Raw genomic sequence first — 44,187 nt, 5'->3', positions numbered from 1 at the left:
GCACCCGTTTATCTGGGGGCGCCGACGGCGCCACCGGGCGTCAAAACAATTCGGGGTCGCCGCCCTCCCAAAGGTCGCCTTAATTTAGCGGATGCACCATTTACGGCCCGACGGCGACCTTCATCGGGTCCGGGGGCGGTTCCAGGAACGGGCCGGCGGCACCGCCCAGCGACAGGGCGTGCAGCGAATTGTTTTCGAACCCGCAGACGCCGGTCGGCGCTTCGGCCACGTCGGGGCGGAAGGCGTAGGGGCGCGGGGAGTCGTAGGACAGGCTGGTGCCCAGCGTCGCCGTGATGTGGGAAGAGCCGGCGGACACGCTCTGCTCCACCCACACCCACAGCACACGCGGATCGCTGCGGAACTGGGACAGCAGGGCGGACAGGGTCGACCGGCATTCCGCCGGGGAGAGGTTGTGCAGCCCCTGGTCGACGACGTCCGTCGCAGCGACGGCGGTTTCCGCCTCCAGCGACCACCAGCCGGCGATCACGACCCCGGACACGATCGCCCCGGCGACCGCGGTGGCGGTGAGAATGCCCAGCTCCCGCCGGGATTCCTCCCAGCGCCTCGATTCATCCTGCATGCCGATCCTTCACGCCGCGCTGCGGCCCTGCTGTGGGTTCCGTTGTGGAACGTTAGCCCCGCTCAGGGTTGGGCGGCGTGACACGGATCAATGGTCGACGCGATTCGATCCCAAAATGTCCTGCTACGACGCCATCAGACAGAAGCACGCCGGGGCAACAGCCCGAAACGGCCCAGTGTTCCGTCCCGTGCCCCGCCACGCTACCATGCTCGCCGAGCGCGCCGCCCTTCCTCCCGGCGGGGCGCCGAACGGAGTTCCCCATGGTCAGCCTGTCCGAGGCCTATTCCATCGCCCTCGACCTTCACCGCGCCGGCCGCCTGGACGAGGCCGCCCACGTCTATCGGGCGATCCTCGACGCCGACCCGCAGCAGGCCGACGCGCTGCACCTGCTGGGCGTGCTGAACGGCCAAGCCGGACGCCCCGGCGAGGCCCTTCCCCTCATCGCCGCCGCCCTCGCCCTGGACCCGGAAGCGCCCGACTACCACGACAATTTCGGCAGCCTGCTGCGCACCACCGGCGACGCGCGGCGGGCGGCGCGCCATCACGAGCGCGCGGCGGCGCTGGCCCCGCAGAAGGCCAAGCCCTGGTTCAACCGCGGCATCGCACGCGCCGATGTCGGGGAGACCGGGGAGGCCCTGCGCTCCTACGGCCGCGCGCTGCGGCTCGACCCCGCCTACGCCGCCGCTTCCGTGGCCGCCGGGCGAGCGCTGGTCGGCGCCGGCCGGGCGGAGCGCGTCGTCCCGTGGCTCGCCCAGGCGCTCGCCCACGCCCCCGCCCTCGCCGACGCCTGGGCGACGCTCGGCCACGCGCGTTTGGAAACCGGCGACGCCGATGGGGCGGTCACTGCCTACGACCGGGCCGCGCGTCTGCGCCCCGGCGACGGGCCGACCCTTTGCAACCTCGCCATGGCGACCCTGCGGGCGAGCGGGGCCATGCCCGAATTCGCCCGCCCCGACCGTCCCGAGCCCACATGGCCCGGCCCCCTGCGCCGCGCGCTGGACCTGTTCATGGCCTCCATCGACCAGGGCGGCGGCGAGGTGGCCGAGGCGGCGCTGTTCCGCACCGCCGTGCTGGCCATCCACCGGGGCATGCTGGACGACGACCAACTCGCCCAACTCTCCGCGCGGGCGCGCGACCGGCTGCGCCGTGTACCGGACGACTCCGCCGCCGCGTCGATGATCGCGCACCGGTTCTACCGCGAGGGCCGGCTGCTGGCGGCCTCGCGCCTCGCCCGCCGCCATCTGCGCCGCTTCGGCGAGGCGGACATCCGCGCCGACTCCCAACGGGCGAAGTGGCGGCAGATCGACGCCCGCCCCGCCTTCCTGAAAGAGTTGACCGGCTACGTCCCGCGCATCGAAAGCGCCGCTCGCCACTTCGGACCACCTTTGCCACTCCCCGGAAACGGCGCCATTCTGCTGATCAGCGCCGATTCCGGCTATTGGGAGCGGTTCGGCGCCTGGTTCCTGTCCCACGCGCTCGCCACCGTCCCGCAGCACCGGCTGCACGTCCATCTCGTGAACCCCACCGACGGCAACCTCGCCGATCTGGAGCGCCGGAGCGCGGACACCCCCGGCCGCCTGTCCTGGTCGGCAGAGGCCATCGACCTCGCCGCCCACGCGCCGGGGGCCGAGACCACCTACTACGCCTGCGCCCGCTTCTTCGTGGCGCGGCGGCTTCTGGAAGGCGCGGGCGTGCCCGTCTTCATCACCGACATCGACGCCCGCTGCACCGCCGGCCTGGACACCGACCTGCGGGAGGGGCGCGGCTGGGACCTCGCCATCATGCGCGACCGCCGCGCGCGCGGCCCCTTCGACGATTTCATCGCCAGCTTCCTGGGCGTGGCGCCCACCGCCACGGGGCGCGCCTTCCTCGACCTGACCTGCCGGTACATCGGCCGGTTCTTCGACCGGGGGGAAGCCTCCTGGACGCTGGACCAGGCCGCCCCCTACACGGTGTTCGACCACCTGCGCCGAGCAGCGCGCGAGCCGCGCACGCTGTGGTTCGAGTTCCTGCGGCTGCCCTATCTCGACTTCCCCGAAAAAGAGTCTCTTGTGACATTTCCGGGGTAGCACCTCTGGAATGCCGATTTGCCGGGGTACCCTTGACAAACATCAAGAGCCCCACCCGCAGTATCGGCGAGGATCGGTTCAGACGAAACATCCACTCTGGATCGAACCATGAAGACCAAGACGTTCCTGGCCACGGTCAGCGCAGCCGCCCTCCTGACACTGTCTGGCATTGGTGCTGCATCCGCGACGACTCTGTACGCCGAACCGAAGGTCAAGGAACCGACGATCAGCATCGTTCAGGATCCCAATTCTGTTCCTCCCCAGGAAAAGGCCGGCAAGCGCGCGCCGAAGACTGTCTCGGTCTCGCTGAACACCACCGAGGTGGAATCCAAACTGGACGACGGCACCACCTACACCTACTGGACCTTCAACAACACCATTCCCGGCCCGATGGTGCGCGTGCGGGTCGGCGACACGGTGGACGTGAAGATCGCCAACGCCAAGGACTCCACGATGAACCATTCCGTGGACTTCCACGCGGCGACCGGCTTCCTCGGCGGCGGCCAGATCACCCAGGTGGAGCCGGGCCAGACCAAGGAATTCTCCTTCAAGGCGCTGACGCCGGGCGTCTACGTCTACCACTGCGCCACGCCGATGGTCGCCCACCACATCTCCAAGGGCATGTACGGCCTGATCGTGGTGGAGCCGGAAGCCGGCCTGCCCTCCGTCGATCACGAATACTACGTGATGCAGCAGGAGGTCTACGCGACCAAGGCCAAGAACATCCCGAACGCCGAGGACGACTATGACGGGCTGGTGAACGAGAAGCCCAGCTACATGGTGTTCAACGGCGCGGTCGGCGCCCTGTCCAAGGACAAGCCGCTGAAGGCCAAGGTCGGCGAGACCGTGCGCATCTGGTTCGGCGTTGGCGGCCCCAACCTGACCTCCTCCTTCCACGTCATCGGCGAGATCTTCGACCGCGTCTACAACATGGGCGGCCTGGAAAGCGAGCCGAACAAGGGCGTGCAGACCGTCACCGTCGCCCCCGGCGGCGCCACGATGGTGGAATTCAAGGTCGACTATCCCGGCAAGTACGCCCTGGTCGACCACGCGCTGAGCCGCGCCACCAAGGGCCTGATCGGCATCCTGGAGGTCGAAGGCCCCGCCGACGACAGCATCATCAAGGACAAGAGCGGCGACAGCCGCAAGCAGATGGGCGAAATGCAGCACTAACAGTTGCCATCGCGGAAAACGGGGGTGGGACATCGCGTCCCGCCCCTTTTTTCGTGTCCAGAAACCCTTTGGCAATCGCGCCGGCACGACCGTATCGTGCAGCCCGCCCGGATGTTGCGGCACGGCATGTGACTGAACGCACACAAAAGCCCCTCTCCCTTGAGGGGAGAAGGGTTGGGATGAGGGGTCGTTACCGCTCGAAGAGCGGGATAAAACCGGCCGGCCAAGGCCGGCGCCACCCTCACCCCAACCCCTCTCCCCTCAAGGGAGAGGGGCTTTCAAGAGCCAAATCAGCCACTTACCGTCCCAGCGTGATCTGTGCATAGCGGACGGGGCGAGCAACGGCGGATGGTGCGATGATCGATCGGCGGACAAGCGCGTTCCTGGCGGATTTCCTCGCCTCGCCCAGCCGTGATCCCGTGCATCTCGACCGGTTCCTGCTCTACGGCCCGCAGGGCTTCAAGGTCGGGGGCAAGCCCCGGCTGACCGTCGCCTTCCACGATTTCTGGCCGGACTTCGACGCGGCCGACAATTTCTTCATCGACATCCTGTCCGCCCGGTTCGACGTGACGGTGGTCGAGGACGGCAGCGACCTCGCCATCCTCTCGGTCTTCGGCGACCGGCACCGCAGCGCGCGCACCCGCCGGTCACTGTTCTTCACGGGGGAGAATATCCGGCCGCCGCTGGACGCCGTGGACATGGCGGTGTCCTTCGACCGCATCGACGACCCCCGGCATTTCCGCCTGCCGCTCTATGTCGTGCACGCCTACGCCCACATGCGGGAGGGGGCGACGGACCATTTCTGCCACCCCGTCCTGCCCCCGGCCCCGCCGACGCGGGAGGCCTTCGCGAACCGCAAGTTCTGCGCCTTCCTCTACAAGAACCCGAACGGGGAACGGCGCAACGCCTTCTTCCACGCGCTGAGCGCGCGGCGCGGCGTGGATTCCGTCGGCTGGCACCTGAACAACACCGGCAGCGTGGTGAAGATGGGCTGGCTGCCCAAGATCCGCGTCTTCTCGCGCTACCGCTTCGCCTTCGCCTTCGAGAATTCGAGCCACCCCGGCTACCTGACGGAGAAGATCCTGGACGTCTTCCAGGCCGGGGCCGTGCCGCTCTACTGGGGCGATCCGGACGTGCGGCGGGACGTCGCCGCCGGCAGCTTCATCGACCTGTCCCGCTTCGCCTCCGACGAGGAGGCCTGCGAGCACATCCTCGCGCTGGACGGCGACTACGACGCGTGGTGCGGCTACCGGGGCACCGCGCCCTTCCTGGGCACGGAGGACTTCCACTTCGACGCCTACCGCCTGACCGAGTGGATCGAAAGCCGCCTTTAGCGGGGAGATGACGGCACATGACGCGGCTGCTGCTGAACTACGCCGACGGCGCCTTCACGACGGCGCAGAAGCACAACGCCAGGACCGGGCTGGAGGTCGGCGGATTCGATTCCGTGGCGATGCTGGGGCGCGCGCATCTGGAGGCCGACACGCACTTTGCCGCCCGCAACCGCCACATCCTCGACCAGCCGCGCGGGGCGGGCTATTGGCTGTGGAAGCCCTATTTCGTCTGGGGCGTGCTGCACCAGCACCTGAAGGACGGTGATATCCTCTTCTACAGCGACAGCGGCGCCCATTTCGTGCACAGCGCCGACCCGGTGATCGAACGGTGCCGGCAGCGCCGCGACCTGCCGATCCTGCTGTTCACGTTGCAGGACGAACACCGCAACCGCGTCTGGACGAAGCGCGACTGCTTCCACGTCATGGGTCTGGACCGGCCGGAATACACCGACGCGCCGCAGATCCTCGCCAGCTTCCTCGTGATCGAGCGCACGCCGGACACGGTGGCCTTCGCCGCGGAATGGCTGCGTCTGGCCGAGGACGCCCGGCTGATCACCGACGCGCCCAACACCTGCGGCCTGCCCAACTATCCGGAGTTCCGCGACCACCGGCACGACCAGAGCATCCTCAGCCTGCTCGCCCGCCGCGCCGGGGTGTCGACCATCGCGGACATCTCGCAATGGGGCGACGGCCGCCGCCCGCCGGAAATCCCGCGCATCCTCGAACACACGCGCTGGCGCGCGTAGGGCGGTTGCGGAAGGCCCAGGGCAATCGCATATGGAGACTGATTTCCATTCATAGGATCACCGTCATCCCCGCGAAGGCGGGGATCCAGCCTTTTCAGCCACTTATGTGCGAAGTTTTCTGGATCCCCGCCTTCGCGGGGATGACGAGTGTAATAGAAAAGGAACGTCTTCTCCAAATGCGATTGCCCTGGCGGAAGGCCGCCCTCGCCTTTCCAACCGCCCCGCCGCTGTGGCAATCTGCGGCCCGCCAACACCCTACCACCAAGGATCACCGACGCATGGACGCCGTCGCGCAGGCCGTTGCGCTGGAAAACGCGGGGCGGCTGGCGGAGGCGGAAGGGGTCTGCCGAAAGGCTCTGCAGGCCGACCCGGAGAATCCGGTTCTGCTGCACCGGCTGGGCCTCGTCGTCCATCGGCTCGGCCGGCCGGGGGAGGCGGCGGCGCTGTTCCAGAAGTCGCTGGCGATCCGCAAGGATCTGGACGTTGCTCTCGACTTCGGCGCGGTGCTGGCCGCGATCTCGCATTGGCAGGGCGCCGTCACCGTCTACGGCGCGGCGCTCCGGCTGGCCCCCGACTCCATCGACGCCCGCTACGGGCTGGCGCTCGCCCACCACATGCAGGGCCGGGCGGCGGAGGCGGAAGCCCACTACCGCGCGGTGCTGGCGGCGCGGCCCGACCTGGGGCCGGTCCACGACAATCTGGGGCTCACCCTCCAGGCGCAGGGGCGCTTCGCCGAAGCGGTCGCGGCGCACCGGGAGGCCGCGCGGCTGAGCCCCGCCGACGCGGGCGCCTGGAACAACCTTGGCACCGCTCTCCAGCAAGCCGGACAGCCGGCGGAGGCGGAGGCCGCGCACCGCAAGGCCATCGGCCTGGACGCCGAACACGCCTCAGCCTGCTACAACCTCGCCTGCCTGTTCCAGGTGACCGGCCGACTGGCGGAGGCCACGGCGGCGGCGCGCCGCATGGCGGTGCTCGACCCGGCGGACGCGCAGGCCTGGCTGGCGCTGGGCAACGCGGCCCACGCGGCGGCGCGCTGGGACGAGGCGTTGTGCGCCAACGCGCGGGCCGTCCGGCTGGCCCCGTCCGATCCCGGCGCCCGCAACAACCTCGCCAACGCCCTGTCGGAGGCCGGACGGCTGGCCGAGGCGGTGGCCGAGTACCGCGCGCTGCTCGCCCTCCAACCCGATTTCCCGGTGGCGGAGATCAACCTCGCCCAGGCCCTACGCGGCCAGCGCGACACGGACGGCGCGCTGGCCGTTTTGCGCGCCCTGATCGCCCGCCACCCGCTCGATGCCGAGGCATGGCGCTCGGCCGGGCTGGCGCTGATGGACGCCTTCCGCCCCGACGCCGGTGCGGAGGCCCTGCGCCGCGCCGTCGCCCTCGCCCCCGGCGAGCCGCACCTGTCCCTGGAGCTGGGCGCGGCGGCGACGCTCGCGGAACAGACAGCCCCCTCCATCGCCGCCTACCGCCACGTCCTGCGCCTCGCCCCCGGCCATGACGCGGCGCTCGCCCACCTCGTGCAGCAGCAGAAGCACGCCTGCGACTGGCGCGACCTGCCGGCGCTGGAGCACCGTCTGGTGGAGCGCGTGCGCGCGGGCGCCGAGGGCGTGCCGCCCTTCTGCCTGCTGGCGGGGGAATCGACCCTGGCCGACCAGCGCCTTGCCGCCGGGCGCTGGGCGCGGCTGAAAGGCTGGGGCGTGCCGCCCGTGGGCACGGTGCCCGCCGCCCCCACAGATAGCCAGATCCGGGATGGCCGCCTCCGCATCGGCTATCTGTCGGCGGACTTCCACGAGCACGCCACGGCCTACCTGATGGCCGAGCAGTTGGAGCAGCACGACCGCGCCCGCTTCGCCGTCACCGCCTATTCCACGGGCATCGACGACGGCAGCCCCATGCGCCGCCGCCTCGTCAACGCGGTGGAGCGCTTCGTGGACCTGCGCGGTCGTTCGGACGCCGACGCGGCCCAGATGATCGCCGCCGACGGCATCGACATCCTGGTGGACCTGAAGGGCTACACGGCCTTCGCGCGCACGCCGATCCTGGCCGCCCGCCCGGCGCCGGTGCAGGTCAACTGGCTGGGCTATCCCGGCACCATGGGCGCCCCCTACATCGACTATGTCCTCGCCGACCCGGTGGTGATCCCGCCCGGCGAGGAGACGCTGTACAGCGAGGCGGTGGTCCGCCTGCCCCACTGCTACCAGCCCAACGACCGCCGCCGCGCCATCGCGGAGCGCACCCCGTCGCGCGCGGACTGCGGCCTGCCGGCGGAGGGCTTCGTCTTCTGCTGCTTCAACAGCCCCTACAAGCTGACGCCCGCCCAGTTCGATCTGTGGGCGCGTCTTCTCCGGGCGGTGCCCGGCAGCGTGCTGTGGCTCTACGCCCCCACCGCGCTGGTCGCCGGCAACCTCCGCCGCGAGGGCGAGGCGCGCGGCCTCGCGCCCGACCGCCTCGTCTTCGCCCCGCCCCGCCCGTTGCCGGACCATCTGGCGCGGCACCGGCTGGCCGACCTGTTCCTCGACACGCTGCCCTACAACGCCCACACCACGGCCAGCGACGCGCTGTGGGCCGGGCTGCCGGTGCTGACCTGCCGGGGCGCCACCTTCGCCGGCCGCGTGGCGGCCAGCCTGCTGCACGCGCTGGACCTGCCCGAGCTGGTGACGGAGACGCCCGCACACTACGAGGCCACGGCGCTGGCGCTCGCCCGCGACCCGGCGCGCCTCGGCGCGCTTCGGGACCGTCTGGCGGCGGCGCGCACCACCGCCCCGCTGTTTGACACGCCCCGCTTCACGCGGCACCTTGAGGCCGCGTACCGGGCCATGTGGGACATCCACCGCGCGGGCGGTGCTCCGCGCGCCATCGACATTCCGGCGGACTGAAGGAAAAGGACGAAGGACGGATGACGGACAGCAGCGACCGGCGGCTTCACATCGTCGTGCCCTACCGCGACCGGGAAAGCCACCTGCGGCAGTTCGTCCCCTGGGTCAGCGCCTTCTTCGCGCGGCTCGACACGCCCATCGACTACCGCGTCACCATCGTGGAGCAGGAGGCGGGGCTTCCCTTCAACCGGGGCGCCATCAAGAACGTCGGCTTCGTCCTGGGCGAGGCGTGGAGCGGCTACACCTGCCTGCACGACGTCGACTACCTGCCGATGAACGCCGACTATTCCTGGGCCGAAGAGCCGACCCCCATCCTGTGGTACGGGGCGGAGCGGCGCCCGGTGGCCCCCGGCCGGTCGGCCATGACGGTGACGACCAACCTGGACAGCACCATGGGCGGCGCGCTGCTGATGCCCAACACGATTTTCCGCCAGATCGACGGCTATTCCAACGCCTTCTGGGGCTGGGGGTACGAGGACTTCGACTTCTCCCTGCGCATCCGCGCCCGCAAGATCCCGACCGGGCGCCGCAAGGGCCGCTTCAAGCCGCTCGACCACGACAACGACGGCTTCAACCCCGACGCCACGCCCTCGCCCATCTCGCTGGTCAACCAGCAGGTCTTCCAGCGGATGTGGTCGCAGGGGCGGATCCCCACGGGCGACGGGCTGTCCAGCCTGTCCTTCGACGTGCTGGACCGCCGCCCCTGCGACGATAGCTCCCCGGACGGCTCCCCCGGCGCGGCGGGCCGCTGGGAGATCGTGCGCGTGCGCCTGAACCACGCCCCGAGCCCGGAGCAGATGGCCGCCTTCCAGGGCCAGTTCTGACCCACCCGCCGTTCACGCTTCGCCAAGCGCCGCTCCCCGCCGTTCACGAAGGCCGCGCCGCGACCCGCGCAGGCGCGCTGGAACGTACGGCCACACGTACGGCACCACCATCGGCGTTCCGCATCGTGAAATGGGGGAAACGTACGATGAAGTCTGCAATCGGGGCGACGCTGCTCGCCATCATCCTTGCCGCTGGCAACGCGTCCGCCGGGGAACTGCGCGTCCTCGTCCGCAACGTGACGCCGCAGCGGGGCGCGGTTATGGTCGGCGTCTACGACAGCGCCGCCGGCCTTCAGGCCAACCGCCGCTTCGCCGGGCAGGAGCTGCCGCCGCTGAAGGGGGAGGTCACGGCGGTCTTCGTGGACCTGCCGCCCGGCCGCTACGCCGTCGCCGTCTATCAGGACGGCAACGGCGACGGGACGCTGAACCGCAACATGCTGGGCATCCCGACCGAGCCCTACGGCTTCGGCGGCGACGTGTCCTCCACCTTCGGCGCGCCGGGCTTCGACGCGCTGGCCGTCACCGTCGGCACCGGCACCACCGCCATTCCCGCAACCCTGGGCCAATGACCGGGCGTTTGATTCCGCGTGGAATTGTCGTGCGCGACCCTGTAGGTTCCCTTACCCGTTCTTTCGCGCAAGGGCTCAGGGAGGAAAGAAGCATGAAGACGATGAAGGCGCTGCTCGCCGGTCTGGCGCTGGCCGCCATGGTCCTGCCGGCCACGCTGGCGTCCAAGGGTGCTGCCGCGGCCGACTACAAGGCCGAATACAAGCTGTCCACCGTGCTGGGCAAGCCGTTCCCCTGGGGGGTCGGCGGCGACCGCTGGGCCGAGCTGGTCAAGGAAAAGACCAACGGCCGCATCACCATCAAGATGTATCCCGGCTCCTCGCTGGTGAACGGCGACCAGACCAAGGAATTCACCGCGCTGCGCCAGGGCGTGATCGACATGGCGGTCGGCTCGACCATCAACTGGTCGCCGCAGGTGAAGGAGCTGAACCTCTTCTCCCTGCCCTTCCTGATGCCCGATCACAAGGCCATGGACGCGCTGGTCAAGGGCGACGTGGGCAAGAAGCTGTTCGACCTGCTGGCGACCAAGGACGTGGTGCCGCTGGCCTGGGGCGAGAACGGCTTCCGCGAGATCTCCAACTCCAAGCGCACGATCCGCACGCCGGACGACCTGAAGGGCCTGAAGATCCGCGTCGTCGGCTCGCCGCTCTACCTCGACACCTTCACGGCACTCGGCGCCAACCCGACGCAGATGAGCTGGGCGGACGCGCAGCCGGCCCTGTCCACCGGCGCCGTGGACGGGCAGGAGAACCCGCTGGCGATCTTCACCTTCGCCAAGCTGCCGACGCTGGGCCAGAAGCACCTGACGCTGTGGGGCTACGTCGCCGACCCGCTGATCTTCGTGGTCAACAAGGAGGTCTGGAACTCCTGGTCCAAGGAAGACCAGCAGGCCGTCCAGGCCGCCGCCGTCCAGGCCGCCGCGGAAGAGGTGGTGCTCGCCCGCAAGGGCATCACGGCCGACGACGACAGCCTCCTGAAGGAGATTTCCACCCAGGGCGTGGAGGTCGTGCAGCTGACCCCCGACCAGCAGAAGGCCTTCCAGAAGGCGACCCAGGCCGTCTACGAGAAGTGGACGAAGCAGATCGGCCCCGACCTCGTGAAGTCGGCCGAAACGGCCATCGCCAACCGCAAGTAACCGCAAAATAGCCCTTCTCCCCTTGGGGGAGAAGGGTTGGGATGAGGGGTCGTTACGCCCGGTAGGGCGGAAAAATCAGTTCCCGGCCGGCATTCGCCAGCGCCACCCTCACCCCAACCCCTCTCCCCTCGAGGGAGAGGGGCCTTTTAAGCGGACGCCCACTGCACCGTCAGGATGCTGCCCAGCACCATCGCCAGCCCGGCCAGCGACGCGCCTGTCATCGCCTGCCCCAGCAGCGCCCAGCCCAGCACCACCGCCGTCAGCGGGCTCAGCAGCCCCAGCGACGACACCGCCACGGACGGCAGACGCGCCACCCCACGGAACCACAGCGCGTAGGCCACCAGCGCGCCGACCAGCGACAGGTAGCCGTAGCCCAGCGCCTGCGTGACGCTCAGCGCCGGCAGCGGCGGATCGGCGAGCCACGCCACGGGCGCCAGCATCAGCCCGCCGGCCAGCAGTTGCCACCCGGTGAAGGCCAGCACCGGCATCTCCGTCCGCCAGCGCCGCGCCAGGAAGGTCCCCGCCGCCATGCAGCCCGCCCCCGCAAGGGACGCGGCGATGCCGACCGGGTCCCAGGAGGCTCCCGGCGACAGCAGCAGCACGGCCATGCCGGCCACGCCCAGCGCGGCGGCCCCGACGGCCAGCGGCACCGGCCGGCGCCGGTCCACCGCCCAGGCCAGCGCCATCACCAGCAACGGCTGAATCGCCCCCACCACCGCCGCCAGCCCGCCCGGCAGCCGGTACGCCCCGACGAACAGCAGCGCCTGGAACACCCCGATGTTCAGCGCCGACAGCACGGCCAACCGCCCCCACTGCCCCGCCCCCGGCAGGCACCGCGATGCCAGCACCAGCACCAGCCCCGCCGGCAGGCAGCGCAGCAGCGCCGCCGTGAAGGGCCGGTCCGGCGGCAGCAGCTCCGTCGTCACGATGTAGGTGGACCCCCAGATCGCCGGCGCCAGCGCCGTGACCAGGATGTCCGCCCAGGATGGCGGGTGTCGTGTGCTGGACATGGAATTGCCTTGATCTCAAGATAATGCCGAAGCTTGGCGCGTAACTGTCTTGATGTCAAGATAACTGGAGAATAGGCATGGAGCCGGAACGCCGCAGCGACGCGGTCGATGCGATCCTCGAACAATGGCGGCGGGAGCGGCCGGACCTCGACACCGGCCCCATGGGCACCATCGGCCGGGCCAAGCGCTGCGCCGCCCTGCTGCAACGCCGCCTGGACGAGACCTTCGCCGAATTCGGCCTCACCGGCTGGGAGTTCGACGTGCTGGCGACCCTGCGCCGCTCCGGCGCGCCCTACTGCCTGGCCCCGACGGCGCTCTTTTCCGCGCTGATGGTCACCTCCGGCACCATGACGCACCGCCTGCAACGGCTGGAGGCGAGCGGCTGGGTGGACCGGCTTCCCAACCCGAACGACGCCCGCAGCCTGCTCGTCCGCCTGACCCCCGCCGGCCTCGCCCTGATCGACCGCGCCGTGGAGGCCCATGTGGCGAACGAGCACCGCATCCTCGCCCCCCTGAGCCCGACCGACCGCGCCGCGCTGGACGACGCGCTCACCGCACTGCTGGCGATTCTTGAACGCTAGACCGGCGCGGACTATGACGTGAAGGAAAAGTGACAGGTCCGATCCCATGCCCAGCACCGTCGACGCGCAGACCGCCGCCCTGAAGGGCTTCCTGGCCGAGCGTTCGTTCGACGCCGACACGCTGAAGCGCGTCTCCGCCCTCTGCGAGGACATCCGGCGCGACCTGGACCTGGACACGCGCCTCGCCATCGCCGACCGGCTGCGCCGCGAAGCGCCTGCGGGCGACACGGTGCGCCTGCACTCCGTGCTTTTCCAGATCACCGGGGACCTCTACCACCTCGAACGCATCCTGCACTACCTGCTGCTGGGGGCGGAGAGCATCGGGCCGGAGTTGCTGCACTACACATACTGGTGCATCACGCGGCAAATCTTCATGGGCACCGCCCGCCCGGAGAAGTCCGACAGCTTCAGCGCCTGCGACCTGTACCGCTTTTATGAGGAGCTGGTCCGCCTGACCGCCCGGTGCTGGAACCTGACGCCGCCGCGCCGCGTCCCGCGCGACGGGCCGATCCGCCGGGTGGCGCTGGTCGCCAACCAGTTCCTAAACGACCGGCACCAGCCCTCGCGCGACTGTTTCGACTACGCCGCGCGCCTTCAGGACGATTGCGGGCTGGAGGTGGCGATCATCAACGCCAACACGCTGCCCTCCCGGGTCGGCAACCTGTTCATCCCGCCCTTCCTCGGCCAGTCCATGGAGGAATACGACGGCGTTCAGGTGCTGTGGATGGGCGACCGGCGGGTCCGGGTGGCCTCCTTCGCCGACCCGGCCTTCTCGGCGGCGAAGCTCGGGTCGATCGTCGCGGCCATCGACGGCTACGACCCGGACCTGATCGTCTCCTTCGGCGGCTCCACCATCGTGGCCGACCTGTTCGCCAAGGCCGACGCGCGCCCGGTGCTGTGCATCCCGACCACCTCCAGCGTCACCATCTCGCTGGCCCACATCCTGCTGGGCTTCGACGAGCGCAACTACACCGACCATCTGCCGGCGCTCTACCGCGCGCCCTTCGCGCGGCGCTTCCGGCCCTTCAACTTCGGCTACTCGCTGCCGGAAACGTCGGACGAGACCGGAGACTTCGGCCTGGGCGAGGCCCCCTTCGTCTTCGCCGTGGTCGGCACCCGCCTGGACCAGGAGGTGACGCCGGAGTTCCTGGCCACGCTGGACGCCATCCTCGACCGCTGCCCCGGCGCCCTCGTCGCCTTCGCCGGTTCGGTCGAGCAGCTGCCCGCCCGCCTGTCCTCTGCCCACCACGGCGCCCGCCACGGAGCCCGCATGCGCAGCCTCGGCCATGTGGCGGACATCCGCGCCTTCTACCGGCGCTGCCACGCCTTCCTCAACCCGCCGCGCCAGGGCGGCGGCGGCGGCGGCGCCTACGCGCTGGCGGAAGGGCTGCCCGTGGTCACGCTGCCCTGGGGCGATGTGGCGAGCGTCGCGGGGGAGGCCATTCCCGTGCCCGACACCGCCGCCTTCATCGAGCGCGCCGCCGCCCTGTTCGCCGACCCGGACCTGCGCGCCCGCCAGTCCACCCTGTCCCGCCAACGCTTCGACGCGGTGGGCGACCGCCACGCCAGCGTCGCCCGCCTGCTCGGTTACGGGGAGGAAGCCCGACGCCTCCTCGCCGCGCGAGTCTGAATCCTAACGCCCGCCGCCGGAAAGGCGGTAGCATGGCGGATGATCGACGACGACACCGTGCCCGACTGCGAATCCTGCGGGGCCTGCTGCTCCTATTCCTGGGAATGGCCGACCTTCATCGGCGACCGCGACGGGGAGGACATCCCGGCCTACATGACCGAGGACGGCCGCATGCGCTGCGACGGCGACCGTTGCGTGGCGCTGGCCGGCACCATCGGCACCTCCGTCTACTGCCGCGTCTACGACGACCGCCCCCTGGTCTGCCGGGAATTCACGGCCGGCAGCCAGGCCTGCCACGCCGTCCGCGCCCATTTCGGGCTGGACGAGGGATAGCGGGGTCAACCCAGACATTAAAGAAAATTGCTTGCAACCGGCCGGGGCCGTCAGAATCATTGCCCACCCTTCAGCAGGATGTGGCCAATGAGTGCAGAACGAGACCCAACCGCCCCGGCGCCGACGGCAAGGACCCGAGTCCCCATTCGGATTGAGGAATTTCTGGCCGCCGCGGTGATGGCGGTGATCGCCTTGATCACCTTCGCCAACGTGCTGGCGCGCTACTTCACCGACATTTCGCTGGCCTTCACCGAGGAATACTCCATCGCGCTCATGGTCATCCTGACGCTGCTCGGCGCCTCGGTCGCCGTGGTGAAGGATCGCCACATGCGCATCACCTTCCTCGCGGACAAGCTGCCGCCACGCCTGCGCCGGGGGGCGGAGCTGTTTGCCATGCTCTGCATGATCGTGATGTTCGGCATCCTGACCGTCTACGGCGGCCAGATGGCCTGGGACGACTACCGGTTCGAGGTGACGTCGCCAGCGCTCGGCGTGGACCAGTGGCTCTACACGATCTGGCTGCCGCTGCTGTCGGTGGTGGTGACCTTGCGGGCGTTCGGGCGCCTGCTGCGCATCGCGCGGGGTGAGCCGGCATGATCACCGCGATGCTGTTCGGCGCCTTCGGCGTCATGCTGCTGCTGGGGGTGCCCATCGCGGTGGCGCTGGGGCTTGCGGGCACGGCGACCATCGGCATGGCCCATCTGGGCATCCTGTCGGTGCCCACCAACGTCTATTCGGGCATCGCCAAGTACCCGCTGCTGACCATCCCCATGTTCGTGCTGGCGGGCACCATCTTCGACCGGTCGGGCGTGGCGCAGAAGCTGGTGCGCTTCGCCACCGCCATCATCGGCCACGGGCGCGGCTCGCTGGCGGTGATCGCGGTGATCGTGGCGATGATGATGGGCGGCATTTCCGGCTCCGGCCCGGCCATCGCGGCGGCGGTCTGCGGCGTCATGGGTCCCAGTATGATCCGCGCCGGCTATCCCCGCCCCTACATCGCCGGCGTGATCGCCGCCGCCGCGGCCACGGACATCCTGATCCCGCCCTCGGTGGCGCTGATCATCTACAGCGTGCTGGTGCCCAGCGCGCCGGTCACCGCCATGTTCGCCGCCGGCATCATCCCCGGCACGCTGGCGGGTCTTGCGCTGATCCTGCCGACCCTGTGGCTGGCCATCCGCCACGACCTGGGGCGGGAGCACGCGAAGGAGGCCCGCCCGCCCTTCTGGGGCAGCTTCAAGGACGCCTTCCTCGGCCTGTTCGCGAAGGTGCTGATCCTGGGCGGCCTGCGCTTCGGCTTCTTCACCCCGACTGAGGCGGCGGTGGTCGCCGTGGTCTACGGCCTGCTGCTGGGCATGGTGGTCTACCGCACGGTGAAGCTGCGCGACCTCTACGACATGATGGTCGAGGCGGCGGAGATCTCCGCCATCATCCTGTCGGTGGTGGCGCTCGCCAGCGTGTTCGGCTGGGCGATGAGCACCCTGTCCATCATCGACCCCATCGCCAAGGGCATCGTGAACCTGGGCATCGGCGAATACGGGGTGATGGCGCTGCTGATGATCATGCTGATCATCATTGGCACCTTCCTGGACGGCGTGTCGACCTTCATCATCCTGCTGCCGCTGCTGATCCCCATCGCGGAGACCTACCACTGGGATCTGGTGTGGTTCGGCGTCCTGCTGACGCTGAAGATCGCCATCGGCCAGTTCACGCCGCCGATGGCCGTCAACCTGATGGTGACCTGCCGGCTGACCGGCTGTTCCATCGAAAGCACGGTGCCATGGGTGATGTGGCTGATCTTCACCCTGTTCCTGACGCTGGCCGCCGTGGTGGTCTGGCCCGACCTCGCCCTCTGGCTGCCGCGCCACCTGGGTTTTAATTGATCGTTGGGGTTCCGGGAAAACGCATCCAGGGCCGGTTCTGGCGCCAGAGCCGGCCCAAAGCGGACGAAACAGCACTTTTTCATCGTCATTCCCGCGAAGGCGGGGATCCAGCCCGATCAAGCACGTAGGTGCGGAGTTTCCTGGACCCCCGCCTTCGCGGGGGTGACGCCAAAAAATGGCGGGGTGCCAGCCATCACCCTGCTTCTCACGCGCACTCCGCCAGTCCGGCGATGGCGTCGCGGTCGAGCAGTTCGACCTTGCCGTTGTCGTGCAGGCGGATCATCCCGGCGGTCTTCAGCTTGGTGAAGCCGCGCGACACCGTCTCGGTCGTCAGGCCCAGATAGTCGGCAATGTCGCCGCGGCTCATCGGCACCGCGATCAGGCTCTTGCCGCTGCGGCCGGCCAGCGCCAGCAGGAAGGACGCCAGCTTTTCCAGCGCGGTCTTGCGGCCCAGCAGCACCATCTGGTCCTGCGCGGCCACCAGCTCCGACGTGGTCAGCGACAGCATGCGGCGGGCCAGCGAGGGCTGGGCATCCATCAGCGCGTCGAGCTGGCTGCGCGGGATGCGTTGCAGGCTGACCGCCGTCACCGTCTCGGCCGAGTAGAGGTAGCGCTCGGCGAAGGCCAGCCCGATCATGTCGCCGGCCTGCAGGAAGCCGATGATCTGGCGTCGGCCGTCGGGCAGCATTTTGTACAGGCGGATCACGCCGTCGATGACGCGGAAGATGGCGTCGGCGGCGTCGCCTTCCTGGAAGATCGCCTGTTCGCGGTCCAGCACCTTGGTGTGGCCGATGGTGGCGAGCGGATCGGCGGTGCGCGGGGCGGCCTTGGGCAGGGTCGTCACGGTCGGCGACGGGATCGTCGCGGCCAGATAGCCCGGCAGGGAGCGGTTCGGCTGGGCGGCGACGACGGTCTGGACGGACATGACGATAACCCTCGGCTGTTTTTGATCCGCGGCCCCGCTGTCCGGCTGGTTTGTCCGGCTGGCCGCCTGATGAACCGAAAGTACTCACCGCCCCCCGCCCTGTGCAGTTCGGTCTTTTACCTAAGGGGCTTCCCCTACGTAAGATTACCTATACCGCATGCTGAAATAGCCCTCACACCCGGCCCCTTTAACCCTCTCCCCTCTGGGGAGAGGGTTAAAGGGGCCGGTGAGGGGGTCCCGCCTCCCTGGCACGTCCGGCAAAAGCGCAACCCCCTCACCCTACCCCTCTCCCCGGAGGGGAGAGGGGAAAGGATTCTTGCTTCGTTCTTGGGATTTCGCTACGCTTCGGCCATCAACGGCCAAATTGCGCCCTGTCGCGATTTCATACGTACACACATCGTTGTGCATCGGATGCACAACGACCGTCTACGTACGAATGGTGCCAAGCCATTGATAAGACAGGGAAAACGCCGCGCGGACGCCATTGTGCATCACCCGCGCGCTGCACAATCCGCCCAACGGTGCACAATGAACGCTGTGCGCTCAGCGCACAGCAAAGCTCGCTCTCACGCCGCTGAGGGCAGGAGGCTTTGCACCATGTCGAGGAGTTGGTCTTCCTCGAAGGGCTTCTCCAGGAAGGCCGTCACGCCGGCTTCCTTGGCGCGGGAGACGGTTGCCGGGTCGCCCCGGCCGGACACCATGATGACCGGCATGCCGTGCAGTTCGGGGCCGTAGCGCTCGATGAACTCCAGGCCACTCATGACCGGCAGGTGCAGATCAAGGACCAGGCAGCCCTTGGGCTTGCCGTCGAACTGTTCGATGAAGCTGCCGCAGGAGGCATAGTCGCGCACCTCGAAGGAGCACGCCTCCAGCAGCGCCTTCATCGAGTCGCGGACCGGCTCATCGTCGTCGACGATGTAGACGATCCCTTCTCCCGGTTGGGCCACGGCTGCCTCCAGCGTTCCTGTGCACGAACAAGACGCCATCCCGTGACGTCTGTACCGAACATAGAAGCCGGGCATCCGCCCCGAAATACGGACTTCTGCGTATCGGGCGCGCTTTTGATTCAGATCATCCGCCGTCTCCGCCCGCCCATCAGCCCTCACGCGGACCGACGCCGGCGGCGATGGCCATGCGGACCAGGGTGGGCAGGCTGTCGGCCCGCATCTTCTCCATCACGCGGGCGCGGTGGATTTCGACGGTGCGGGGGCTGATCGACAGCTCGTAGGCGATGACCTTGTTGGATTTGCCCTGCACCAGCCATTGCAGCACGTCGCGCTCGCGCGGGGTCAGGGCCGCCAGCCGCTCCTGGATCTCCGGCGGCACGGCGGGGGTCGGGGCCGCCGGGGCCGGAGCAGCCGCGAGTGCAGGCGCGCCGTCCCCCACCCGTCGCAGGGCGGAGCGCACGCTGTCGATCAGCGCCTGCTCCTCGAAGGGCTTCTCCACGAAGTCCACGGCGCCGGCCTTCATGGCGCGCACGGCCAAGGGCACGTCGGCGTGGCCGGTCATGACGATCACCGGCAGGCACCGGCCTTCCTGCGCCAGCCGCTCCTGAAGGTCGAGCCCGCTCATCTGCGGCATCCGCACGTCCACCAGCAGGCAGCCGCGCCGCGACGGCGCGTCGGAGCCCAGGAAGGCCATGGGGCTGGCGAAGCACTCCACCCGGAAGTCGGCGCTCTCCAGCAGCACGGCCACGGAATCGCGCACCGCCTCGTCGTCGTCGACGATGAAGACGGTTAAGTCGGGATAGGGTGCGTCAGGGCTCATCGTCGGCTCCGGCGACCGGCACGGTGAAGGCGAAGATGGCGCCGCCCGTGGCGCGTTCCACCCACAGGCGCCCGCCATGCGCCTCGATGATGGAGCGGCAGATCGACAGGCCGAGGCCCATGCCCTTTTCCTTCGTGGTGACGAAGGGCTGGAACAGTTGGGCCATGACCGGCTCGGCCAGCCCCGGCCCGGAATCGCAGACGCAGACGCGCATCAGGCCCCCGTCGCCGGGCTCGGGCATGGTGACCAGCATCAGGTCGCGCCGCTCCCCGCCGGCCATCGCTTCGATGGCGTTGCGGATCAGGTTGAGGATCACTTGCTGGATCTGGATCTTGTCGATCGTCACCGGCGGGTTGTCGGCGGCCAGGTCGAAGCGGACCTGCACGCCGCTCTCCTTCGCCCCGACCAGCGCCAGCGCGCTCGCCTCTTCGACCACCTTGTTGATGTCCTCGGCCGTGCGTTCGGTCTGGCCCTTTTCGATGAAGTTGCGCAGGCGGCGGATGATCTGGCCGGCGCGGGCGGCCTGGGCGACGGCCTTGTCCATCGTCTCTTTGGCCTTCTCCGTCCCGTCCGGCCGGTCGAGGATGCGCTTCACCGCCTTGGCGTAGTTGATGACGGCGGTCAGCGGCTGGTTCAGCTCGTGCGCGAGGGTGGAGGCCATCTGGCCCATGGCGCTGACCCGGCTGACGTGCAGCAGCTCCGCCTGCAGCTCCTGAAGCCGCTTCTCGGTCGCCTGCCGCTCCGTCAGGTCGCGGATGAAGCCGGTGAAGCGGCGCTGGCCGGCGAGGTTCACCTCGCCCACCGCCAGCTCCATGGGGAAGACCGACCCGTCGCGGCGCTGGCCGGAGACGACGCGGCCGATGCCGATGATCCGGCGCTTGCCCGTGTCCAGGTAGCGGTGCAGGTAGGCGTCATGCTCCTCCCGGTAGGGGGAGGGCATCAGCATGGAGACGTTGCGCCCGATCACCTCGGCGGCGGCGTAGCCGAACAGCCGCTCGGCCGCCGGGCTGAAGGATTCGATCCGGCCCCGGTCGTCGATCACGATGATCGCTTCCGGCACCGTCTCCAGGATGGAGGTCAGCCGCGCCTCCCGCTCGCGCAGCGCGGTCTCGGCCTGCTTGCGTTCGGTGATGTCGCGGATGATGCCGATGTAGACGGGGGGGCCGTCCTGACCCGCCTCCCCCACCGACAGGTCCATGGGGAAGGTGCTGCCGTCCTTGCGCATCCCCATCACCTCGCGGCCGATGCCGATGATGCGCCGCTCCCCCGTGCGCTGGTAGCGGTCGAGGTAGCCGTCATGCTCGTCCCGGTAGGGGTTGGGCATCAGCATGGAGACGTTGCGGCCGATCACCTCGTCCGCCGTCCAGCCGAACAGGCGCTCGCAGGCCGGGTTGAAGGTCTGGATGCGCCCACGGGCGTCGATGATGACGACACCGTCCGGCACGGTGTCCAGCATGGCCTGGAAACGTGACAAGAGGCCCTGGCCCTGGTCGTTGATATCGTCGGTCCGGATCTCGTCCACCCGGTCCCCTCCCCTGCGTCCACCCGTTACGCTTTAGAGTAGTTGAGCTTTTTTATCGGTCAATGGGGAACGGACAGCCGGCCCGTTTGCGCCTCCTACGGTATGCATACATGTTGCGGCACAGTAAGGCGGTGCATGCAAAAAGCCCTTCTCCCCTTGGCCTCACGCGCAAACGAAGTTTGCGCTGACGGCGACAGGCGGCCTGTGGCCGCCGAGAGCGGGGAGAAGGGTTGGGATGAGGGGTCGTTACCGCCCGGTAGGGCGGGAAGAATGCTGGCCAGCCTCCGGCCGGCGCCACCCTCACCCCACCCACGCTTGCCTGCGAACGCCTTCGGCGTCCTCCGGCGGCGCGCCCCTCAAGGGAGAGGGGCTTTCTATTTTAGATCAGCCACTTACCGTACTCGCGAGATCCGTGCATACGGTGGCGCGGGGATGGGGTATCCTGGGCGGGTTCTCCCCAGGGGGTGGAACAGGACGATGACGAAGCCCGACGAAACCGCCTCGCGCTCCCCGGCCCCGGAACTTCCGGAACCGGAGATCCCGACGCCGGACGCGCCCGCCCGTCCGCAGGCGGGCGGGGCGGGCCTGCCCGTCCCGTTGGCAAGGCAAACGCTGCCGGAGCGGGCGCCGCTCCCCACCGGCCCCAAGCGGTCGCACCAGCCGTGGCTGCTGGCGCTGGTGGTCCTGGCCGTCGCCGCCGGGGCGATCCTCTGGTGGGCGCAGAAGCCGCCGCTGGTGACCGTGGCCAGTGTGGAGCGCGGCCCGGCCATCGAGGCGGTCTACGCCACAGGGACCGTGGAATCGCTGAACACCGTCCGCGTCGGCCCGCCGGTCGGCGGCCGGGTCGAAACGGTGCTGGTGGACGACGGCGCCCGCGTGCGGGCCGGGCAGCGCTTGGCGACGCTCGACCCCCGCCAGCTGGAGCAGCGCGTGCAGAACATCGAGGCGCGGGCGCGGCTGGCCCGTGCCGAGGCGGCGCGGGCGGAGGCCCTGTTCTCCCGCGGCGTCTCCACCGTGGAGGCGCGCGACAAGGTCCAGGCCGAACGCCAGCAGGCGGAGGCCGAGCTGGCGCTGGCCCGCCGGCAGCTTGAAGATCTCGTGGTGACCGCCCCCATCGACGGGGTGGTGCTGCGCCGGCAGGTGGAACCGGGCGAGAGCGTCGCGGCCAACGCCGTGCTCTTCACGCTGGCCGATCCCACGCGGCTGCGCATCGCCGCCGATGTGGACGAGCGCGACATCCCCCGCGTCCACCTCGGCTCCCGCATCGCCGCGCGGGCGGAGGCCTTCCCCGGCAACGTCTTCCAGGCCGAGGTGACCAACATCCGGGCGGAGAGCGACAGCCAGACCCGCACCTACCGCATCGAGGCGACCCTGCCGCCGGGGACGCCGCTCTACATCGGCATGACGCTGGACGTGAACGTGATCGTGGCGGAGCGGCGCGACGCCCTGCTGGTCCCGGCCGGGGCCGTGCAGCGCGAGGCTCCGCGCGGCGGCCGGCCCGGCCAGCCCTATGTCTGGCGGGTGGAGGGCGACCGGCTGCACCGCGTCCCGGTGACCATCGGGGCGGAGGGGCCGGCGCGGGTCGAGATCACCGACGGGGTCGGTCCGGACGACCGGCTGCTGGCCGCCCCCACCGCCGGCTTGGCCGAGGGAGACCGCGTCCGGGTGCGGCCATGATCCCCTTTTCCGTGCTCCCCCTGCCGATCTCCATCGCCATCGCCCACCTGCGCGCGCGGCGGCGGCAGAGCGCGGTGTCGATCCTGGGGGTGGCGCTGGGGGTGGGCTTCTTCATCGCCATTTCCGGCATGATGCACGGGTTCCAGAGCTATTTCCTGGTGCAGATCGTCGAATCCACCCCGCACATCCTGATCACCGACGAATACCGCTCGCCCCCCGCCCAGCCGCTGGAGGTGCTGGAGCCGCAGGCCGCGCTGGACCTGAAGCGGGTGGTCGCGCGCGACCCGGTGCGCGGCATCGCCAACGCCCAGGCCATCCTGGACGCCCTGCAAGCCATGCCGGGGCTGGAGGCGGCACCCGCGCTGCACGGCCAGGGGCTGCTGCGGCGAGCCGGGCGCGACTACGGCGTCACCGTCCTCGGCATCCGGCCGGAGCGGGAGGCGAAGGCGACCCAGCTCGCCGGCGAGATGGTGGCCGGCACGCTCGACGCGCTGGAGAGCGCCACCGACGGGGTGATCCTCGGCAGCGGGCTCTCCGCCAAGCTGGCCGTGGGCCTTGGCGACACGGTTCTGCTGGTCGGCCCCACCGGCGGGTCGGCGCGGCTGCGCGTGGTCGGGCTGTTCAAGACCGGGATCGAGACGCTGGACAACGGGCAGGCCTACATACAGCTCGCCAAGCAGCAGGCCATCCAGGGGCGCCCCCGCGTCATCAACGAGATCCGCATCCGGCTGGCCGAGGTTGCCCGCTCCATTCCCGTGGCGGAGGCGCTGGAGCGCCGTTTCGGCTACAAGACCGCCCCGTGGGAGGAGACGAACAGCCGCGTCCTGTCCGTCTTCCGCCTGCAGAACTTCATCATCTACATGACCACCGGCGCGATCCTGGTGGTGGCCGGCTTCGGCATCTTCAACATCATCTCCACGGTGGTGCTGGAAAAGGCGCGGGACATCGCCATCCTACGCTCCGTCGGCATGCCGCCTTCCACCGTGACCCGGATCTTCATCGTGGAGGGGATGGTGGTCGGCGCGGTCGGCATGCTGATCGGCTGGCTGGTCGGCTTCGCCATGGCGGAGGGGCTGCGCATGATCCCGGCGCCGGGTGCGACCGACACGACCCAGACCCTGCGGGTGGACACCTCCCTCGTCAGCTTCGCCATCGCCGGGGGCATCGCCATGGCAACCGCGACCCTGGCCGCATGGCTGCCGGCCAGCCGCGCCGCCCGCGTCGACCCGCTGGCGATCATCCGCGGGGCCGCCTGATGGACGCCGTCGTCACGACTGGAGGACTGGAGGCCGTGGACTTGGTCCGCGTGCTGCCGGGGCCGGTGCCGACGGTGCTGGTGGATGGCGTAAGCCTGTCGATCCGGCCGGGCTCGCTGGCGGCGATCACCGGGCCGTCGGGGTCGGGCAAGTCGTCGCTGCTCTACCTGCTGGGCCTGCTCGACCGGCCGACCTCCGGCGACGTGCTGGTGGACGGCGTGCCCACGGCGGCGCTGGACTCCGCCACGCGCGACCGGCTGCGGCTGGAGCGGTTCGGCTTCGTCTTCCAGTTCCACTTCCTGCTGCCGGAATTCACCGTGCTGGACAACGTGCTGGTGCCCATGCGGGAGCTGGCCGCCCTGCCCTCCGGCGCCATGCGCGCCCGCGCGCTGGAAATCCTCGACAGCCTGGGCATGGCCGAGCAGGCGGACAAGCTGCCGGCCCAGCTGTCCGGCGGCCAACGCCAGCGCACGGCCATCGCGCGGGCGCTCGCCAACGACCCGCCCTTCATCCTGGCGGACGAGCCGACCGGCGCGCTCGACACCCGCAACGCCGCCGCGGTGTTCGAGATCCTGCACGGCCTTGCCCGCGCCGGCCGGACGGTCGCGGTGGTCACCCACGACACCGGCCTTGCCGCCACGGCGGGCCAGCGCTTCCACCTCGTGGACGGGCGTCTGGTCGCCGTTCCGGCGGGCGGGTAACACCGGCCAAATAACACTGGGCGGGCACCCCGTCCGGCTGAAACGAAGCGCCGATCGGCCAAATTCCTTCGACATTTTAAGCAAGTTGCACCATTCGGTGCGGGGCGGGTCAATCCTTCCGCATCGAAGGATTAGCCCCCGCACCCATCCCAGCGCCCGTTTTAGCGCGGCGGAGTCGATGGGGTGTACCGTTTGAATTCCGGAACAATTCCTTCGCGATGTCGCGCCGCAAGATTATCCAAAATAAAGTTTGGGTGTGAGAGCGACGGAGCCCTCACCGATCCAAACCGAAATCCATTCGAATACAGAGGATAGAAGACATGAACAAGATCCTGAACAATATCCGTACCTCCTTCGGCCGTTTCGCCCGTGACGAGCGCGGCACCCAGCTCGTCGAAACGGCGGTCTGGATCGGCCTGATCACCGCCGCCGTCGTCGCCACGGTCAGCACCATCGGCACCGAAGTGGGTAACTCCCTGACCAGGGTTCGCGACGCCATGGTCCTGTACATCAAGTAAGCGCCGCCGCGACCGTGCGGCGACAGTGCATTCTCGGCTGTCGCCGCGGTCCTTCGCCTCTCCCAATCAAAGTGTGGAAGCAAGCCATGGCCAAGATCACGAAGACCATTCAAGGCTCTTTTGCTCGCTTCGCCCGCGACGAGCGCGGCACTCAGCTCGTCGAAACGGCGGTCTGGATCGGCCTGATCACCGCCGCCGTTGTCGCTACGGTCAGCACCATCGGCACCGAAGTGGGCAACTCCCTGACCAGGGTTTCCGACGCCTTGGTCCTGTACATCAAGTAAGCGCCGCCGCAGCCATGCGGCGACGGCACACTCCGCCTTACCGTCGCCGCGGCTCCCTCTCCTTCCATTTTGCCCCTTCCCTTTTGAAAGCCTGGAGGCACGATGAGACAGCGTGCGCTTCTCATGCTCGGCCTTGCCTGCGTGACGGGTGGGACGGCTGTTTATCTGGCGCGGGGATGGATTGCCCATCAGGTCCAGCCGCAGGTCGTCGTCCTTCCGGCCGAGCCCCCGCCCGCCGCAACCACCACCGTGGTCGTGGCGAAAATCCCCCTGAAATTCGGCGACGAACTGACCCGCGAAAGCCTGCGCGAGATCGCCTGGCCCGCCGATGCGGCCCCGGAAGGCTCCTTCAAGTCGATGGACGAGCTGCTCGGCGGCGAGCGCCGCGTGGCGCTCCGCGACATGGGTCCGAACGAAGTCGTGCTGAAGGCCCGCGTGTCCGGCTACGGCGGCCGGGCGACGCTGTCGGCGGTCATCGCGGACGGCATGCGGGCGGCGACCATCCGCGTCAACGACGTGCTGGGCGTGGCCGGCTTCGTGCTGCCGGGCGACATGGTGGACGTGCTGTTCACCCGTCCGGAGAACCCGGCGCCGGGCACCCAGTCACAGCCCATGACCGATGTCCTCCTTCAGGGCGTCAAGGTCCTGGCCGTCGACCAGACCGCCGACGACCAGAAGGAAAAGCCCATCCCGGCCAAGGCCGTGACCCTGGAGGTCACGCCGGACGACGCCCAGCGCCTGGCGCTGGCCGGTCAGGTCGGCAGCCTCGGGCTGACGCTCCGCCAGTCGGGCGGGGTCCAGACGGCGGCGGTCGACACGATCCGCATCGGCAATCTGGTGAACCGGTCGGCGCCCGCCGCCATCGCCGCCGACGCGCCGCTGGAGCCGGTCGGGCCGCAGCGGACCAGCGTCCGCATCGTGCGCGCCCTGGAGGAATCGGTCCAGGACGTGCCGCACGACGCCCAAGCCACCACGCCTCCGAAGCCCGCCGGCCCGCGCCGGCCGAACGACACCCGGCGGGAGCAGGTCGCCGGCCGTGAGAAAGGCGGCACCCCCGTCGCCATGGCCGCCCCCGCCCCGCGGTGATGCCCACCACATGGACACTTCCATGAGGAGGATCCGATGAGCCCCAGAAGACGAGGCCCCGCGCGCCCTCCCCGGCCGCTTCGCAAACTGGTGCGGAACGAGGAGGGAAGCGTTCTTCCCTACTTCGCGGTCCTGGCCGCCGTCATGGTCGGCGCGGTCAGCATGTCCGTGGACGTCGGCCGGGTGGTGACCACCAACACGGAGGCCAAGTCGGCCGCCGACGCCGCAGCCCTCAGCGCCGCCGCCATCCTCGCCTCGGCCGTCCGCACCCCCGGCCAGGACGCCGCGAGCGTCCGCGCCGCCGTGCAGAGCGCGGCCTCCACCGTGGCGGTCAACCGACAGACCTTTGCCGGCTCCTCGGGCGGACAAGTGGCGGTGTCGAAGCTGCGGCTGCTGACCGGCCTGCCGGAACAGAACGGAGGCTCCTCCAGCGGCGCGATCGGCTCGGGCTACGAGACCCAGGATCCCTGGCAGGCCCACTTCGTCGAGGTCACGACGGAGACCCTGACCACCAACCACCTGTTCGCCCCGGCGGTGGGCGGTGCGGCGTCCTCCTCGACAAGCGCCGTCGCGGTCGCCGGCTTCGTCCAGGTGGTCTGCCGCGTCCCGCCGGTCTGGATCTGCAACCCGAACGACGACGGGTCGAGCACGAACCCCATCTTCAACGCCTCCTCCTGGCGCGGCCGGCAGGCCCTTCTGAAGTCGTCGGGGTCGAACAGCGCCTGGACGCCCGGAAACTTCGGGCTGCTCGACTCCCCCAACGGGCAGGGCGCCAGCGCCGTCGCCGACCTCCTCGCCTCGGTCAATCCGGACGACTGCTTCAAATCGCAGGGGGTCAATCTGCGCCCCGGCGCCGCCAGCTCCGTCCGCACGGCCATCAACACCCGCTTCGACATGTACGAGACCCCCAATTTCGGGGGCAACGCCCGCACCGACCCAAACTACCGGCCCGCCCTGAACGTCACGAAGGGCTACATCCCGGACAAGGGCAACGCGTGCAGCGTCACCAAGTCCTCGCCGCCGACCGCCATGGGGCTGCCGCGCGACAGCGATCTGTCGGCGACGAACCGGTTCGGCAACGGCCAGTGGGACTGCGACAGCTATTGGAAGGTCAACCACAACGGCAAGAAGGCGCCGGCAGCCTGCACAAACCCGTCGAAGATGAGCCGGTACGACATGTACCGCTACGAGATCGACAACAACATGATCCCGAACAACGGCAAGAACCGGGAGGACGGGAATCCGGCCTGCTACCAGAACAAGTCCAACCCGCCGACCGACACTCCCGACCGCCGGGTGCTGTATTTCGCCATCGTCAACTGCTCCCAATACGCGCTGAACGGCAATCGCGACAACGTGCCGGTGGCCGCCTTCGGCAAGGGCTTCCTGACGGAGCCGGTGGTGAACTCGGGCGGCGACGACGAGCTGGTGATGGAATTCATCGACGTGGTGAAGGTCGGCGCCGACGACGGCGTGCTTCACGAAATCGTCCAGCTCTACAGGTGATCCGATGCCGGGACTGCTCTTCCCCAAGGGTCCGCTGCGCCTGATGCCTGGGCGCCTGTTCCGGGACCGCCGTGGCTCGGCCATGCTGGAAGCCGCCATCGTGCTTCCCCTGCTGACGAGCCTGACCTTCGGCCTGATCGAGATGGGCCGGGCGCTGCAGCACCAGCACATCATGTCCAAAAGCGTGCGCGACGCCGCCCGCTATCTGGCCCGCGTCCCGCTGTCCTGCCCGGCGACGGGCGACGCCAACTGGGCGGCGGCGCGCAGCACGGCGCAGACGCTGGCGCTCACCGGGCAGGTCGACGGCACCAAGCCGCTGGTCAGCTACTGGACCGCCGGCAGCTTCACCATCGGCACGCCGACCTGCCAGACCCTGTCGGGCCGTCCGGTGCAGGTGATGAGCGTCACCGGCTCGGTCGACTACCAGAGCCTCGGCTTCCTGGCCCTGCTGAACATTCAGGCTTTCAAGATCCAGGCCGCGCACCAGGAAATGCACATCGGCGAATGAATTGGGGCGAATGAATTGGAGCGAATAAAGGGGAACGAGCCATGAAGCGACCGATCCGCCGCCTGCTCCGCCGCATCCGCCTGCGCGCCGGCCTGCGCGTCGACTGCCGCGGCACGACCATGGTCGAGATGGCCTTGGTCTTCCCGCTGATCCTGACGCTGACCTTCGCGGTCCTGGAGTTCGGGAACCTGACCTACCAGTGGCTGGTCGCGGAGAAGGCGACGGAGATGGGGGTGCGCTACGCGGTCACCTCGACCATGGCGGCGACCGGGATTTCCGACTGCGGCGTGACGACCAGCGCCACCGCCGGCACCCCCTGCCGGCTGGTTCCGGGGTCGGTCGGCTGGCAGAAGACCTGCACGGCGGGGGCCGGCGGCTGCGACGCCACCGCCTTCAACGCCATCGTGCAGCGGATGCAGGCCATCTACCCGCGCATCGCCGCCGCGAACGTGACCGTCCAGTATGCCGGCACCGGCCTGGGCTTCGTCGGCCGGGGCTCCCCGGTTCCGAACGTCACGGTGTCGCTGCGCGACCTGACCTTCAGCTTCGTCGTGCTGGACGGGCTGCTCGGGCTCGGCCCGATCACCATGCCGGACTTCCGGGCGACCCTGTCGGGCGAAGACCTCGCCTCCTGATCCGCCTTCCGAACAGCCTCTTTTCAAACAGTGGTGGGAACGACCATGAGCCGCCGCATCAACTGCCTTGCCCTCCTGCGGTCCCCCGAGTGCGCCGACGAGCTGCGGTCCGCGTTCGACGCGGCGAAGGCCGGACGGCTCACCATCCGGATGAGCGCCGCAGCCCCGCCGGACGCGCCCGCCGACGTCGACGCCCTGCTGGTGGAGCTGGACTCCGACGACGCCGGCGCGGTGGAGGCGATGCGCCGCGTCCTGCTGGACATGGCCGACGGCCGCCCGGTGATCGCCATCGCCCGCAACGCGACCATCCCGCTGGTCCGCGACCTGATGCGGACGGGCTTGCTGGACGTGCTGCCGCGCCCCTTGTCCGCGACCGATCTGGAGCACGCGCTGGCCCACGCCCGCCGCCTTCTGGCGGAGCGGGGCGGCAGCGACGGGCGCGTCGTCACCGTCCTGCGCAGCTGCGGCGGCATCGGCGCGACCACGCTGGCCGTGCAGACGGCGCTGGAGCTGATGGACCACCAGCGCGGCCGCAAGGCGCGGGTCTGCCTGGTGGATTTCGACCTCCAGTTCGGCAACGCCGCGCTGTCGCTGGACCTGACCGGCACCGCCGGCCTGCTGCCGATCCTGGAGGCCCCGGCCCGGCTGGACGCGGCCTTCGTCGGGTCGGCGGTGGCCCACCACGGCTCCGGCCTCGACGTGCTGGCCGCCCCGCCGGAGATCGTGCCCCACGACGCCCTCACGCCCGAGATGGCCGCGCGCATCCTGTCGCTGCTGCGCGAGCAGTACGACTTCGTGGTGGTGGACATGCCGCACGCCTGGACCGCCTGGACCTCGCCGGTGCTGGCGGCCTCCTCGCTGATCGCGCTGGTGCTGCGGCTGGACGTGACCGGCCTGCTGCGCACCCAGAGCCACCTGAAGCTGATCGCCGACGAGCAGCTGGACGAGGTGCCGCGCCTTTTCGTCGCCGCCCAGGTGGAGCAGGGATCCGCCCTGCGCCAGACGCTGAAGGACGCGCACGCCGCCCTCGGCCGCCCCATCGACGCCTGCATCCGCGCCGACGCCAAGGCGGCGTCCGCCGCCCGCGAGGCCGGGCAGCCGCTGTCGGAGGCGGCGCCGGGCAGCGTCCTCGTCAAGGACACGCGCGCCTTCGTGGCGACGGCCCTGTCCACCCTGTTCCCCGCCGCCGAGGCCGCCGGCGAGGCCGCCGGGGCGCCGCGCTCCGGCCTGCGCCGGCTGCTGTCCTTCGCGCCGCTGGGTGCTGCCCGCTGACACTGCCCGCTGACACTCGTCCACAGGAGGGTTGAGCCATGTTCGGTCGTTTCCGCGGCGGCGCGGCCGTCGCCATCGTCGAGCCCGCGCCGGCGGCGGAGCCCACGCTCCCCGCCGCTCCGGAACCGGCCGCACCCCCGCGTCCGGCGGCCTTCGAGGAGAGCGAGCGCTACATCGACCTTAAGGTCAGCCTGCACCGTAAGCTGATCGACGTCATCAACCTGTCCGCGCTGGAAAAGATGGAACGCGAGGACATCGCCCGCGAGGTCAACGAGATCCTGGGCGAGCTGCTGGCGGACGAACAGATCGCGCTGAACACCGGCGAACGCAGCCGCCTGACGCGCGACATCATCGACGAGCTGCTGGGGCTGGGGCCGCTGGAGCCGCTGCTGAAGGATCCCACGGTCTCCGACATCCTGGTCAACACGCACGCCCAGGTCTTCGTGGAGCGGCGCGGGACCCTGGAACTGTCCAACGTGAAGTTCCGCGACGAACGGCACCTGCGCCGCATCATCGACCGCATCGTCGCCGCCATCGGGCGCCGAGTGGACGAATCCCAGCCCATGGTGGACGCCCGCCTGCCGGACGGGTCGCGCGTCAACGCCGTGGTGCCGCCGGTCGCCATCGACGGGTCGGTCGTGTCGATCCGCAAATTCTCCAAAACCCCGCTCGGCATGGAGAAGCTGGTCGGCATCGGCTCCATCACGCCGGAGATCGCCCAGGTGCTGCGCGCCATCGTGAAGTCGCGGCTGAACGTGCTGATCTCCGGCGGCACGGGCTCGGGCAAGACGACCATGCTGAACGCGCTGTCCAGCTTCATCGACGAACGCGAGCGCGTCGTCACCATCGAGGACGCGGCCGAACTCCAGCTCCAGCAGACCCACGTCGTGCGGCTGGAGACCCGCCCGCCGAACATCGAGGGCCGCGGCGAGATCGCCCAGCGCGAGCTGGTCAAGAACGCGCTGCGCATGCGCCCCGACCGCATCATCCTCGGCGAGTGCCGGTCGGGCGAGGCCTTCGACATGCTCCAGGCCATGAACACCGGCCACGACGGGTCGATGACCACCATCCACGCCAACACCTGCCGCGACGCGCTGGGCCGCCTGGAACAGCTGATCGGCATGACCGGGATGAACCTGCCGCCGCGCTCCATGCGCGCGCAGATCGCCTCGGCCATCCACGTCATCCTGCAGATCCGCCGCTTCTCCGACGGGCGCCGCCGCCTCATCAGCCTCAGCGAGATCACCGGCATGGAGGGCGACGTGGTGACCATGCAGGAGATCTTCCGCTTCGACCAGCATGGCGTGGACGCCGACGGCACCGTCCGGGGCGAGCATGTCGCCACCGGCGTGCGCCCCCGCTTCTTCGAACACGCCGCCGCCTGCGGCCTGGACCTGCCGAGCCGCCTGTTCGTGCCCAGGCACGGCGCGGCGTGACGCCGCTTATTTCCCCCGTCATCCCCGCGAAGGCGGGGATCCAGAAAACTTCGCACATAAGCGGCTGACAAGGCTGGATCCCCGCCTTCGCGGGGATGACGGCCGAAAGACGTGCATCAAAGTGCTCCAACCTCCTGCCTCCGAGGTCGCCATGAGCTTCAGCGACATCGAGTACGCCTATATCCTGCTGTTCGTCTCCGGACTGCTGCTGGTCGAGGGCCTGTACCATCTGGCGATCGACCTGAGGCGGGGCGAGAATGGCGGCCGGAACCGCCGGATGCGGCTGCTCGCCACGGGCGAGGCCGGCGGGGCGGCCCTGAACCGGCTGCGCCGGGGCGAGATGGACCGCCTGTCCGCCGCGTTCACGCGCGCCCTGCCCGTCCTGGAACGGCTGATCCGCGAGGCGGGCGTGACGATGACGGTGCGGCGCCTCGTCGGGTCGTGCCTTGTCATGGCGGTGCTGGCGCTGGCCGTCTTCGCCCTGGTGGTCGGGTTGGCACCCCTGGCGGCGCTCCTCGCCGCGCTCGCGGCCGGCGGCGGCCCGGTCCTGTTCCTGAGGATGCGGGGCCGGCGCCGGGTCGCGCAGGTCGGCGAGCAGTTTCCCGAAGCGCTGGACATGATGGTGCGCAGCCTGCGCGCCGGCCATCCCATCGGCGCGGCCATCGGCCTGATCGCCACCGAGATGCCCGACCCCATCGGCACGGAGTTCGGCATCGTCGTGGACGAGATGACCTACGGCCTGGACCTGCACGGCGCGCTGCTGAACCTCGCGGAGCGCGTGCCTCACCCGGACCTGCGGTACTTCATCGTGACCGTGCAGATCCAGCACAACACCGGCGGCAACCTGGGGGAGGCGCTGAGCAACCTCTCGTCGGTCATCCGCGACCGTTTCGCGATGAAGGCGAAGGTGAAGGCCCTGACCTCGCAGGGTCGCTCGTCCGCCTTCATCATCGGCCTGATGCCGCTGGCGTCCGCCCTGCTGATCAATGTCATCAACAAGGGCTATTTCGGCGAGGTCCTGACCGACCCCCTCTTCATGCCCGGCATGGCCGTGGCCGGAGGGCTGATGGCCGTCGGACACCTGATCATCTACCGCCTCGTGAATTTCAAAATCTGATCGCGGAGGCCAGCCGCCATGTCCGGCACATCCCTGTTCGACGTCATGAACGACCTGCGCTACGCCTTCGTGGACGAACGGTCGCTGTTTCTCGGGGCGGTCTTCCTGTCGGTCGCCCTGGCCGTGCTGGCCGGCGCCATGGCCTTCCGCGGCGCCGATCCCGGTGCCGCGCGGATGCGCGCGCTGACGGCCCGGAACCGCGGCGCCACGCTGCGGCACGGGCTCGACAGCGACGGGATGCGCGACCTGATCCGCCGACTGGAGCGCACGCTCGTCCCGGCCGACGGCGAGAAGCGCACCCACGCGCAGCAACGCCTCGTGCAGGCCGGCTATTATCACCCGCGGGCGGTGGTCCTGTATTTCGCCCTGCGCTGCGTCCTGGCGCTCGGCCTGCCGGTCCTGGCGCTCGCGCTGTGGCCGCTGCTGACCGGATCCATGACGGTGAAGTCCATGTATCTGGCGGGCGTCGGGGCGGCGGCGCTGGGCTTCTTCGGCCCCGCGTTTGCCCTGAACCGGCGGATCAAGCAGCGCCAGCAGGCGGTGCGCGACGCCTTTCCCGACACGCTGGACATGCTGCTGGTCTGCGTCGAGGCCGGGCTCGGCCTGAACGCCGCCATTGCCCGCGTCGCGACGGAGCTGCGGGCGCCCTACCCGCTGCTGAGCGAGCATCTCCTGATCCTCGGCCTGGAGATGCAGGCCGGCATCGCCCGCGACGCCGCCCTGCGGAACTTGGCGGCGCGCATCGGGCTGGAGGAGGTCGGCGCCCTGGTCACCCTGCTCATCCAGTCCGACAGCATGGGCGTCAGCATCGCCCAGACGCTGCGGGTCTACGCGGCGGACATGCGGCGCAAGCGGCTGGTGCGCGCCGAAGAGCACGCCAACAAGCTGCCGGTGCACATGGTCCTGCCGCTGGCCGCCTTCATCATGCCGTCCTTCCTGATCGTCATCACCATCCCCACGGTGATTCGCGTGCTGCGCGTCCTCCTGCCGGCCCTGCACAACTGACGGCCCCCGTCCGCAGCCGACATCACCACAAGCCCCCCAACAACCGAGAGCGGTCCCATGATCGACCCCTTCGTCGCCTGCGCCGGATGCCTGCTTCTGCTCGCCGCCGGGTGGGATGTCGTGCGCTTCCGGATCCCGAACGCGATCAGTCTGGCGCTGATCGGGCTGTTCGCCCTGCGCGCCGCCGTCCTGCCCGACGCGGCCGACGAGGTCCGGCAGCTTCTGCCGGCGGTCATCGCCTTCGCCGTCACCGTCCTGCTCTTCGCGCGCGGCCTGATCGGGGGCGGCGACGTGAAGCTGCTGTCCTCCGCGACGCTGTGGGTTCCGCCGGGCGCGGTTCTGGCGCAGGTGCTGGCGGTCAGCACGGCCGGGGCCATCCTCGCGCTGTCCCTGGCGGCCCTGCGCAAGACGGTCCGCCGCGCCCTCCCGGCCGGCGGTGGGATGGAGGATGAGGCGGAGCCCCACATCCTTAAGGACGGCGCGCCCATCCCCTACGGCGTCGCCATCGCGGCGGGAACGCTCCTCTATCTCCCCTGGATGATCTGACCAGGGACGGGCCGGAGGAGCGCCCTTCGGTCAGCTGAACCCTTCGATCAACTGAACCAGGCATCGGTCACGCCGGTGACGCCGACCACGGTGACCGTGCTCTTGTCCGACAGCGTGAACACCGTGTTGTTGCCGACCGTGCGGGCGCCCGCCTTCAGGTCGGCGACGGTGATGCCCGGAACGGCGAAGCCCAGCAGGTCGTCGTCCGGGTTGAACTCGAACACCAGGTCGTTGCCGCCGCCGGGCGTGAAGCCGAACATGTCCGTCCCCGCCCCGCCGGTCAGCCAGTCGTCGCCCTCGCCGCCCCACAGCGCGTCGTCGCCGGCCCCGCCGAACAGCGTGTCGTTGCCGGAGCCGCCGAACAGCGTGTCGTTGCCGTCACCGCCGTTGGCCAGATCACCGTCGGCACCGCCGTCGATCAGGTCGGTGCCCGCCCCGCCCAGGACGGAATCGGCGCCGGCCCCGCCGAGCAGGGTGTCCGCCCCGTCGTCGCCGGTCAGCAGGTCCGCGCCATCCATGCCGAACAGCAGGTCGTTGCCGGTGCCGCCGATGGCGGTGTCGTTGCCGTCCTCGCCGAGCAGGGTGTCGTTGCCCGCGTCGCCGCTGATCAGGTCGTCGCCCGTTCCGCCGCCGGCCACGTCGTTGTCGTCGCCGCCCAGCAGCGTGTCGTTGTCCGCCCCGCCGTTGAGCGTGTCGTTGCCGGCGTCGCCGGCCAGCAGGTCGCGCCCGGTGGTGCTGGCGACCACATCGTCGCCGCCGCCGCCGCGCGTGGTGTCGTCGCCGGGGCCGAGGTTGAAATACTGCGCCTCGTCATCGCCGATGGTCAGGCTGCTGCCCTCCCCACCGGTGAAGGTGCCTTTGCCGACGACCGCCGCGAAGTTGACGTTGTTCAGCACGACCGAGCCGCCGGGGTTGTCGCGCATGTTGAGGATCAGGGCCTTGCGGACCGCGTTGGCGCCGGGCGTTCCGGTGATCGTGACCGGCCCCGATCCCGTCGGCGTCAAAACCTGGAGGTTGATTTGGCTGCTGGAACCGGCCGCGAAATCCCGCACCGCGCCCCGAATGTTTGCGCTTTGGCTTTCCGACAGGTACGTCCCCAGCATGGCGTCGAAGATGCCGGGAACTTTGTCGATGGCAACAGAAGACCCCATCGGACCGTAATCGCGGATGCGACCGCCCGGCGCGACGGTTGCCTGGAGCAACGGACGGCTTCCCGAATCGCTCATGAGCGTGACCGTCCCACCGTTGGCGGGGTCCGCCAGCCCATACTGGCTATCGCCGATGGAGAAGAAAGGGATGCTGATGGTGGTGTTCGGATTTCCCGACACGTCATTAAGGACGAAGCCGTTCGAACTCCCCCGACCAAAGCTGTATTCGTCGGTCATGATCGACCCGGTGGCCGCCGCCCCGGTAATGGTCGCATTCGTCGCCTGGGAAAGCGTGACCGCGAATCTCTCATTGGGTTCCACCGTGCTGTCACCGGCGATGCCGATGGAGAAGATCTGCGAGGTCTCACCAGGTTGAAACGTGACCATTCCGTAGGGAGCGTCCGTGAAATCACTCGCATCGGTGGGGTCGGGACCGACCCCCGCAACCGTGTAGAGCACGGAGGTTGTTTTCGACAAGTCGCCCGAGCGGGTCACTTTGAAGGTGAGTTCCCTGCGCCCGCTGTCCCCTTCGGAAATGACCCCAGAGTCGGCATTGGCGATAGACAGGGTGGTAGTGTTGCCGCCAAGATCCCCGCTGCCGCTGAGAATATCCGTTGCCATTCATCCCCCAAAACTTTCAGGTGCGCGGGCTGAACCCCGATTCCCCGGAAGGTCCGATTCGAAAAGCCGGTCCACCGTTCCGCTAGGCGCGGCCGAGACACTCTCCTGCTTCAGAGTGCACTGCACACCGCACCATACCCAATCATAGGTGCGCAGCACTCAATCATCAACCTTCGGTGCATGCGACAGAATGCAACACGTCCGTTGCGCGCTTCGCCCGATGGACGTGGCAGGACGGCAGGGCGCCCGGGAGGATCGGGCCAAGCGCAATCCAACTCTCTGAGTTGCTGATGAATTGGTCATATGGCCACAATCACATCAAGCGCGCCGGATGGCGGAAGCCTGTTGTCCCTGAGGCTGGCCGTCCGCACGTCACACGAGAGCGTGGGGATTGAAGGTCAGTCGGACCGCTGATCCCGGCGGCATCATTGCCGACGCGAACGAAGCAAACCGGAGGTCAGGCGCCGCCCACGAGCGTCGCGGCGATGGCCCACATGACGACGCCGATGGCCGCCTCCAGCACCCGCCATGCGCTGGGCCGTGCGAAGATGGGCCGCAGCAGGCGCGCCCCGTAACCCAGCGAAAAGAAGAACAGGAAGGACGCCGCCATCGCCCCGACCGCGAAGGCGCCTTTGTCGGCCGAGAACTGCGTGGACACGGACCCGACCAGCACCACCGTGTCCAGATAGACGTGCGGATTCAGCCACGTCAGCGCCAGACAGGTCGCCAGCGTCGGGCCGAAAGCGACCGGAACGATGTCCGCCGGCGTCAACGCCCCCCCGGAACGGACCGCCGCCCGGAAACTGCGCAGGCCGTAGGCAAGCAGGAAGACCGCGCCGGCATACCGCGTCGCCGTTTCGAGCCAGGGCAGCCATTGGCCCGCTTGGGCGAAACCGCCGACCCCCGCCAGGATCAGCACGGCATCCGACACCGCACAGGTCAGGCAGATCGCCAGGATGTGCTCGCCGCGCAATCCCTGGCGAAGAACGAAAGCGTTCTGCGCGCCGATCGCGACGATCAGGCTGAGGCCCAGCATGAAGCCGGAGAGGAAAGCGGACGGCATGGCGGCCCATCTCGGTTGCGAAGGCCATTCCGCTATCACGGCCGACCGGATTAGAGTGATTAAAGATTCTTAGCTGAATTAAGGAACTCTGATCCGTGCTGGATTACGCCCTGCTTGCCGCGCTGGCGGCCGTCCTGCGCACCGGCAGCTTCGAGCGGGCGGCACGGCAGCTCCACGTCACCCCCTCGGCCGTGTCGCAACGCGTGAAGCTTCTGGAGGAGCGGCTGGGCACGATCCTGGTCGTGCGGGGCGTCCCCTGCACCGCCACGCCGGCCGGCCAGCGCCTGTGTCAGCATGCTGAGCAGGTGGCGCTGCTGGAAAGCGAGTTGCGGCACGAGCTTCCGGGCATCCAGCACGCCGGGCCGCCGGTGACCGTGCGCATCGCGGTGAACGCGGACAGCCTCGCCACATGGTTCGTCGCCGCGATGGCCGAAACCCAGGACTGCCTGTTCGACCTCGTCCTCGACGACCAGGACCACAGCGCCGACTGGCTGCGCCGGGGGGAGGTTCTGGCGGCCGTGACGGCCAGCGAAAGGCCGGTCCAAGGCTGCGACAGCACACCGTTGGGCGCCTTGCGCTACATCGCCACCGCCAGCCCGGAGTTCGTCCGCCGGCATTTTCCCGACGGGGTGAGCGCGGCCACCCTCGCCCGCGCGCCGCGCCTGACCTTCAACAGCAAGGATCGCTTGCAGACGCAGTGGACACGGCAGGCCTTCGGGACGGAAATCCCGTCACCAAGCCACCGGCTGCCCTCGTCCCAGGCCTTCGTCGATGCCGCCCTCGCCGGCCTCGGCTGGGGCATGAACCCCGAAATCCTGGCCGCCGACCATGTGCGCAGCGGCCGGCTGGTCGCCCTGATCCCGGACCAGCCTCTGGATGTCGCGCTGGTCTGGCAGCGAAGCCGCATCGCAAGCCGCACTCTGGCGGACATCACCCGCGCCGTTCTCCGCACAGCGCGCGGCGTTTTGCAGCAACCATGAAGGTCCCTTGCGCTCGCCGGGATCAATCCCCCGCCCCGCTGGTCCTGGCGCCCGGCGGTGTGGCCGCCGTGGTCCCGGCCGGGAGCCCTTCCACCTCCGTCGGGCGCTTCAGCAGGATCAGCGCCAGCGTCGTCACCGCCGTGCCTGCCAGGATCGCCAGGATGTAGGGGCCGAGCGGCGCCACCGCGTTGGGGATGGCCAGCACGAACACCCCGCCGTGCGGCGCCCGCAGCCCGCAGCCGAACCACATCGACAGCGCCCCGGCCACCGCCGACCCGGCCACGGCGGCGGGGATGACGCGCAGGGGATCCTTGGCGGCGAAGGGGATGGCGCCCTCCGTGATGAAGGCCAGCCCCAGCACGCCGGCGGCCTTGCCGGCCTCCTGCTCCTGCACGGTGAAGCGGTTCTTAGCCAGCATGGTGGCCAGCGCCAGCCCCAGCGGCGGCGTCATGCCGGCGGCCATCACCGCCGCCATCGGCGTGAAGGTGTTGGAGGCCAGCAGCCCGACCGCGAAGGTGTAAGCGGCCTTGTTGACCGGCCCGCCCATGTCCAGCGCCATCATCCCACCCAGCAGCAGGCCCAGCGCCACGGCGTTTGCCCCAGTCATGCCCTGAAGGAAGGCGGTCAGCCCCGCCATGATCGCGGCGACGGGCGTGCCGATCACGTAGATCATCATCAGCCCGACCACCAGCGTGGCGAGCAGCGGGATGACCAGCACCGGCTTCAGCCCCTCCAGGTTCATCGGCAGCCGGATGGTGTCGCGCAGCCACCGCGCCACATAGCCGGCCAGGAACCCCGCCACGATGCCGCCCAGGAACCCGGCGCCGATCTTGGCCGCCAGCATGCCGCCGATGAAGCCCGGCGCCAGCCCCGGCCGGTCCGCGATGGAATAGGCGATGTAGCCGGCCAGCACCGGCACCATCAGCCCGAAGGCCGCGTCCCCGCCGATCTGCATCAGCGCGGCGGGCAGCGTGCCTTTCTCCTTGAAGGCCTCGATGCCGAAGACGAAGGACAGGGCGATGACCAGCCCGCCGGCCACCACGAAGGGCAACATGAAGGACACGCCCGTCAGCAGGTGCTTGTAGGGGCCGGACTGCTTCTCCTTCTGCGCCGTCTTGGCCTGCGCCACCGTGTCGGCATAGCCCGCCGCAGGCGTTCCGCCCGCCTGGGGCGGCGGCAGGGCCAGGGCATCCGTCACCACCCGGTCGGCCTGCTTCAGCGCCTCGCCCACCGAAGTCTTCAGCACGCGTTTGCCGGCGAAGCGTTCGGTCGTCACATGGGTGTCGGCGCCGATGATGACGGCCTCGGCCTCCGCGATCTCTTCCGGCGTCAGGGTGTTCTTGGCACCCACGGAGCCCTGCGTCTCCACCTTGATCCGATAGCCCTTGGCCTGCGCCGCTTGCTTCAGCGCCTCCGCGGCCATGAAGGTGTGGGCGATGCCCGTCGGGCAGGCGGTGATGGCGACCAGCAGGCCGGAACCTGTGCCGGAGGGCGTCGGAACCGCAGCGGGTGTCGCCGGTGCCGCAGCCGCCCGCACCACGCCCGGGACACCGGCCAGAGCCTCGTCCAGCACATGGTCGGTGTCGCGGATCGCCCGCGCTGTCGAGGTGCGCAGGACCGGCTTTCCGGCGAAGCGGGACTCATCCACCGCGATGTCGGCGGCGAGGATCACCGCGTCGGCCCCCGCGATGGCCGCGTCGCCCAGCGGCGTGCCGGTGCCCTCCGCCCCCTGGGTTTCGATCTCGATCAGGTGCCCCTTCAGCGCGGCCGTGCGGCGCAGCGCCTCGGCGGCCATGACGGTGTGGGCGATGCCCGTCGGGCAGGCGGTTACAGCCACGAGCCTTGCCATATCGACCCCCTCCCTTACAGGGCTTCCACCCTCACCGCCGTCATCAACTCGGCCAGACGCTCCGGCGGCGGCAGTTCGGGGCCGAGCCGCGCCAAGGTCCCCGCCGCGAAGGCCGTGCCGCGCCGGGCGCAGGCCTCCAGGTCGCCGCCCTCCAGCCGGGCGCTCAGCACGCCGGCCACCATGGCGTCCCCGGCCCCGACGGTGCTCGCCACCGGCACGCGCGGCGGCACGGCCAGCAGGGCGCGGCCCGCCTCCACGAACACCGCCCCGTCCGCTCCCAGCGACACGACCACCAGCGCGATTCCCGTCGCGGACAGCTCGCGGGCGGCGCGCACCACCTCATCGCGCCCGCCGAGCGGCCGGCCCAGCAGTTCGGACAGCTCGTGCGCGTTGGGCTTCACCATGTCCGGCTTGGCGGCCACGGCGTGGCGCAGCGGCGGGCCGCTGGCGTCCACCGCCACGAAAGCCCCGTGCCGGCGCAGGCGCGGCAGCATCTCCGCGTAGGCCGTCTCCGGCACACCGGCGGGCACGCTGCCGGCCAGCACGAAGGTGTCGTTGGAGGCCGCCAGACCGTCCAGCGCCGACAACAACCCCTGCCAGGACTCCGCCCGGATCTGCGGCCCCGGCAGGTTGATGTCGGTGACGGAGCCGCCCTGCCGGTCCACGACCTTCACGTTGACCCGGCTGCTGCCCGGCACGCGCAGGCAACGGTCCTGGATGCGGCGGCGGCGGAACAGCGCCTCGAACACGCCGGTGTTGTCCTCGCCCAGGAAGCCCGTGGCGGTCACTGGTCTCCCCGACCCGAAGGCGGACAGGAAGGCGGCCACGTTGATGCCCTTGCCCCCGGCGGTGCGCGTCTCCGCCACCGCGCGGTTGACGGCCCCCGCCGTGAAGCCCGGCACGTCCAGCGTCTGGTCCACAGCGGCGTTCAGCGTGACGGTGACGATGCCCTTCATGCCGCCCCTCCCATCCCCGCGAAGCGTTCACGGACCAAGGCCCGCACCTCCGCCGCGTCCGCGCAGTCCAGCGCCTGCCCGGCGGTGCGTTCGGCTTCCGCCATGGCTATGCCGCGCAGCCGCGCCTTGACCGACGGCACGCTGGGGATGGCCACGCTCAGTTCGGAAACGCCGAGCCCCGCCAGAAGCACAGCCCCCGCCGGGTCGCCGGCGATGCCGCCGCAGGCCCCCACCCAGATGCCGGCCGTCCGCGCGCCAGCCACCGTGCGCTCCACCATGCGCAGGACGGCCGGGTGCAGACCGTCCGCCTGCGGCGCCAGCACCGGATGCAGCCGGTCCATAGCCAGCACATACTGCGTCAGATCGTTGGTGCCGATCGAGAAGAAGGACACCTCGCGCGCCAGCCGGTCGGCCATCATCACGGCGGATGGCACCTCGATCATGATGCCGATCTCCACGGGTGCCGCGCCGACCTCCCGCCGCACCTCCTCGGTGATCGCCTTGGCCTTGGCGAGTTCCGCCGGGGCGGCGATCATCGGGTACATGATGCGCACCGGCCCCTCGGCCGAGGCGCGCAGCATGGCGCGGAGCTGCGTGCGGAACAGATCCTCCCGTTCAAAACAGAGCCGGATGCCGCGCACGCCGAGGAACGGGTTCCCCTCCGCCGGCAGGCGCAGATAGGGAACGTTCTTGTCCCCGCCGATGTCCAGCGTGCGCAGAATGATGGGCAGCCCGTTCATGGCCCGGACCATGGTGCGATAGGCCTCGAACTGCTCCTCCTCGTCGGGCGGAAACTCGCGTTGGAGAAACAGGAACTCGGTGCGCATCAGCCCGACGCCCTCGCCGCCGGCCTCCACCGCCGCGGCCGCGTCCTTGGGGTCGGAGATGTTGGCCGCGACCTCCACCCGGCGGCCGTCGGTGGTGATGGCCGGCTTGTAGCGGTCCAGCCGCTCCGCCTCGCGCCGTTCCCCCACCGCGACGCGGGCGGCGGCGGCACGAGCCCGGTCGCGCTCCGACGGGCCGACCACCAGCACGCCGTCGTCACCGTTGATGATGACCTCACGTCCGTTCTCCAGGTCCAGCACCGACGGCCCGGCCGCCACCACGGCGGGAATGTCCAAGGAGCGGGCAATGATTGCCGTGTGTGACGTCGCACCACCGCCGGCCGTGCACAGCCCCAGCACCATGGCCGGGTCGAGCTTCGCCGTGTCGGACGGCTCCAAATCCTCGGCCAGCAGGATCACCGGATGGTCGGGCAGCGCCGCCACGCTCTCCATCGCGTCGGCCAGCAGCCGCAGCACCCGGCGGCCCACGTCCCGCAGGTCGGCCGCGCGCGCCGCCAGCAGCGGGTCGGCGAGGTTGGCGAGCATGCCCGCCCGCTCCTCATACACCTCCCTCCAGGCCCAGCCGGCGCTGGCGCCCGTGTCGATGCGCGCGTGCGCGGTCCCGGCCATTTCCGGGTCGTCGAGCAGTTCCAGATGCGCCTTGAAGATGGCCGCCTTGGCGGCGCCGGCCTTCTTCCAGAACTCCTCGTGCAGGTTGCGCAAATCCGCCGCCGCCCCTGCGAGCGCCTGATCAAGCCTGCGGTGCTGCACCGCCGGGTCTGGCGCCGCCTCCGCAACCACCAACTCCTCGCGCTGGAACTTCCAGGCCGTGCCCGTGGATATCCCCGGCGACGCCGAAATCCCCGCGATCACGGCGCCGTCATAGTCCAGGTCCACCGGAGTCGCCCGCGATGGTGGGGGCGGAGCCGCCGGCGTTTCCGAAACGGTGGGCTCGTCCAGCCCCGCCGCGAACGCCGCCGCGATGGCCTGCAACGCCGCCTCCGCGTCGTCACCCGCTGCCGTGATGGTCAGCGGCTGGCCGCCCGACACGCCGAGCCGCAGCAGCGACATCAGGCTCTTGGCGTTCCCCAGGTTGCCGCCGTGCCGGACGGCGATCTCCGCGCGGAACCGCTTTGCCACCTCGACCAGCGCCGTCGCCGGGCGGGCGTGCAGCCCATGCGGGGACGGCGCCGTCACCTCGATGGACTGCCCCCCCGTTGGCTCAGCCGTGTCGGAAGCCGCTGTCGCAGTCGGGGCGGAGCCATTCAGCACCGCCATCACCTCGCGGGGATCCGCCGTGGTGCCCAGGCGTTCGGCTTCCGCCGGGTTGCCCAGCACGCCCGTCAACCGTTGCAGCACGGCGATGTGTTCGTCGGATTTCGCGGCGATGCCCACCACCAGCCGCGCCGGCTCCCCCGTGCCCCAGTCGACCCCCTGCGGAAACTGCACGACCACGACGCCCGTCTGGCGTACCAATTCACGGGCCTGAGGCAGACCGTGCGGAATGGCGATGCCGCTGCCGAGATAGGTTCCGGCGATGCTCTCGCGTCCCAGCATGCTGTCGATGTAGCCGGGCTCGATCAGCCCGCTGTCCACCATGGCACGACCGGCGATACGGATCGCCTCGTCCTTGCTCGACGCCGACAGCCCAAGGCGCACCTGCGTTTCGGAGAGTTGAAGCATCCGCAATCCTCCCCCGCTGGAGCCCTTCTGCCGACGCAACCCGGCGGGCTACGGCGCGGCGAGGGATCTTCTTGTCAGACCCTTTCAACGCTCCGGCACCGACGGCGTTCCTTCCCCCGGAACGAACAAAAGCCGGCGCACCTTTGGGGAGCGCCGGCTTTTGGTGTGTCGTGTCGAAGGGTGTAAGTGTTGAAGCGTCGTCCAGCGGATGTTGGCGTGTGCCGTGGTGACCTGGCGGCGACCTACTCTCCCACGTCTTAAGACGCAGTACCATCGGCGCTGAGGCGTTTCACGGCCGAGTTCGGAATGGGATCGGGTGTTGGGAGCCCCGCCATGACCACCAGGTCACCAAGGCACACGCGAACCATCCAACCGGACGGGCTTTGTAAGTGAGGACGTTGATCTTGCGGAGGGGTTGGGTCTTTGTGCGGGCTTGCCGCTGCGCGCGACGCGCGCTGGTGGGGATCAAGCCGATCGAGCGATTAGTACCGGTCAGCTTCAGGCGTTGCCGCCCGTCCACACCCGGCCTATCGACGTGGTGGTCTACCACGGCTCTCAAGGGAA

General features: G+C 69.7%; 40 protein-coding genes, 2 rRNA genes and 1 pseudogene. 29 read left to right on the top strand and 14 right to left on the bottom strand.

Features of this window, described 5'->3' with window-relative positions; translation table 11 throughout:
* Window positions 1–100: 100 nt before the first annotated feature.
* Window positions 101–580 carry a hypothetical protein gene (locus ACSVC7_RS28300; protein ID WP_448207832.1) on the bottom strand — a complete coding sequence of 160 codons (480 nt, stop codon included), beginning with the start codon at window positions 578–580 and terminating at the stop codon, window positions 101–103.
* A 260-nt stretch (window positions 581–840) separates the two neighbouring features.
* Between ACSVC7_RS28300 and ACSVC7_RS28295 the strand changes: the two genes are divergently transcribed.
* From ACSVC7_RS28295 to dctP, 8 genes are all read left to right on the top strand, one after another.
* Window positions 841–2,649 carry a tetratricopeptide repeat protein gene (locus tag ACSVC7_RS28295; RefSeq protein ID WP_448207831.1) on the top strand — a complete coding sequence of 603 codons (1,809 nt, stop codon included), beginning with the start codon at window positions 841–843 and terminating at the stop codon, window positions 2,647–2,649.
* A 108-nt stretch (window positions 2,650–2,757) separates the two neighbouring features.
* On the top strand, window positions 2,758–3,822 hold the full coding sequence (gene nirK, locus ACSVC7_RS28290; protein ID WP_448207830.1) for a copper-containing nitrite reductase: 1,065 nt from the start codon (window positions 2,758–2,760) through the stop codon (window positions 3,820–3,822).
* A gap of 356 nt (window positions 3,823–4,178) precedes the next feature.
* A complete protein-coding gene (locus ACSVC7_RS28285; protein ID WP_448207829.1) occupies window positions 4,179–5,156 on the top strand; it encodes a glycosyltransferase family 10 domain-containing protein in 978 nt (325 codons plus the stop codon).
* A gap of 17 nt (window positions 5,157–5,173) precedes the next feature.
* Entirely contained in the window at window positions 5,174–5,902 is a 729-nt protein-coding gene (locus ACSVC7_RS28280; RefSeq protein WP_448207828.1) for a hypothetical protein, read from the top strand.
* Between the two features lie 278 nt (window positions 5,903–6,180).
* Window positions 6,181–8,778: a tetratricopeptide repeat protein gene (locus ACSVC7_RS28275; protein WP_448207827.1), complete on the top strand. Its 2,598-nt coding sequence runs from the start codon at window positions 6,181–6,183 to the stop codon at window positions 8,776–8,778.
* 20 nt (window positions 8,779–8,798) lie between these two features.
* Window positions 8,799–9,602 carry a galactosyltransferase-related protein gene (locus ACSVC7_RS28270; protein WP_448207826.1) on the top strand — a complete coding sequence of 268 codons (804 nt, stop codon included), beginning with the start codon at window positions 8,799–8,801 and terminating at the stop codon, window positions 9,600–9,602.
* A 146-nt stretch (window positions 9,603–9,748) separates the two neighbouring features.
* On the top strand, window positions 9,749–10,171 hold the full coding sequence (locus ACSVC7_RS28265; RefSeq protein WP_448207825.1) for a DUF2141 domain-containing protein: 423 nt from the start codon (window positions 9,749–9,751) through the stop codon (window positions 10,169–10,171).
* A gap of 92 nt (window positions 10,172–10,263) precedes the next feature.
* Window positions 10,264–11,304 (top strand): TRAP transporter substrate-binding protein DctP, encoded by a 1,041-nt coding sequence (gene dctP, locus ACSVC7_RS28260; protein WP_448207824.1) that lies wholly within the window; start codon window positions 10,264–10,266, stop codon window positions 11,302–11,304.
* A 146-nt stretch (window positions 11,305–11,450) separates the two neighbouring features.
* Here the strand turns inward: dctP and ACSVC7_RS28255 are convergent, their stop codons facing one another.
* Entirely contained in the window at window positions 11,451–12,314 is an 864-nt protein-coding gene (locus ACSVC7_RS28255) for an EamA family transporter (RefSeq protein ID WP_448207823.1), read from the bottom strand.
* 77 nt (window positions 12,315–12,391) lie between these two features.
* Here ACSVC7_RS28255 and ACSVC7_RS28250 point away from each other — a divergent pair, with 77 nt between their 5' ends.
* The 5 genes from ACSVC7_RS28250 (at window position 12,392) to ACSVC7_RS28230 (ending at window position 16,738) form a co-directional block, all read left to right on the top strand.
* Complete coding sequence (locus tag ACSVC7_RS28250) at window positions 12,392–12,895, top strand: MarR family winged helix-turn-helix transcriptional regulator (protein WP_448207822.1); 504 nt, start codon at window positions 12,392–12,394, stop codon at window positions 12,893–12,895.
* A gap of 46 nt (window positions 12,896–12,941) precedes the next feature.
* Window positions 12,942–14,525 (top strand): glycosyltransferase, encoded by a 1,584-nt coding sequence (locus tag ACSVC7_RS28245; protein WP_448207821.1) that lies wholly within the window; start codon window positions 12,942–12,944, stop codon window positions 14,523–14,525.
* A gap of 39 nt (window positions 14,526–14,564) precedes the next feature.
* On the top strand, window positions 14,565–14,858 hold the full coding sequence (locus ACSVC7_RS28240) for a YkgJ family cysteine cluster protein (RefSeq protein ID WP_448207820.1): 294 nt from the start codon (window positions 14,565–14,567) through the stop codon (window positions 14,856–14,858).
* An 87-nt stretch (window positions 14,859–14,945) separates the two neighbouring features.
* Complete coding sequence (locus tag ACSVC7_RS28235) at window positions 14,946–15,455, top strand: TRAP transporter small permease (protein ID WP_448207819.1); 510 nt, start codon at window positions 14,946–14,948, stop codon at window positions 15,453–15,455.
* A complete protein-coding gene (locus tag ACSVC7_RS28230; protein ID WP_448207818.1) occupies window positions 15,452–16,738 on the top strand; it encodes a TRAP transporter large permease in 1,287 nt (428 codons plus the stop codon). Before ACSVC7_RS28235 ends, ACSVC7_RS28230 begins: the two co-directional genes overlap by 4 nt.
* A 205-nt stretch (window positions 16,739–16,943) precedes the next feature.
* On the opposite strand, the gene ACSVC7_RS28225 is transcribed toward ACSVC7_RS28230, so the two are convergent.
* The 4 genes from ACSVC7_RS28225 to ACSVC7_RS28210 form a co-directional block, all read right to left on the bottom strand.
* A complete protein-coding gene (locus ACSVC7_RS28225) occupies window positions 16,944–17,663 on the bottom strand; it encodes a helix-turn-helix domain-containing protein (protein ID WP_448207817.1) in 720 nt (239 codons plus the stop codon).
* Between the two features lie 566 nt (window positions 17,664–18,229).
* Window positions 18,230–18,610 carry a response regulator transcription factor gene (locus tag ACSVC7_RS28220; RefSeq protein ID WP_448207816.1) on the bottom strand — a complete coding sequence of 127 codons (381 nt, stop codon included), beginning with the start codon at window positions 18,608–18,610 and terminating at the stop codon, window positions 18,230–18,232.
* Window positions 18,611–18,758: 148 nt separating this feature from the next.
* The gene (gene fixJ, locus ACSVC7_RS28215; RefSeq protein ID WP_448207815.1) at window positions 18,759–19,430 is read right to left on the bottom strand and encodes a response regulator FixJ; all 672 of its coding nucleotides are present in this window, start codon (window positions 19,428–19,430) and stop codon (window positions 18,759–18,761) included.
* The gene (locus tag ACSVC7_RS28210; protein WP_448207814.1) at window positions 19,420–20,952 is read right to left on the bottom strand and encodes a PAS domain S-box protein; all 1,533 of its coding nucleotides are present in this window, start codon (window positions 20,950–20,952) and stop codon (window positions 19,420–19,422) included. Before ACSVC7_RS28210 ends, fixJ begins: the two co-directional genes overlap by 11 nt.
* Window positions 20,953–21,429: 477 nt before the next feature.
* Between ACSVC7_RS28210 and ACSVC7_RS28205 the strand changes: the two genes are divergently transcribed.
* The 14 genes from ACSVC7_RS28205 to ACSVC7_RS28140 all read left to right on the top strand — a co-directional run bounded on the left by ACSVC7_RS28205 (window position 21,430) and on the right by ACSVC7_RS28140 (window position 34,499).
* Window positions 21,430–22,629: an efflux RND transporter periplasmic adaptor subunit gene (locus ACSVC7_RS28205; protein ID WP_448207813.1), complete on the top strand. Its 1,200-nt coding sequence runs from the start codon at window positions 21,430–21,432 to the stop codon at window positions 22,627–22,629.
* A complete protein-coding gene (locus tag ACSVC7_RS28200) occupies window positions 22,626–23,885 on the top strand; it encodes an ABC transporter permease (RefSeq protein WP_448207812.1) in 1,260 nt (419 codons plus the stop codon). The genes ACSVC7_RS28205 and ACSVC7_RS28200 overlap by 4 nt, the downstream gene beginning before the upstream one ends.
* Complete coding sequence (locus tag ACSVC7_RS28195) at window positions 23,885–24,586, top strand: ABC transporter ATP-binding protein (RefSeq protein ID WP_448207811.1); 702 nt, start codon at window positions 23,885–23,887, stop codon at window positions 24,584–24,586. The genes ACSVC7_RS28200 and ACSVC7_RS28195 overlap by 1 nt, the downstream gene beginning before the upstream one ends.
* A 320-nt stretch (window positions 24,587–24,906) precedes the next feature.
* Complete coding sequence (locus tag ACSVC7_RS28190; RefSeq protein ID WP_448207810.1) at window positions 24,907–25,104, top strand: Flp family type IVb pilin; 198 nt, start codon at window positions 24,907–24,909, stop codon at window positions 25,102–25,104.
* Between the two features lie 86 nt (window positions 25,105–25,190).
* Window positions 25,191–25,388, top strand: coding sequence for a Flp family type IVb pilin (locus ACSVC7_RS28185; RefSeq protein ID WP_448207809.1), 198 nt, complete (start codon window positions 25,191–25,193; stop codon window positions 25,386–25,388).
* Window positions 25,389–25,490: 102 nt separating this feature from the next.
* Window positions 25,491–26,474, top strand: coding sequence for a Flp pilus assembly protein CpaB (cpaB, locus tag ACSVC7_RS28180; RefSeq protein WP_448207808.1), 984 nt, complete (start codon window positions 25,491–25,493; stop codon window positions 26,472–26,474).
* 36 nt (window positions 26,475–26,510) lie between these two features.
* Window positions 26,511–27,980 carry a pilus assembly protein TadG-related protein gene (locus ACSVC7_RS28175; protein WP_448207807.1) on the top strand — a complete coding sequence of 490 codons (1,470 nt, stop codon included), beginning with the start codon at window positions 26,511–26,513 and terminating at the stop codon, window positions 27,978–27,980.
* A 4-nt stretch (window positions 27,981–27,984) separates the two neighbouring features.
* Complete coding sequence (locus ACSVC7_RS28170) at window positions 27,985–28,488, top strand: TadE/TadG family type IV pilus assembly protein (protein ID WP_448207806.1); 504 nt, start codon at window positions 27,985–27,987, stop codon at window positions 28,486–28,488.
* A 41-nt stretch (window positions 28,489–28,529) separates the two neighbouring features.
* Window positions 28,530–29,123: a TadE/TadG family type IV pilus assembly protein gene (locus tag ACSVC7_RS28165; RefSeq protein WP_448207805.1), complete on the top strand. Its 594-nt coding sequence runs from the start codon at window positions 28,530–28,532 to the stop codon at window positions 29,121–29,123.
* Between the two features lie 45 nt (window positions 29,124–29,168).
* Window positions 29,169–30,395, top strand: a complete 1,227-nt coding sequence (locus tag ACSVC7_RS28160; protein WP_448207804.1) for a CpaE/TadZ family protein — start codon at window positions 29,169–29,171, stop codon at window positions 30,393–30,395.
* Window positions 30,396–30,433: 38 nt separating this feature from the next.
* Window positions 30,434–31,831: a TadA family conjugal transfer-associated ATPase gene (locus ACSVC7_RS28155; protein WP_448207803.1), complete on the top strand. Its 1,398-nt coding sequence runs from the start codon at window positions 30,434–30,436 to the stop codon at window positions 31,829–31,831.
* A gap of 151 nt (window positions 31,832–31,982) precedes the next feature.
* Window positions 31,983–32,948 carry a type II secretion system F family protein gene (locus ACSVC7_RS28150; RefSeq protein ID WP_448207802.1) on the top strand — a complete coding sequence of 322 codons (966 nt, stop codon included), beginning with the start codon at window positions 31,983–31,985 and terminating at the stop codon, window positions 32,946–32,948.
* 18 nt (window positions 32,949–32,966) lie between these two features.
* The gene (locus ACSVC7_RS28145; RefSeq protein WP_448207801.1) at window positions 32,967–33,953 is read left to right on the top strand and encodes a type II secretion system F family protein; all 987 of its coding nucleotides are present in this window, start codon (window positions 32,967–32,969) and stop codon (window positions 33,951–33,953) included.
* 57 nt (window positions 33,954–34,010) lie between these two features.
* Window positions 34,011–34,499, top strand: a complete 489-nt coding sequence (locus ACSVC7_RS28140; RefSeq protein ID WP_448207800.1) for an A24 family peptidase — start codon at window positions 34,011–34,013, stop codon at window positions 34,497–34,499.
* Between the two features lie 47 nt (window positions 34,500–34,546).
* Here the strand turns inward: ACSVC7_RS28140 and ACSVC7_RS28135 are convergent, their stop codons facing one another.
* Complete coding sequence (locus ACSVC7_RS28135; RefSeq protein WP_483508936.1) at window positions 34,547–35,725, bottom strand: calcium-binding protein; 1,179 nt, start codon at window positions 35,723–35,725, stop codon at window positions 34,547–34,549.
* Between ACSVC7_RS28135 and ACSVC7_RS28130 the strand changes: the two genes are divergently transcribed.
* Window positions 35,724–36,023: a hypothetical protein gene (locus ACSVC7_RS28130; RefSeq protein ID WP_448207834.1), complete on the top strand. Its 300-nt coding sequence runs from the start codon at window positions 35,724–35,726 to the stop codon at window positions 36,021–36,023. The two genes, ACSVC7_RS28135 and ACSVC7_RS28130, sit on opposite strands and share 2 nt — an antisense overlap.
* Here ACSVC7_RS28130 and ACSVC7_RS28125 read toward each other — a convergent pair.
* Window positions 35,981–36,268: pseudogene (locus ACSVC7_RS28125) on the bottom strand (hypothetical protein); the annotation flags it as partial. The gene ACSVC7_RS28130 and the pseudogene ACSVC7_RS28125 sit on opposite strands and share 43 nt — an antisense overlap.
* Window positions 36,269–36,725: 457 nt before the next feature.
* Window positions 36,726–37,331 (bottom strand): LysE/ArgO family amino acid transporter, encoded by a 606-nt coding sequence (locus ACSVC7_RS28120; protein WP_448207799.1) that lies wholly within the window; start codon window positions 37,329–37,331, stop codon window positions 36,726–36,728.
* A gap of 95 nt (window positions 37,332–37,426) precedes the next feature.
* On the opposite strand from ACSVC7_RS28120, the gene ACSVC7_RS28115 reads away from it, so the two are divergent.
* Window positions 37,427–38,311 (top strand): LysR family transcriptional regulator ArgP, encoded by an 885-nt coding sequence (locus tag ACSVC7_RS28115; protein ID WP_448207798.1) that lies wholly within the window; start codon window positions 37,427–37,429, stop codon window positions 38,309–38,311.
* 22 nt (window positions 38,312–38,333) lie between these two features.
* Here the strand turns inward: ACSVC7_RS28115 and ACSVC7_RS28110 are convergent, their stop codons facing one another.
* The 5 genes from ACSVC7_RS28110 to ACSVC7_RS28090 all read right to left on the bottom strand — a co-directional run.
* Window positions 38,334–40,160 carry a PTS fructose-like transporter subunit IIB gene (locus tag ACSVC7_RS28110; RefSeq protein ID WP_448207797.1) on the bottom strand — a complete coding sequence of 609 codons (1,827 nt, stop codon included), beginning with the start codon at window positions 40,158–40,160 and terminating at the stop codon, window positions 38,334–38,336.
* A gap of 14 nt (window positions 40,161–40,174) precedes the next feature.
* Window positions 40,175–41,116, bottom strand: coding sequence for a 1-phosphofructokinase (pfkB, locus tag ACSVC7_RS28105; RefSeq protein WP_448207796.1), 942 nt, complete (start codon window positions 41,114–41,116; stop codon window positions 40,175–40,177).
* A complete protein-coding gene (gene ptsP / locus ACSVC7_RS28100; protein ID WP_448207795.1) occupies window positions 41,113–43,623 on the bottom strand; it encodes a phosphoenolpyruvate--protein phosphotransferase in 2,511 nt (836 codons plus the stop codon). Before ptsP ends, pfkB begins: the two co-directional genes overlap by 4 nt.
* Window positions 43,624–43,852: 229 nt before the next feature.
* Window positions 43,853–43,968: ribosomal RNA gene (rrf, locus tag ACSVC7_RS28095) — 5S ribosomal RNA — on the bottom strand.
* 116 nt (window positions 43,969–44,084) lie between these two features.
* Window positions 44,085–44,187: ribosomal RNA gene (locus ACSVC7_RS28090) — 23S ribosomal RNA — on the bottom strand; the annotation flags it as partial.

This window comes from Azospirillum mesophilum, assembly GCF_053470405.2.
This window is presented reverse-complemented; position numbering and strand designations above follow the sequence as displayed.

Coding starts and splice junctions, on each gene's coding strand:
- ACSVC7_RS28300 (WP_448207832.1), bottom strand. CDS start 580: ATGCAGGATGAATCGAGGCGCTGGGAGGAATCCCGGCGGGAGCTGGGC.
- ACSVC7_RS28295 (WP_448207831.1), top strand. CDS start 841: ATGGTCAGCCTGTCCGAGGCCTATTCCATCGCCCTCGACCTTCACCGC.
- nirK (WP_448207830.1), top strand. CDS start 2,758: ATGAAGACCAAGACGTTCCTGGCCACGGTCAGCGCAGCCGCCCTCCTG.
- ACSVC7_RS28285 (WP_448207829.1), top strand. CDS start 4,179: ATGATCGATCGGCGGACAAGCGCGTTCCTGGCGGATTTCCTCGCCTCG.
- ACSVC7_RS28280 (WP_448207828.1), top strand. CDS start 5,174: ATGACGCGGCTGCTGCTGAACTACGCCGACGGCGCCTTCACGACGGCG.
- ACSVC7_RS28275 (WP_448207827.1), top strand. CDS start 6,181: ATGGACGCCGTCGCGCAGGCCGTTGCGCTGGAAAACGCGGGGCGGCTG.
- ACSVC7_RS28270 (WP_448207826.1), top strand. CDS start 8,799: ATGACGGACAGCAGCGACCGGCGGCTTCACATCGTCGTGCCCTACCGC.
- ACSVC7_RS28265 (WP_448207825.1), top strand. CDS start 9,749: ATGAAGTCTGCAATCGGGGCGACGCTGCTCGCCATCATCCTTGCCGCT.
- dctP (WP_448207824.1), top strand. CDS start 10,264: ATGAAGACGATGAAGGCGCTGCTCGCCGGTCTGGCGCTGGCCGCCATG.
- ACSVC7_RS28255 (WP_448207823.1), bottom strand. CDS start 12,314: ATGTCCAGCACACGACACCCGCCATCCTGGGCGGACATCCTGGTCACG.
- ACSVC7_RS28250 (WP_448207822.1), top strand. CDS start 12,392: ATGGAGCCGGAACGCCGCAGCGACGCGGTCGATGCGATCCTCGAACAA.
- ACSVC7_RS28245 (WP_448207821.1), top strand. CDS start 12,942: ATGCCCAGCACCGTCGACGCGCAGACCGCCGCCCTGAAGGGCTTCCTG.
- ACSVC7_RS28240 (WP_448207820.1), top strand. CDS start 14,565: ATGATCGACGACGACACCGTGCCCGACTGCGAATCCTGCGGGGCCTGC.
- ACSVC7_RS28235 (WP_448207819.1), top strand. CDS start 14,946: ATGAGTGCAGAACGAGACCCAACCGCCCCGGCGCCGACGGCAAGGACC.
- ACSVC7_RS28230 (WP_448207818.1), top strand. CDS start 15,452: ATGATCACCGCGATGCTGTTCGGCGCCTTCGGCGTCATGCTGCTGCTG.
- ACSVC7_RS28225 (WP_448207817.1), bottom strand. CDS start 17,663: ATGTCCGTCCAGACCGTCGTCGCCGCCCAGCCGAACCGCTCCCTGCCG.
- fixJ (WP_448207815.1), bottom strand. CDS start 19,430: ATGAGCCCTGACGCACCCTATCCCGACTTAACCGTCTTCATCGTCGAC.
- ACSVC7_RS28205 (WP_448207813.1), top strand. CDS start 21,430: ATGACGAAGCCCGACGAAACCGCCTCGCGCTCCCCGGCCCCGGAACTT.
- ACSVC7_RS28200 (WP_448207812.1), top strand. CDS start 22,626: ATGATCCCCTTTTCCGTGCTCCCCCTGCCGATCTCCATCGCCATCGCC.
- ACSVC7_RS28195 (WP_448207811.1), top strand. CDS start 23,885: ATGGACGCCGTCGTCACGACTGGAGGACTGGAGGCCGTGGACTTGGTC.
- ACSVC7_RS28190 (WP_448207810.1), top strand. CDS start 24,907: ATGAACAAGATCCTGAACAATATCCGTACCTCCTTCGGCCGTTTCGCC.
- ACSVC7_RS28185 (WP_448207809.1), top strand. CDS start 25,191: ATGGCCAAGATCACGAAGACCATTCAAGGCTCTTTTGCTCGCTTCGCC.
- cpaB (WP_448207808.1), top strand. CDS start 25,491: ATGAGACAGCGTGCGCTTCTCATGCTCGGCCTTGCCTGCGTGACGGGT.
- ACSVC7_RS28175 (WP_448207807.1), top strand. CDS start 26,511: ATGAGCCCCAGAAGACGAGGCCCCGCGCGCCCTCCCCGGCCGCTTCGC.
- ACSVC7_RS28170 (WP_448207806.1), top strand. CDS start 27,985: ATGCCGGGACTGCTCTTCCCCAAGGGTCCGCTGCGCCTGATGCCTGGG.
- ACSVC7_RS28165 (WP_448207805.1), top strand. CDS start 28,530: ATGAAGCGACCGATCCGCCGCCTGCTCCGCCGCATCCGCCTGCGCGCC.
- ACSVC7_RS28160 (WP_448207804.1), top strand. CDS start 29,169: ATGAGCCGCCGCATCAACTGCCTTGCCCTCCTGCGGTCCCCCGAGTGC.
- ACSVC7_RS28155 (WP_448207803.1), top strand. CDS start 30,434: ATGTTCGGTCGTTTCCGCGGCGGCGCGGCCGTCGCCATCGTCGAGCCC.
- ACSVC7_RS28150 (WP_448207802.1), top strand. CDS start 31,983: ATGAGCTTCAGCGACATCGAGTACGCCTATATCCTGCTGTTCGTCTCC.
- ACSVC7_RS28145 (WP_448207801.1), top strand. CDS start 32,967: ATGTCCGGCACATCCCTGTTCGACGTCATGAACGACCTGCGCTACGCC.
- ACSVC7_RS28140 (WP_448207800.1), top strand. CDS start 34,011: ATGATCGACCCCTTCGTCGCCTGCGCCGGATGCCTGCTTCTGCTCGCC.
- ACSVC7_RS28130 (WP_448207834.1), top strand. CDS start 35,724: ATGAGCGTGACCGTCCCACCGTTGGCGGGGTCCGCCAGCCCATACTGG.
- ACSVC7_RS28135 (WP_483508936.1), bottom strand. CDS start 35,725: ATGAGCGATTCGGGAAGCCGTCCGTTGCTCCAGGCAACCGTCGCGCCG.
- ACSVC7_RS28120 (WP_448207799.1), bottom strand. CDS start 37,331: ATGCCGTCCGCTTTCCTCTCCGGCTTCATGCTGGGCCTCAGCCTGATC.
- ACSVC7_RS28110 (WP_448207797.1), bottom strand. CDS start 40,160: ATGGCAAGGCTCGTGGCTGTAACCGCCTGCCCGACGGGCATCGCCCAC.
- pfkB (WP_448207796.1), bottom strand. CDS start 41,116: ATGAAGGGCATCGTCACCGTCACGCTGAACGCCGCTGTGGACCAGACG.
- ptsP (WP_448207795.1), bottom strand. CDS start 43,623: ATGCTTCAACTCTCCGAAACGCAGGTGCGCCTTGGGCTGTCGGCGTCG.